The organism is Paenibacillus thiaminolyticus, from assembly GCF_003591545.1.
In the GTDB taxonomy this organism is placed as follows: domain Bacteria; phylum Bacillota; class Bacilli; order Paenibacillales; family Paenibacillaceae; genus Paenibacillus_B; species Paenibacillus_B thiaminolyticus_A.
Genome location: NZ_QYZD01000032.1, coordinates 1 through 56,362, shown reverse-complemented (window position 1 = coordinate 56,362; position 56,362 = coordinate 1). Strand labels below are relative to the sequence as shown.

Annotated in this window: 54 protein-coding genes, 16 tRNA genes, 2 pseudogenes and 1 other annotated feature; of the genes and pseudogenes, 19 read left to right on the top strand and 53 right to left on the bottom strand. The window is 54.4% G+C overall.

Features of this window, described 5'->3' with window-relative positions:
- Window positions 1-151: 151 nt before the first annotated feature.
- From DQX05_RS24400 to DQX05_RS24385, 4 genes are all read right to left on the bottom strand, one after another.
- Entirely contained in the window at window positions 152-2,251 is a 2,100-nt protein-coding gene (locus DQX05_RS24400; protein ID WP_119795958.1) for a peptidoglycan D,D-transpeptidase FtsI family protein, read from the bottom strand.
- A gap of 183 nt (window positions 2,252-2,434) precedes the next feature.
- On the bottom strand, window positions 2,435-4,531 hold the full coding sequence (locus DQX05_RS24395; protein ID WP_119795957.1) for a peptidoglycan D,D-transpeptidase FtsI family protein: 2,097 nt from the start codon (window positions 4,529-4,531) through the stop codon (window positions 2,435-2,437).
- An 88-nt stretch (window positions 4,532-4,619) separates the two neighbouring features.
- Window positions 4,620-5,786, bottom strand: a complete 1,167-nt coding sequence (locus DQX05_RS24390) for a transglutaminase domain-containing protein (protein WP_119795956.1) — start codon at window positions 5,784-5,786, stop codon at window positions 4,620-4,622.
- On the bottom strand, window positions 5,783-6,223 hold the full coding sequence (locus DQX05_RS24385) for an ATPase (RefSeq protein ID WP_119795955.1): 441 nt from the start codon (window positions 6,221-6,223) through the stop codon (window positions 5,783-5,785). The genes DQX05_RS24390 and DQX05_RS24385 overlap by 4 nt, the downstream gene beginning before the upstream one ends.
- A 150-nt stretch (window positions 6,224-6,373) precedes the next feature.
- Between DQX05_RS24385 and DQX05_RS24380 the strand changes: the two genes are divergently transcribed.
- Together DQX05_RS24380 and DQX05_RS24375 are read left to right on the top strand one after the other, a co-directional pair.
- Window positions 6,374-7,552, top strand: coding sequence for an MFS transporter (locus DQX05_RS24380; protein ID WP_119795954.1), 1,179 nt, complete (start codon window positions 6,374-6,376; stop codon window positions 7,550-7,552).
- 440 nt (window positions 7,553-7,992) lie between these two features.
- Window positions 7,993-8,343, top strand: coding sequence for a toprim domain-containing protein (locus tag DQX05_RS24375; protein ID WP_119795953.1), 351 nt, complete (start codon window positions 7,993-7,995; stop codon window positions 8,341-8,343).
- Between the two features lie 58 nt (window positions 8,344-8,401).
- Here DQX05_RS24375 and DQX05_RS24370 read toward each other — a convergent pair whose 3' ends face one another.
- From DQX05_RS24370 to DQX05_RS24360, 3 genes are all read right to left on the bottom strand, one after another.
- Complete coding sequence (locus tag DQX05_RS24370; RefSeq protein ID WP_119795952.1) at window positions 8,402-9,016, bottom strand: SCO family protein; 615 nt, start codon at window positions 9,014-9,016, stop codon at window positions 8,402-8,404.
- Window positions 9,017-9,066: 50 nt separating this feature from the next.
- Entirely contained in the window at window positions 9,067-9,999 is a 933-nt protein-coding gene (gene cyoE / locus DQX05_RS24365; protein WP_119795951.1) for a heme o synthase, read from the bottom strand.
- A gap of 139 nt (window positions 10,000-10,138) precedes the next feature.
- Window positions 10,139-10,447, bottom strand: a complete 309-nt coding sequence (locus DQX05_RS24360; RefSeq protein WP_119795950.1) for a hypothetical protein — start codon at window positions 10,445-10,447, stop codon at window positions 10,139-10,141.
- A gap of 147 nt (window positions 10,448-10,594) precedes the next feature.
- Between DQX05_RS24360 and DQX05_RS24355 the strand changes: the two genes are divergently transcribed.
- Entirely contained in the window at window positions 10,595-11,584 is a 990-nt protein-coding gene (locus DQX05_RS24355) for a metal-dependent hydrolase (protein ID WP_119795949.1), read from the top strand.
- Here DQX05_RS24355 and DQX05_RS24350 read toward each other — a convergent pair.
- Both DQX05_RS24350 and DQX05_RS24345 read right to left on the bottom strand, forming a co-directional pair.
- Window positions 11,515-12,087, bottom strand: coding sequence for a YhfM domain-containing protein (locus DQX05_RS24350; RefSeq protein WP_259392205.1), 573 nt, complete (start codon window positions 12,085-12,087; stop codon window positions 11,515-11,517). The two genes, DQX05_RS24355 and DQX05_RS24350, sit on opposite strands and share 70 nt — an antisense overlap.
- 163 nt (window positions 12,088-12,250) lie before the next feature.
- On the bottom strand, window positions 12,251-12,472 hold the full coding sequence (locus DQX05_RS24345; RefSeq protein WP_087440866.1) for an alpha/beta-type small acid-soluble spore protein: 222 nt from the start codon (window positions 12,470-12,472) through the stop codon (window positions 12,251-12,253).
- Between the two features lie 123 nt (window positions 12,473-12,595).
- Between DQX05_RS24345 and DQX05_RS31080 the strand changes: the two genes are divergently transcribed.
- On the top strand, window positions 12,596-12,769 hold the full coding sequence (locus DQX05_RS31080; RefSeq protein ID WP_164776168.1) for a DUF5325 family protein: 174 nt from the start codon (window positions 12,596-12,598) through the stop codon (window positions 12,767-12,769).
- Between the two features lie 81 nt (window positions 12,770-12,850).
- Here DQX05_RS31080 and trpS read toward each other — a convergent pair whose 3' ends face one another.
- A complete protein-coding gene (gene trpS, locus DQX05_RS24340; RefSeq protein WP_119795948.1) occupies window positions 12,851-13,831 on the bottom strand; it encodes a tryptophan--tRNA ligase in 981 nt (326 codons plus the stop codon).
- Window positions 13,832-13,912: 81 nt separating this feature from the next.
- Window positions 13,913-14,184, bottom strand: a binding site (T-box leader).
- Window positions 14,185-14,419: 235 nt separating this feature from the next.
- Here trpS and DQX05_RS24335 point away from each other — a divergent pair.
- Both DQX05_RS24335 and DQX05_RS24330 read left to right on the top strand, forming a co-directional pair.
- Entirely contained in the window at window positions 14,420-15,385 is a 966-nt protein-coding gene (locus DQX05_RS24335) for an aldose 1-epimerase (protein ID WP_119795965.1), read from the top strand.
- Between the two features lie 114 nt (window positions 15,386-15,499).
- Window positions 15,500-15,727 (top strand): alpha/beta-type small acid-soluble spore protein, encoded by a 228-nt coding sequence (locus tag DQX05_RS24330; RefSeq protein ID WP_087440869.1) that lies wholly within the window; start codon window positions 15,500-15,502, stop codon window positions 15,725-15,727.
- A gap of 135 nt (window positions 15,728-15,862) precedes the next feature.
- On the opposite strand, the gene DQX05_RS24325 is transcribed toward DQX05_RS24330, so the two are convergent.
- A complete protein-coding gene (locus tag DQX05_RS24325) occupies window positions 15,863-16,255 on the bottom strand; it encodes an O-methyltransferase (protein ID WP_119795947.1) in 393 nt (130 codons plus the stop codon).
- Between the two features lie 244 nt (window positions 16,256-16,499).
- On the opposite strand from DQX05_RS24325, the gene DQX05_RS24320 reads away from it, so the two are divergent.
- Window positions 16,500-17,756, top strand: a complete 1,257-nt coding sequence (locus tag DQX05_RS24320; RefSeq protein ID WP_119795946.1) for a methyl-accepting chemotaxis protein — start codon at window positions 16,500-16,502, stop codon at window positions 17,754-17,756.
- A gap of 329 nt (window positions 17,757-18,085) precedes the next feature.
- On the opposite strand, the gene DQX05_RS24315 is transcribed toward DQX05_RS24320, so the two are convergent.
- Both DQX05_RS24315 and DQX05_RS24310 read right to left on the bottom strand, forming a co-directional pair.
- Window positions 18,086-19,279, bottom strand: coding sequence for an MFS transporter (locus DQX05_RS24315; RefSeq protein WP_119795945.1), 1,194 nt, complete (start codon window positions 19,277-19,279; stop codon window positions 18,086-18,088).
- 28 nt (window positions 19,280-19,307) lie between these two features.
- Complete coding sequence (locus DQX05_RS24310; RefSeq protein ID WP_119795944.1) at window positions 19,308-21,098, bottom strand: M3 family oligoendopeptidase; 1,791 nt, start codon at window positions 21,096-21,098, stop codon at window positions 19,308-19,310.
- A 129-nt stretch (window positions 21,099-21,227) separates the two neighbouring features.
- Here DQX05_RS24310 and DQX05_RS24305 point away from each other — a divergent pair, with 129 nt between their 5' ends.
- Complete coding sequence (locus DQX05_RS24305; protein WP_119795943.1) at window positions 21,228-21,416, top strand: YycC family protein; 189 nt, start codon at window positions 21,228-21,230, stop codon at window positions 21,414-21,416.
- On the top strand, window positions 21,413-21,643 hold the full coding sequence (locus DQX05_RS24300; RefSeq protein ID WP_006675724.1) for a hypothetical protein: 231 nt from the start codon (window positions 21,413-21,415) through the stop codon (window positions 21,641-21,643). The genes DQX05_RS24305 and DQX05_RS24300 overlap by 4 nt, the downstream gene beginning before the upstream one ends.
- Window positions 21,644-21,664: 21 nt before the next feature.
- Here DQX05_RS24300 and DQX05_RS24295 read toward each other — a convergent pair whose 3' ends face one another.
- On the bottom strand, window positions 21,665-22,378 hold the full coding sequence (locus DQX05_RS24295) for a DUF2225 domain-containing protein (protein WP_119795942.1): 714 nt from the start codon (window positions 22,376-22,378) through the stop codon (window positions 21,665-21,667).
- Between the two features lie 69 nt (window positions 22,379-22,447).
- A complete protein-coding gene (locus tag DQX05_RS24290) occupies window positions 22,448-22,846 on the bottom strand; it encodes a globin domain-containing protein (protein ID WP_119795941.1) in 399 nt (132 codons plus the stop codon).
- A 517-nt stretch (window positions 22,847-23,363) separates the two neighbouring features.
- Between DQX05_RS24290 and ylbJ the strand changes: the two genes are divergently transcribed.
- Entirely contained in the window at window positions 23,364-24,602 is a 1,239-nt protein-coding gene (gene ylbJ / locus DQX05_RS24285) for a sporulation integral membrane protein YlbJ (protein ID WP_119795940.1), read from the top strand.
- A gap of 104 nt (window positions 24,603-24,706) precedes the next feature.
- On the top strand, window positions 24,707-25,543 hold the full coding sequence (locus DQX05_RS24280; RefSeq protein ID WP_119795939.1) for an NAD kinase: 837 nt from the start codon (window positions 24,707-24,709) through the stop codon (window positions 25,541-25,543).
- 74 nt (window positions 25,544-25,617) lie between these two features.
- Here DQX05_RS24280 and DQX05_RS24275 read toward each other — a convergent pair whose 3' ends face one another.
- Entirely contained in the window at window positions 25,618-26,184 is a 567-nt protein-coding gene (locus tag DQX05_RS24275) for a YutD family protein (protein ID WP_119795938.1), read from the bottom strand.
- 69 nt (window positions 26,185-26,253) lie between these two features.
- Window positions 26,254-27,156 (bottom strand): annotated as a pseudogene (lipA, locus tag DQX05_RS24270) (lipoyl synthase); the annotation flags it as partial.
- Window positions 27,157-27,320: 164 nt separating this feature from the next.
- Here lipA and DQX05_RS24265 point away from each other — a divergent pair.
- On the top strand, window positions 27,321-28,460 hold the full coding sequence (locus tag DQX05_RS24265) for a M23 family metallopeptidase (RefSeq protein WP_119795936.1): 1,140 nt from the start codon (window positions 27,321-27,323) through the stop codon (window positions 28,458-28,460).
- Window positions 28,461-29,123: 663 nt separating this feature from the next.
- Here DQX05_RS24265 and yunB read toward each other — a convergent pair.
- The 4 genes from yunB to DQX05_RS24240 all read right to left on the bottom strand — a co-directional run bounded on the left by yunB (window position 29,124) and on the right by DQX05_RS24240 (window position 32,940).
- Window positions 29,124-30,092, bottom strand: a complete 969-nt coding sequence (gene yunB, locus DQX05_RS24255; RefSeq protein WP_119795934.1) for a sporulation protein YunB — start codon at window positions 30,090-30,092, stop codon at window positions 29,124-29,126.
- 407 nt (window positions 30,093-30,499) lie between these two features.
- A complete protein-coding gene (locus DQX05_RS24250; protein ID WP_147385226.1) occupies window positions 30,500-30,907 on the bottom strand; it encodes a hypothetical protein in 408 nt (135 codons plus the stop codon).
- 537 nt (window positions 30,908-31,444) lie between these two features.
- Window positions 31,445-32,275, bottom strand: coding sequence for a TrmH family RNA methyltransferase (locus DQX05_RS24245; protein ID WP_119795932.1), 831 nt, complete (start codon window positions 32,273-32,275; stop codon window positions 31,445-31,447).
- Window positions 32,272-32,940: a potassium channel family protein gene (locus DQX05_RS24240; RefSeq protein ID WP_119795931.1), complete on the bottom strand. Its 669-nt coding sequence runs from the start codon at window positions 32,938-32,940 to the stop codon at window positions 32,272-32,274. Before DQX05_RS24240 ends, DQX05_RS24245 begins: the two co-directional genes overlap by 4 nt.
- Before the next feature lie 264 nt (window positions 32,941-33,204).
- Here DQX05_RS24240 and sspI point away from each other — a divergent pair, with 264 nt between their 5' ends.
- The 3 genes and pseudogenes from sspI (at window position 33,205) to DQX05_RS24230 (ending at window position 34,664) form a co-directional block, all read left to right on the top strand.
- A complete protein-coding gene (gene sspI / locus DQX05_RS24235) occupies window positions 33,205-33,435 on the top strand; it encodes a small acid-soluble spore protein SspI (protein ID WP_006675737.1) in 231 nt (76 codons plus the stop codon).
- Window positions 33,436-33,606: 171 nt separating this feature from the next.
- Window positions 33,607-33,752, top strand: a pseudogene (locus DQX05_RS32520) (MerR family transcriptional regulator); the annotation flags it as partial.
- Window positions 33,750-34,664, top strand: a complete 915-nt coding sequence (locus DQX05_RS24230) for a class I SAM-dependent methyltransferase (RefSeq protein ID WP_397335974.1) — start codon at window positions 33,750-33,752, stop codon at window positions 34,662-34,664. The pseudogene DQX05_RS32520 and the gene DQX05_RS24230, both read left to right, overlap by 3 nt.
- Before the next feature lie 89 nt (window positions 34,665-34,753).
- Here the strand turns inward: DQX05_RS24230 and DQX05_RS24225 are convergent, their stop codons facing one another.
- A complete protein-coding gene (locus DQX05_RS24225; protein ID WP_119795930.1) occupies window positions 34,754-36,340 on the bottom strand; it encodes a peptide chain release factor 3 in 1,587 nt (528 codons plus the stop codon).
- Window positions 36,341-36,554: 214 nt separating this feature from the next.
- Between DQX05_RS24225 and DQX05_RS24220 the strand changes: the two genes are divergently transcribed.
- Entirely contained in the window at window positions 36,555-37,652 is a 1,098-nt protein-coding gene (locus DQX05_RS24220; protein WP_119795929.1) for a flavin-containing monooxygenase, read from the top strand.
- Window positions 37,653-37,793: 141 nt separating this feature from the next.
- On the opposite strand, the gene DQX05_RS24215 is transcribed toward DQX05_RS24220, so the two are convergent.
- The 8 genes from DQX05_RS24215 to DQX05_RS24180 form a co-directional block, all read right to left on the bottom strand.
- A complete protein-coding gene (locus DQX05_RS24215) occupies window positions 37,794-38,252 on the bottom strand; it encodes a hypothetical protein (RefSeq protein ID WP_119795928.1) in 459 nt (152 codons plus the stop codon).
- Between the two features lie 97 nt (window positions 38,253-38,349).
- Window positions 38,350-39,336, bottom strand: coding sequence for an ABC transporter ATP-binding protein (locus DQX05_RS24210; protein WP_119795927.1), 987 nt, complete (start codon window positions 39,334-39,336; stop codon window positions 38,350-38,352).
- Window positions 39,329-40,348 carry an ABC transporter ATP-binding protein gene (locus DQX05_RS24205; protein WP_119795926.1) on the bottom strand — a complete coding sequence of 340 codons (1,020 nt, stop codon included), beginning with the start codon at window positions 40,346-40,348 and terminating at the stop codon, window positions 39,329-39,331. Before DQX05_RS24205 ends, DQX05_RS24210 begins: the two co-directional genes overlap by 8 nt.
- A 57-nt stretch (window positions 40,349-40,405) precedes the next feature.
- Complete coding sequence (locus tag DQX05_RS24200) at window positions 40,406-41,251, bottom strand: ABC transporter permease (protein WP_119795925.1); 846 nt, start codon at window positions 41,249-41,251, stop codon at window positions 40,406-40,408.
- Window positions 41,252-41,256: 5 nt separating this feature from the next.
- A complete protein-coding gene (locus DQX05_RS24195; RefSeq protein ID WP_119795924.1) occupies window positions 41,257-42,207 on the bottom strand; it encodes an ABC transporter permease in 951 nt (316 codons plus the stop codon).
- 100 nt (window positions 42,208-42,307) lie between these two features.
- Window positions 42,308-43,900 (bottom strand): ABC transporter substrate-binding protein, encoded by a 1,593-nt coding sequence (locus DQX05_RS24190; protein ID WP_119795923.1) that lies wholly within the window; start codon window positions 43,898-43,900, stop codon window positions 42,308-42,310.
- Between the two features lie 205 nt (window positions 43,901-44,105).
- Window positions 44,106-45,650: a glucose-6-phosphate dehydrogenase gene (gene zwf, locus DQX05_RS24185; protein WP_119795922.1), complete on the bottom strand. Its 1,545-nt coding sequence runs from the start codon at window positions 45,648-45,650 to the stop codon at window positions 44,106-44,108.
- Window positions 45,651-45,763: 113 nt separating this feature from the next.
- Entirely contained in the window at window positions 45,764-46,537 is a 774-nt protein-coding gene (locus DQX05_RS24180) for a YwmB family TATA-box binding protein (protein ID WP_259392203.1), read from the bottom strand.
- Window positions 46,538-46,701: 164 nt separating this feature from the next.
- On the opposite strand from DQX05_RS24180, the gene DQX05_RS24175 reads away from it, so the two are divergent.
- A complete protein-coding gene (locus DQX05_RS24175; protein WP_119795921.1) occupies window positions 46,702-47,118 on the top strand; it encodes a hypothetical protein in 417 nt (138 codons plus the stop codon).
- A gap of 221 nt (window positions 47,119-47,339) precedes the next feature.
- Here DQX05_RS24175 and DQX05_RS24170 read toward each other — a convergent pair whose 3' ends face one another.
- The 7 genes from DQX05_RS24170 to DQX05_RS24140 all read right to left on the bottom strand — a co-directional run bounded on the left by DQX05_RS24170 (window position 47,340) and on the right by DQX05_RS24140 (window position 52,112).
- Entirely contained in the window at window positions 47,340-47,984 is a 645-nt protein-coding gene (locus DQX05_RS24170) for a response regulator (RefSeq protein WP_119795963.1), read from the bottom strand.
- Window position 47,985: 1 nt separating this feature from the next.
- Entirely contained in the window at window positions 47,986-49,080 is a 1,095-nt protein-coding gene (locus tag DQX05_RS24165; RefSeq protein WP_119795920.1) for a HAMP domain-containing sensor histidine kinase, read from the bottom strand.
- 39 nt (window positions 49,081-49,119) lie between these two features.
- The gene (gene liaF, locus DQX05_RS24160; protein ID WP_119795919.1) at window positions 49,120-49,773 is read right to left on the bottom strand and encodes a cell wall-active antibiotics response protein LiaF; all 654 of its coding nucleotides are present in this window, start codon (window positions 49,771-49,773) and stop codon (window positions 49,120-49,122) included.
- A gap of 132 nt (window positions 49,774-49,905) precedes the next feature.
- Window positions 49,906-50,586, bottom strand: coding sequence for a PspA/IM30 family protein (locus tag DQX05_RS24155; RefSeq protein WP_119795918.1), 681 nt, complete (start codon window positions 50,584-50,586; stop codon window positions 49,906-49,908).
- Between the two features lies 1 nt (window position 50,587).
- Window positions 50,588-51,079, bottom strand: coding sequence for a PspC domain-containing protein (locus DQX05_RS24150; RefSeq protein WP_119795917.1), 492 nt, complete (start codon window positions 51,077-51,079; stop codon window positions 50,588-50,590).
- 8 nt (window positions 51,080-51,087) lie between these two features.
- Entirely contained in the window at window positions 51,088-51,762 is a 675-nt protein-coding gene (locus DQX05_RS24145; RefSeq protein ID WP_119795916.1) for a PspA/IM30 family protein, read from the bottom strand.
- Between the two features lie 44 nt (window positions 51,763-51,806).
- The gene (locus DQX05_RS24140) at window positions 51,807-52,112 is read right to left on the bottom strand and encodes a LiaF transmembrane domain-containing protein (RefSeq protein ID WP_119795915.1); all 306 of its coding nucleotides are present in this window, start codon (window positions 52,110-52,112) and stop codon (window positions 51,807-51,809) included.
- A gap of 252 nt (window positions 52,113-52,364) precedes the next feature.
- Here DQX05_RS24140 and DQX05_RS24135 point away from each other — a divergent pair, with 252 nt between their 5' ends.
- Both DQX05_RS24135 and DQX05_RS24130 read left to right on the top strand, forming a co-directional pair.
- Window positions 52,365-52,904 carry an NfeD family membrane protein gene (locus tag DQX05_RS24135; RefSeq protein ID WP_119795914.1) on the top strand — a complete coding sequence of 180 codons (540 nt, stop codon included), beginning with the start codon at window positions 52,365-52,367 and terminating at the stop codon, window positions 52,902-52,904.
- A 61-nt stretch (window positions 52,905-52,965) separates the two neighbouring features.
- Window positions 52,966-54,504, top strand: coding sequence for a flotillin family protein (locus tag DQX05_RS24130; protein ID WP_119795913.1), 1,539 nt, complete (start codon window positions 52,966-52,968; stop codon window positions 54,502-54,504).
- A 341-nt stretch (window positions 54,505-54,845) separates the two neighbouring features.
- Here the strand turns inward: DQX05_RS24130 and DQX05_RS24125 are convergent.
- The 16 genes from DQX05_RS24125 to DQX05_RS24050 all read right to left on the bottom strand — a co-directional run bounded on the left by DQX05_RS24125 (window position 54,846) and on the right by DQX05_RS24050 (window position 56,296).
- Window positions 54,846-54,927: transfer RNA gene (locus DQX05_RS24125), tRNA-Leu, on the bottom strand.
- Between the two features lie 14 nt (window positions 54,928-54,941).
- Window positions 54,942-55,018, bottom strand: a tRNA-Arg gene (locus tag DQX05_RS24120).
- A 23-nt stretch (window positions 55,019-55,041) separates the two neighbouring features.
- Window positions 55,042-55,116, bottom strand: a tRNA-Cys gene (locus DQX05_RS24115).
- 3 nt (window positions 55,117-55,119) lie between these two features.
- Window positions 55,120-55,194, bottom strand: a tRNA-Gly gene (locus DQX05_RS24110).
- A 5-nt stretch (window positions 55,195-55,199) separates the two neighbouring features.
- Window positions 55,200-55,274, bottom strand: a tRNA-Gln gene (locus DQX05_RS24105).
- A 6-nt stretch (window positions 55,275-55,280) separates the two neighbouring features.
- Window positions 55,281-55,356: transfer RNA gene (locus DQX05_RS24100), tRNA-His, on the bottom strand.
- A 21-nt stretch (window positions 55,357-55,377) separates the two neighbouring features.
- Window positions 55,378-55,451 (bottom strand) — tRNA-Trp (locus tag DQX05_RS24095).
- Window positions 55,452-55,456: 5 nt separating this feature from the next.
- Window positions 55,457-55,542, bottom strand: a tRNA-Tyr gene (locus DQX05_RS24090).
- Between the two features lie 4 nt (window positions 55,543-55,546).
- Window positions 55,547-55,622, bottom strand: a tRNA-Thr gene (locus DQX05_RS24085).
- Window positions 55,623-55,634: 12 nt separating this feature from the next.
- Window positions 55,635-55,710 (bottom strand) — tRNA-Phe (locus DQX05_RS24080).
- Window positions 55,711-55,727: 17 nt separating this feature from the next.
- Window positions 55,728-55,804: transfer RNA gene (locus tag DQX05_RS24075), tRNA-Asp, on the bottom strand.
- Window positions 55,805-55,808: 4 nt separating this feature from the next.
- A tRNA-Met gene (locus DQX05_RS24070) sits at window positions 55,809-55,885 on the bottom strand.
- Between the two features lie 5 nt (window positions 55,886-55,890).
- Window positions 55,891-55,966 (bottom strand) — tRNA-Val (locus tag DQX05_RS24065).
- Window positions 55,967-56,046: 80 nt separating this feature from the next.
- Window positions 56,047-56,121: transfer RNA gene (locus DQX05_RS24060), tRNA-Glu, on the bottom strand.
- Window positions 56,122-56,126: 5 nt separating this feature from the next.
- A tRNA-Ser gene (locus DQX05_RS24055) sits at window positions 56,127-56,219 on the bottom strand.
- A gap of 1 nt (window position 56,220) precedes the next feature.
- Window positions 56,221-56,296, bottom strand: a tRNA-Asn gene (locus tag DQX05_RS24050).
- Between the last annotated feature and the right edge of the window lie 66 nt (window positions 56,297-56,362).

Sequence of the window (56,362 nt, the reverse complement as noted above, 5' to 3'; positions counted from 1 at the left end):
GCCGCCAAAAAACACCTGCCGCAACACTGTCTCCCAATCCGATCAGCCGCATGCTGATCATCCTTTTCCCAGCGGAACGTTCGCTTGGGACTCGCCCGCACGGGCTGTCACCTTGAGCGAACGATCCGAATCTTCGCTTCCCGCCCTGCCCTTATTCCGCATCCCGGACGCTGGAGCTGTCCGCCGGCGCCTTCGCCTTCTTCTTCGGTTTGCCTGTCAGGCCGTATACCTCGTCATAGGCATCGAAGATAGCCCGCCCGATCGGAGCGGCTCCGTAGGCGCCGAATCCCCCCTCCGGAACGACGACCGCTACGGCGAGCTTCGGCTTATCCTGCGGCGCATAAGCGATGAACACCGCATTATCGAGCATTTCTCCGTTCACCCCTTGCTGCTGCGAGGTGCCCGTCTTCCGGTAATAAGGATACGGGAAGCCGTCAAAGCCATGCGCAGTCACTTTGGACATGCCATCCTCGACGATGCGCCAGTATTCATCCTCAATCTTCGTCCGATTCAGCACTTCACGGCCGAAGGTCCGGATCACCTGTCCGTTCCCATCGGTAATCTTGCTGACGAGCTGCGGCTTAATCCGCTCGCCGCGGTTCGCCAGCGTCGCGGCGTACTGAGCCAGCTGGAGTGTCGTATATTTGCCCATCTGTCCGAAGGACGCTCCGGCAAGCGCGGATTGCGCGCTGTTCTGTTCGGCGTCAATGAGATAATCCTTCCTCCCCGGCTGCTCAAGCGGCAGGCCGCTCCCCGTCAGCACGCCGAGACCGAACGCCTCCATGTACTCATCCCAGATCGTGAGGCCATTCCTGCCATTGACCGTCGGCAGGCTATAGAGCCGCTTGCCGATCATGTCGATCATGAATGAGTTCGACGACACTTGCAGGGCCATCGATGCCCTGATGGGACCGAAGGACGCATTGCCCGAGTTCCATATCCGCCGGACTGATCCGGCGCGCCCGATCTCGGCATACCCGTAGTCGGAATAGGCCTCGCCGGGCGAGAACAGCTTCTCCTGCAAGCCGATCAAGACGGTCAACGGCTTCATCGTCGATCCAAGATAGACGACCGAGCCGGGATGCCTCATGCGTTCGTTATTGTCCTCATAGGGAGCCGGCACGTCCCGGATAGCTCCGTTCAGCAAATAATATTGATATTTTTTATAATTCTCGGGACTGATCGAGCCGTTCTTCCATACATCCGGATTATAGTCCGGCATGCTGGCGATGGACACGACATGGCCTGTCTCGACTTCCATCGCTACCGCGAAGCCGGTGCGGGCATTCGGTGCATGTTCCGAGCGTTTGCTTGAATTGCGGATTTTCTCCAATGTCCGCATAATCGCCTCTTCGGTCGCTTTTTGAATATCCCGGTGGATTGTCAGATGAATGTCATTGCCGCGCTGCGGCTTCGTCACTTCCATCGGACCGATGACACGGTTGGCCACATTGACCGGGAACTTCTTCACTCCGTTCAGCCCCCGAAGCTCTTCCTGATACATCCGTTCGATGCCGTCGAAGCCGACATCCTCATAATCCAGATACAGCTTCTCCTGCGGCAGCTTGTTCCGGTTGTCGAACAGGTCTTGATAGAAGCCCGGCTCCGCGCGTACGCCCTTGAACTTCTTCAGATAACCTACCGTCTGCACTGCCATCGGGTTGTAATTGCGCACGCTGTCCTCCACAATATCGATGCCCGGGAACTCCGGCCTATGTTCGAGAAAATATGCCACCTCCTGCCGGGTCAAGCCAGTCTTGATAATGCGGGGCGTGTACGAATAATTGACCCGGGAGGACAAATCCATCAACGCATGGTAAATGCGGTTGGCCGTCAACGGCTTTTCCTCCGGTTGGCCGTACTGCCGGAACGTCTCGGCCAGACGCTTCGCCAATGCATAAGCCTCTGCCCGGTTCTCCTGCTGCGCCTTCGTCAGCTTCCCGCTGGACGGATCGCCATAGTTTTTCTCAATATTGAAGTACAACGACTGCGTCGATGTGGAATACGCGATCGGTTGCCCCGACGCGTCACAAATCGTTCCGCGAAGCGGTGCGATCGGAGCCGCCTTATAGCTGAGCTCGTATTCCTGCTTCTTGAGGCCCGGGCCTTCTACGAACTGCAGGATCGCCAATCGGACGATAAGCACGCTGAAAATGGCAAACGTCATAAAGAAGAAAATATTCAAGCGGAATGAAAATTTGCGGCGATTCACCAGTTCCCGCTTCTCCGGATCATCATGGGGATGAATCACTGGTCCGATCATCCTTTCTGCCCATGAATTTATTTTGATACATTATTTTACCACATACTTATCGCTTGATGCCAAAGCACTCGAACCAAAGGAACATCAAAAGACGCTGACCGTTCGCAGCGTTCCCCCATAGGGCAAACCGCTTAAGCGAACGCATCAGCGTCTCGTAACGTGACTATGCGATTATTCCGCATCCTGCCCGGCGGACGTATCCGCCTGCTCATCCGGCTTCTTCTTCGGCGTGCCGGTCAAGCCATACACCTCATCATACGCGTCGAACATCGCCCGCGCAATCGGCGCGGCACCGTACGACCCGTAGCCGCCCTCCGGCACGACGACGGCGACGGCAAGCTTCGGATTATCCGCCGGCGCATAAGCGATGAACACGGCGTTGTCCACCCGTCCTCCGGATACGTCCATCTGCGACGTACCCGTCTTGCGGTAGAACGAGTACGGGAAGCCGTCGAAGCCGTGGACGTTAACCTTCAGCATGCCGTCCTCGATGACATTCCAGTAGGCATCATCGATCTTCGTCTTGTTGAGCTCTTCGCGGCCGAAGGTCTCCACGACCTGGCCGTTGCCGTCGGTAATCTTGCTCACTAACTGCGGCTTGATGCGCGTGCCCCGGTTCGCCAGCGTGGCGGCAAACTGGGCGAGCTGCAAGGTCGTATATTTCCCCTGCTGGCCGAAAGAAGCATAGACGAGCGCGGATTGCGCATTATTCCGCTCGGCCTCGAGCAAATAATCTTTGGCTCCCGCCTGCTCGCGCGGCAAGCCGCTTCCGGTCGACACGCCAAGCCCGAAGGCTTCCATATACTCGTCCCATACACTCAGCCCGTTCCGCCCGTTGACGGTCGGCATCGAATAGAGACGCTTCCCGATCATATCAACCATAAAGGCGTTAGAGGACACTTCCAATGCGCGCGAAGCTCCGATTCGTCCGTAGCCGACATTGCCCGAATTCCACACCTTCGTCTCGTAGCCGACGCGGCCGAACTGGGCGTAACCGCCGTCGTAATAGGTCTCCCCGAGAGAGAACAGCTTCTCCTGGAGGCCGATTAGTACGGACAGTGGCTTCATCGTCGAGCCGAGATAGACAACCGAGCCCGGATGCTTCATCCGCTCTTTGTCATCTTCATAAGGGGCCGGGACGTCGCGAATCGTTCCGTTCATCAAATAATATTGGTATTGTTCATAATCCTCGGGAGTGATCGAGCCGTTCCGCCACACGTTCGGATCGTAGTCCGGCATACTTGCCATCGCAATGATATTCCCGGTGTCGACCTCCATCGCGACAGCATAGCCGGTACGTGCATACGGCGCCCGCTCCGAGCGGTTCGAAGAGTTCCTGATCCGCTCTAGCGTCTGCATGATCGCGTCCTCGGTCGCCTTTTGGACATGGCGATGAATCGTCAGATGGATATCGTTGCCGCGCTGGGGCTTCGTCAGCTCCATTGGCCCGATGATGCGGTTCGCCACATTGACAGGGAACTTCTTGACCCCGTTCAAGCCCCGCAGATCTTCTTGGTACATCAGCTCGATGCCGTCGAAGCCGACATCCTCGTAGTCGAGATATTGCTTCTCGGACGGCGTCGTAGCGCGATTATTATAAATATCGTTATAATACCCCGGATTGTCACGCACGCCCTTGAACTTCTTCAAATACCCGACCGTCTGCACTGCCATCGGATCGTAGTGGCGCACGCTGTCCTCGACGATATCAATGCCCGGGAACTCCGGCTTATGCTCCAGGAAGTAAGCCACTTCCTTCTGGGTCAGGCCGGTCTTGATAATGCGTGGCGTATACGTAAAATTGACGCGCGCCGACAGATCCATCAGATCGTTGAAGATGGCGTCGGCTGTCAGCGGCTTGTCTTCGGGATCGCCGTACTCCTCGAACACGTCGGCCAGCCGCTGGGCCAAAAGCTTCGCCTCTTCCCGATTTTTCTTCTGTACGTCGGTGAGCTCCGCCTTCTTCGGATCCCCGTAATTTTTCTCGATATTAAAATATAAGGACTGGGTCGAGGTCGAATACGCGACCTGATCTCCGGACGCATCATAGATCGAGCCCCGGAGCGGAGGGATTGGCGTCTCCTTATAACCGAGCTGCGCTTCCTTCTCCTTCAGGCTCGGGCCTTCCACGAACTGCAATATCGCTAACCGGACGATAAGTACGGAAAACACGGCAAACGTAACAAAAAAGAATAAATTCAGCCGATGCGAAAAATTACGCCGGTTGATGACTTCACGCTTTTCCGGATCATGATGAGGGTGATTCACTGCTCTAACAACCTTTCTCCCGCTGTAACTTGCTTCACAACCATTTTAGCATAGATAGGAATCCCCCTTCAAAGGCCTAAATGATGGATTAACTCCCCGCTATCTTGTCCGGCACATGCGTCTTGGCGAAATCCGACGGATTGAACCAATCACCAGAGCTAGCCCAGGTGGCATCGAGCGGAATCCAGTGCTGTTCTTCCGATAGCCAGACCTCGTTCCAGGCATGGGGGCCATACCCGCCCTGACCGTCATACCCGAGACCGGTCACGACCTTCACCTTGACATCTACTGACCGGGCCATGACCGCATAGAGACGGGCGTAATCGATGCAGACACCCTGCTTGGATACGAACGTATCCTGCGGACTCTGCTCTTTCCACACCCGCTTCGTCTCATACTGCTTCGCCTTGTCCCAGTCATATTGAACGCGGCTTCCAATCCAATCGTACAGCTTGCGTGCCTTCTCTTCATCCGAGCGTGCGCCGGCCGTAATGTCCGCGGCAGCCTGCTCGATGTCGTCCGGAATATGGGAATCGACGACTTCATATTTGCGCTGCATGAGCGATGTAAGCTCTTCAGCGACCTGGGAAGTAAATACCGGCCATTGGGACGAGATAAAGTCGCCGGCGACCGGTTCGATCAACTGCTGGGCAGCCAGCCGGTATGCTTCCGAATCGCGGATGACCGCGCTCGCCTTCGTATCCGGCTGCCACGTCACATAAACGAACAGCACAAGGATGACGAGCAGCGCCCGCACCATGCCGATGATACCGCCCAGCACCGCTCCAGCGAGCCAATTCCCCAGCGTCTTCAACGATCCGGCCGCCGCCGTTCCAGTCGGAAGATTAGCCCGTTCCCTGCCGAATGCTGGAACCAGAGCCCTCAGCGCCCAGCCGGCTATCCAGCGGATAATCATATATATCAACGCGAACAGCACGGCGAAGCGAAGCAGCGGGAAGTCGCGGATTCCGGTCAGCAGCGTATAGCCGACCTGCTCCCACCACGACAGCTCTCGCGCCGGAATCGCAATGCTCCATTCAACCATCTGGCGCTGCACAAGCGGAGACAGCGTCATCGCTATCCAATAGGAAGCTAGCACAGAGACGACGACGGCCGTGGTATCCAACACAAATGACAAAAGGTGACGAGCGGAGCCGGAAGCCCCTCTCCTCACCCCTAGCAGCACCGAGAGAAGCATGATAACGCCAAGCAATATCGTCACCACATTCCCGTCTGTCAGTATTTGCCCGTTCATTGCTTCTGCTTCGCCTTGTCAATGAATTGGCGCAGCGTGTCGTTAATATCCCATTCCCCGAGCGGCACGCCGCTGAACGACACATTCACCTTGGCGCTGTCCGACTTCCCTGTCAGCACCAGACTCGGCGACTTGATGGTGTACGTTCCGTCCTCCTCGACCGTATACGTCGCTTTTTTGGCTTCATCGAGCATCGCCTGTGTCGCCTGCTCCTTCAGCTTCTGCACCGTCTCATCCTTCACATTCGAGACCACCTGATTGACATTATCCCATGTAATCCCGCTGTACACGGCGACCGCGGCAATAATGACCAGCACAAGCGCCCATTTGACCATCGTCTTCACGAAGCTGACAATAACGAATAAGACGATGAGCGCGATGAGGAAAATAAGCCAGTTCTGCTTAATAAATTCAAACCACATCTCCATCTGATTCACCTGACAACCACCTTTCCACCACATATTATAGCATCATCCCCATTATTTGTGGCAATGACCCGCCCTGAGCGAGTATATTGCATCTTGGGGTACTAAGTTCGTCCCTTCCAACGTACAAGTATAGCATAGCGATTTGGAGGTGACTGAACTTTGCGCTCAGTGCTGTGGCTCTATTTGTTCTTGTTCGTTGCTTTCTTTGATTTGCACGCACAATACCCGATTCTAACCCCGTTTGCCATCTCAATAGGTGCGGCGCCCTCCTTCATCGGATTGATGATGGGTATGTACTCCTTTACCCATCTGCCGGGCAACCTGCTGGCCGGTTACGGAATCGACCGATTCGGTAGCCGGATTTTTATTGTGTTCAGTCTAATCGGCGCCGGGATAATCATGATTTTGCAGGCCCATGTCGTCAATCCTTGGGAGCTGCTCGTGCTGCGCTCCATTAGCGGATTCGTGCTCGCCTTCCTGTCACCGGCCTGCTTGTCCCTCCTCGCACGCATGGCCCGGGATCATGTGCATCAAGGGAAGCTGATGGCAGGCAACGGCCTCATTCATACGCTCGCCTCGGTTGTCTCTCCGGCCGCCGGCGCGTATCTTGTCGCCAAGATCGGGTTCGGCATGGCCTTCCAGGCGCTTGGCATAATGCTGATCATCGTCGGGGTGCTGGCCTGGTTCTTCATCCGGGATACCCACCAGAATGCCATTTCTATGACGCCACAGGCAGAGGGGATTCCTTCACAGCCGCTTAAGGAGCCGGAAGCCCTGCCTGTCCCATGGCGCTTTTATTTCATGCCGCTTGCCATCTCGCTGTCCCAGGGCATCCTGTTCTTCGAGCTTCCGCTGATGGCGGACGCGCTCGAATCGATTATGCGGGCCGGCATCCTGTTCTCCGCCGTCAGCCTGGGCGCATTGTTCACGTTGAGCCTGCTGTTCCTGAACCATTATCAACCGTATACGAGGACGTGGATGGGCGCATTCGCGTTGGCGCTGCTCTTTTTCGGAATGGCCATCCATTGGCCGGTGCCGCTGCTGGCGACGCTGTTTCTGATCGGAATGACCAAGGGAATCATTTTGCCCGCGATGACCTCTCATTTGATTTTATTAAGCGGAGGAACCCGTTTTGGCCGGATATTTTCGATCCTGGCGATCGCCTCTTCCATCGGCTCCTTCCTCGGCCCGATGATCGCGGGGCAGATTAGAGATACGATTTCGCCTTATTTTATCGCATTTATCGTCCTTATGATTGCGGTCACGCTGCTGCCGGCGAAGCAAGCTTTTCTGCCGCCTTCTCTTCTCCCCGTCGCGCGCACGACAACGCGGGTGTAATGCCGCCTACTCCTCCGTCAGCCCATTCGGGCGGATCTGGGTATATGCACATGCCCCAGGGCAGACGCCGACATAGTATAGCATTGTAACAAATGACCCGACGGGAAAGCGAGGTGAAACGAGATGAGCCACTGTTACCATCCTTGCGGACCTGGTCCTGCGGCTGTGGCCCCGGTTGCGAAGCCGGCTACTGTCTGTGGTCCCGGATTCTGGACATCGACCGGAACCATCCTCGTCCTTTACATCTTGCTCGTCATTATTTTGCGGGCGCCACTCTACTAACCGTCATTTCTTGTTACGCTCTCTCCTCATGCGGCTTGCCAATCCCGGCAAGCCTCTTTTGTGTTGGTCCGAGAAGTCCTTGCAGGCGGCTGTCCGGTTTGTGGTACACTATCGGTACAGAAAACTTGCGATAATGGATACCGCAGGGGGTGGCACTTTTGGATATTATTATCATCGTGGAAGGGAAGAACGACCGCAGCCGTCTGCGGCGGCTTCTCAGCGAGGAAGTGGGCATCTTGTGCACGTTCGGCACCTTGAATACGCTCCGGACCGAACAGCTGCGCAAGGAAGCGCATGACAAGGACGTCTATTTGTTCCTGGATAATGACGCATCAGGCAAGCGGATACGCGGGATATTACGGGATACGTTCCCGGAAGCCGAACATATTTACACGAGGCGCGGCTATGCGGGCGTCGAAGGAACGCCGGATGAGTACTTGATTCAGCAGCTCGAAAAGGCGGGGCTGGACGAATATATTATATATCCGGATCCGGCCCCGCCTCTGTAAATCAGGCGGTTCACAGAGCGCCTCAACAAGACAGACGGCTGTAAGCTCCCATATATAGTTACGCTTTTACGAGACGCGCTACATCTTTGGCGATATTTTCCGGGGAAGACGTCTCCAAATCATTCGCGTTATAGTACTTGCGAATATTGCCGTCCTGATCGACCAGGGTGATGACATTCAGATGCGTGAAATTCCCGTCCTCGTCCTTGAAGACGCTGGATCCGAGCTCCGGCATCATCTTCGCGACATCCTCTTCCTTGCCCCTCAAGAAGTACCAGCCGCTATAATCAGCGTTGTATTTCTCCGACCATTTCTTAATCTCCTCCAACGTATCGCGTTCCGGATCGAATGAAATCGAGACGATGCTCGCGTCGGTGCCGAACATCCCGTTGTCCTGAAGCAGCTTCTGCACTTCAGACAAACGATATGTCGTTGGCGGGCAGACATCCGGGCAATTGGTGAAATAGAAATAGAACAAGCGGACCTTGCCGTTCGTATCCGCCAGCGTCACCGTGCTGCCATCCACATTTTGCATATTGAAATCCGGCGCTTTCTTGTCGGTCATCGGAATGTCCGGTTCCCGCGGCCAATACAGAATGGCCACCACAATCGCAAAGACCGCGACAAGCGCCCCAAGGAAAATCTGAAAAGAATACTTCTTCGCCCACGACATGCTCCGTTCCTCCCCCTAGCTTCCCATGCTATAACCTGCAAAATGCGTCCTTACACTTTCCCCATCGTGTCCAAAATCATGACCAGCATATTCAGCATCAGGACGTTAATGGACCAAATGAAGTTCTTCTTCGCCCAAGCTTCTGTGTCCTTCGCGCGGAAGCCCGCAATGCAGATGAACAGCCAGATCGCATTGATGATGGTGCCGAGGATGCCGTAAATAATGCCGGTATATCCGTACGAATAGAACAACCAGGATACCGGCAGCAGGAAGACGACATAAGGAATCATCTGCCACTTCGTGCGGGTAATGCCCTTAACGACGGGCAGAAGCGGATAGCCGGCTGCGCGGTATTCTTCCACGCGCCGGATACCGAGCGCCCAGAAATGCGGCGGCTGCCACAGGAACAGCAAAGCGAACAGCAATACCGCTCCCATATCAATCTGGCCGGTGACGGCAACATAGCCGATGACCGGAGGCATCGCCCCGGAAATACCGCCGACAGATGTGCTCCAGGTGGAGGTGCGCTTGAGCCACAGCGTATATATGACAACATAGAAGAACATGCCCGCGATGCCCACGACTCCGGATAATACATTCACGAGGCCGAACAGCACAGCCAGCCCGGCTGCACCGAGGATGATAGCATAACCAAGCACGGTGTTCGGCTTCAATCGTCCTTCAGGCAGCGCACGCTTCTTCGTCCGCTCCATCTTCATATCGAAATCCCGATCAAAATAATTGTTGAATACGCATGAGGATGCGAGGACCAGCGTCGTTCCGACAAGCATCCACAGCAAGGTAAGCCAAGAAATGTCCCACTTGGCCGCTACCCAAAAGCCGGCAAACGCCGCCATCAGGTTCGAGCGGATAATGCCTGGCTTCGTTAATTGAATAAACTCTTTCCATAATCCGACCCGTATCGGCCCTGGCGTTAATGTAACGGAATCGGAAGGCCCCCGATAAGTCATTTGTTTATCCACGCGACCCGTTCCTCCTTGTTGTGTTCAGAGAAAAGCAGAATCTTTTTCTTTCTGCTGTAATTTTTATCATAGCAAATAAATCCGAACAATGACAATGTTTCGAGGAATCGTTCATCAATTTGACACCGTCTTAAGCCAGTTATTCCTTTGGCACGATCGGAGAACGCTGGAACTCCCATATATGGAATTTGTCCACGCCCCCGGCAATGCATGCGGTTACCTCATCCCAGCCGTCCATCCCCTCTCTTCGGAGCTTCTTCAGCGAGGCGTAGTCATCCGCGGTCGTTCCGAGCCATTGCTCGACAAAGACATTCGGCTGGTCGGTTCCTTCATACAGCACGACATCAGACCGATGCTTCAGTTGGCGCTTGATCACGGTCAAGTAGGTGTCTCTCGCCTCCGGCAGGATACGGTATTCTACAAATATAATTCGATCCACCTGCTTCATGCTTGTTCCCCATCCTTTCTTATTTGAAAGATACTCAATTTCGTGGATTTGCGTGGAGCTTCTCCCGAATTATTTCAAGCGGGAAGTTTTTTCCTCCCCGTCATATTTTGGTACAATCCTGCTCACAATACAAGCGAGGTGATCGTAGTGAACACAAGCACTCATGTCGTTATGGGGATAGGTCTGGCGGGATTGTCGCAATGCGACCCGGTCGTCGCTTCCGAGCCAGCTACTGCGGCAGCCGTGTTTTTGGGGGTGATGCTTGGATCGCAAGCACCGGACGCGGATACGGTGTTCAAGTGGAAAAGCAAGATTTTATATCTTCAACAACATCGGGGAATCTCCCATTCCCCGCCCATGGCGGTCGTATGGTCCGTCCTGATTGCCGCTGTGCTGGCGGGTGTCATACCGAGCGCCTCCTTCCTGCACGTGCTGGCATGGACGGCGCTGGCCGTCATCATCCACATCATCTCCGACCTGTTCAACCCTTACGGGACATTGGCGGCATGGCCATTCGTGAATCGGTGGATATGCTGGAATATTATCGCTCTGTTCGACCCGATTATCTTCTCGACCCATCTCGCCGCAATTGCATTGTGGGTCACCAGGCTCGTCTCTCCCCGCATCGTCTTTCCGATTCTGTACGGCGTGCTCGTACTGTACTACATCTGGCGGATCCGCGCCCATCACCGAGTCGTGCAAGGGTTGCCGAACCGGGACCCTGAATACGCGGAAGGGGAGTCGTATACGGTCATGCCGACCGTCGCGCTCTCCCGCTGGAATGTCGTGAAGCGGCGAAGGGACGGCACTTTCCGGCTTGGGCACTGGAAGCGGGGAACGGTAGCATGGACGGAGACCGCCCGATGCAGCGACCATCCGCTGGTGGAAGCCTCCCGAACTCACCCTGCCGTCCAAGCGCTGTTGGATACTTCCCGCTTCGTCTGCGCCACCCTGGAGCCGACTCGCTACGGCTACGCCGTACGCTGGGCAGATGTCCGTTACCGCCATCGGAAGCAATTTCCGCTCGTGGCGCTTGTCATGATGAATAAAGAGGGCGATATTCTCGACTATTTTGTCGGCTGGCTGAACAAGCCGGGCAGCGCCAAGCGGTATGGCCTGGAATGGGAGCGAAGCTGAAGGGGGCGAATCCTAGGATCCGCCCCCTGTCCCGATCCTCTGGGCTCGCGCCACAAATGCAGATCATTGAAGAGCTCCTGCAGCTGGTTGATGGATCGGTCGCTGAGACTGTATAGTGTATGGGACTGGTCCGCGTTCATAAATGCGCCATATTGTTCATCTTTCGACAACCATACATAATAGTTGGTATTATTGTAATGAATGCGGAAATGGGGCTGTGCCACCTTCGCCACTCCTTCGATCGGGCGGGCTGACGATATGGCTTCATCAATGGTCCGAAGATGAATAGGCTCCGTCAAGACCACGAGCAGGCGATCCTCCTCCCTCGAGTTCATCGACATGGAGTTGACGTTGTAGATTTCGATCTCCTCCGGCTCGGTCTTGCTCATGCTCATTAGCGTGGTCCACGATCGGCCGGACGTTTCATGTATGTACCACAATACGGAGCAGCCTATGATAAGTGCGCCCAAGACCCATATGCTCAGCCGTTTCACTGCACTCATAGTTAGTCTCAACCGCATGTACTATCCCCTTTTGAATAAATGTTCATGATTATGAATCTAATTGTTAGACGACAAAAAAGCGGAAAAGTTGTGTTTCCGCGCCATTTTGTCGATATATAAAAGGCTACTCCGCGCGCAGGAGTAGCCAAAATCAGTGCATCAATTAGCGGTTGCCGCCGGACAAGGATTCCTCGGCGATTTGAATCAGGCGCTTTGTCATGAAGCCCCCGATGGAACCGGTGTCACGGGTCGTATAGTTTCCGTAGTACCCGTCTTGAGGAATCGGAATTCCCAATTCCTGTGCAATTTCATATTTCATTTGCTGCAGGGCTGCAGTGGCTTGAGGAACGACCAAGTTATTCGTGCGAGATTGATTATTAGCCATGAGTAAAATCTCCTTTCACATCGGTGGTTCTTGTTGTCGCAAGCTTGCAACCCTATTTTGTCCGATCTACGAAATGTTATACTTCATTTTGAAGCGATTTTTCTTTGAAAAGGAGCGGTAAGTGTGAGTAAAGGTTTGGCATTATGGTTCGCGGTTTCTTCCATTGTGCTGTTGACGGGGACAGCCATCACGCTCAGCCATAACATATGGCTCAGCATCCTCTTCGCCGTCCTGGCGGTGTTCAATATCGGCTTCGGCTTCATCGTCAAGGCCCGGCAGCGCCGCAAGTCGGCCTAATGCGCAGCAGGGCAGGAGCCCGGCAGGCCCAGGGTGCTCTGCACGAGGCTCCTGCCCTGTTACGATTGCCGCGGATGCGGCTTATACAACGAAGCCCATCCGGCGCTTCACTTCGTCCAACTGCTGCTGGGCGACCTCCTTGGCTTTCTCGGCGCCGCGGCGCAGCGCCTCCAGATGCTCGCCGTTCCGCCGCACCTCTTCATACCGGTTCTGGAGCGGCTCCAGCAGCGCGACGACGTGCTCGCCCAATTCCTTCTTGAAGGCTCCGTACATCTGCCCTTCGTACTCCGCCTCGATCTCTGCGACAGACTGTCCGGATGCGTACGAATAGATGCTGAGCAGATTGCTGATCTCGGGCTTGTTCACCGGATCATACTTGACGAGCGCTTCAGAATCCGTTTTGGCCCGGCTAATTTTTTTGCGGATGACATTTGGCGGGTCCAGCAAGGAAATGTAGCTTCCCGGGTTCGGATTGCTTTTGCTCATTTTTTTGGAGGCATCGTCCAACGACATAATTCTCGCCCCGACCTCCGGAATATACGGCGCTGGCATTGTAAAAAATTCGCCGTAACGATGATTGAAGCGGTTCGCTACGTCACGCGTCAACTCCAGATGCTGCTTCTGATCATCGCCGACTGGAACAAGGTCTGCATTGTATAACAAAATGTCGGCGGCCATCAGCGCCGGATAGACGAACAAGCCGGTGCCGACCGATTCTTTGCCTGCCGATTTATCCTTGAACTGAGTCATCCGCTCCAGCTCTCCCATATAGGTGAGCGTCGTCAACAACCAGCCCAGCTCGGCATGCTGGTGCACCTGGGATTGAAGAAAGATGGCCGACTTGTCCGGATCAATGCCTGCCGCCAAATAAATCGCGGCTACCGCCTCGGTCTGCTCCCGCAGCGCTTCCGGATCTTGCGGGACCGTAATCGCGTGCAGATCGACGACCATGAAGAAGCACTCATGCTCATGCTGCAATTTTACGAAATTTTGAATTGCCCCGATATAGTTGCCCATCGTCAACTGTCCGCTGGGCTGAATGCCGGATAATACCCGTGCCATTGGAAATTCACGCTCCTTCTCATTTTCCCTCATTGTGTCGAACAAGCCTTGATTTACACGCAAAAAAGGCCTTCCATCCCGGAAAGGGACGAAAGACCGTGGTGCCACCCTTATTCGTTCGCGCTAGGCCTGCTCTGTCATGGCAGGACAGCCTGTCGCTGTCTCGCCCCTCAATGCAATCGGGCCGTGCGAACCTCTCTTCCTTTAACGCAGGACTTACGGCAAAGCCTACTCCTCGATTCGGCTCCGCACTCCAAGGTCCATTCAGTCATCGCAGGAAGCACCGGTTCGCACCAGCCACCGGTTCTCTGAAGCCCGCCGCGAAGCTTACTTGTCCTTATCATCGCTTTGTTCCAGCCGGATGAATGCCATCCAGGTTGAATTAGCCATTAGGATATCGAATATCGTCCCGATTGTCAATGGGATATCATTCATCATATGACTTTGAACGGATGATTTGTTATGATTAGAACCATATCATGCGTGTTCACGCAGGCCGCTTCCAAGTACCGGTAAGATCGCTTGAATACGAAGCGGGCTTGGGGAACAACATGAATGGGAAGCAGCATGGGAAAAGGAGCAATCAACATGGTTCAAGTGAACAAAGGGCAATGGAACGGTTATGAGACCGTCATACTAGAAAATGACACTTTGGCAGCTACGCTGCTCCCAGGGCTCGGCTGCAATGTCATCCGGCTGTGGGACAAGAAGGCACAACGGGATATTCTACGCACGCCTGCAGAGAGCGACCTGGATTATTATATGACCAAGCCTTACCACTTCGGTATTCCGATGCTGATGCCTCCGGGGCGAATCCGCCGCGGTTCATTCACATATGCCGGCGTAAGCTACCAATTCGATCAGAATACGGCGAACGACAACCATATTCACGGGCTTCACCGCCTTCAGCCGTGGACGGTTACCCGGGCCGTTGCTGCAGGCGATGCTGCCGAAGTTACCGCGCACTTCCGCACCGCCGACGATGACAACTGGATGCGGCAATATCCTACCCCGCTGGAGCTGGATGTCACCTTTCGCCTTCAGGGAGGCACGCTGACCCAGCAACTGACCGTAACCAATAAGGGGGAACAATCCGCTCCGTTCGGGTTCGGAACCCACACCTGGTTCCTGATTGACGGAGAACCGAACCGGTGGACGCTGCAAGTCCCGGTATCGGGGATATATGAGTTGGACGAGGAATTGATTACGACAGGCAATACGCTGCCTCTGGGCGAAAATAAGGCGCTGCTTGAAGGCATGAATCTCGAAGGCTCCGACTTCGATACAGTATTCAGTGCAGGCGAAGGCAAGCCGGAGGCATGGTTGACCCGGGATGACGGGTACCGCATCCGCTATGCCGGAAGCCAGCCTCACTTCAAACACTGGGTGCTGTATACCCGCGGCACCGCCGACGAGATCATTTGCGTCGAGCCTTATACTTGGCTGACCGATGCGCCGAACCTGCCGTTCGGCAGCGAGACGACGGGACTTATCGATCTGAAGCCGCTAGCCCCGGTCACCTTGACCCTGGATCTCGAGATTATCCATCCGTAACGCGATGCCAGGCCGTACCTTCGGCCTGGCATTATTTACATCCTCCCTTCCCCTCCCTGACTGCATATTTCTACTCTTGTTCTCCATACTAACAATCACAGGGAGGTGAACAGCATGCCGAATCAAGGTGGAAGCCGCTCCAATAATCTCGTAGTGCCTCAAGCGACTGCAGCTCTGCAGCAAATGAAGTACGAGATCGCTCAAGAGCTGGGTATTCCGATTCCTCAAGACGGATATTATGGCAACTATACGACTCGCGATACAGGTTCTCTCGGGGGCTTCATCACGAAGCGTCTCGTTCAAATGGCCGAGCAGCAACTGGCAGGCCGTACGACTCGATAAGCTCAGACGATCCCGAGCATCGTATACCATACTTACGTCAATTGCCTGATAACACCGCAGAAGCTCTCGCCGACAGGCCGAGAGCTTCTTTTGCTGTGTATATTCAAGGCATTCCCCCGAGGTTACAGCCGGCCATCAGGAGACTCGTCTATATGTGCGCGCTTCAGGCTTCTCTAACATATGTACCAGATTATAGTTCGATTCGAACCATGTGCTGATGAGCAAGGTGTCCTGCTTCATGGCAAAATCAAACACAATCTCTCCGTGAGTCCACTGCTTTTTGTGCTTCAGAGCCTCCATCGCCGTCTGGCGGAATTCCGCGACGTGCCGCTTCATCAATCCTTGACGCAGCGGCTTGATGACCCCGTTCTGGCTTTCGAGCGCGTCATGCTTGACGCCGAATTTGCCTATGACATCGTTACGAATGCATACAATGACCGTGCCTCCTGTCAGTCCAAGCAGCTCCGATTCCAGCTTATCAAAAACCATGCTGAATTGTCTGGCCAATGATATTTCATATGAGCCCATGACAACACCTCCTTAAGAATATAGAACCATTTCCATTGACATGAAAATAGTTCTTTATACACATTATATAGGAGATTTTACCTTTATTCAACAGATAGTAACAGTATATGACTCCCTTCGTCATCTTGTTCCTGGAAATGTAAAACTATGGCGGATTGCTAACAAATACATAGACCGCCTGTAGGGGCGATGCTATAATGTTGTTATATTATGGACGTATTGGGATGAAAGAAGGGGCGGTCATATGAATTGGTTCAATTCCTTGAGTTTTAAGCAAAAGCTACTCTTTGGCTGTTATGGCATTGTCGGCTTGTTCGCTCTTACTACGATAGTCCTATTGACGACTCATGCCACATTGATTCCAGGCCTCATCACCCTTGTCATCCTAGTGGGAATCAGCTACCCCATGATTAATATGCTGGAACGCTCGCTTAACGAGCCGATCAAGGACATGTCGAATTCAGCCTTGCAGATTGCCCGGGGCGATTTTTCTCAGACCGTGCAAGTGACGAGCGACGACGCGCTTGGTGAGTTGGGACATTCCTTCAATTCCATGCTGCTTAAGCTTCGCGAAATATTGCAGCAGACTACCGATATTACCCGTCATGTGTCCGATTCCGGACGGGATATGTACCATAAGAACCAGAATATGAAGATCGCGATGGAGCAGGTTGCCGCATCCGCCAATGAATTGGCTGTCGGCTCCGCCGAGATCTCCGAGGATATCTCCCAGATGTCCGAATCTATCAAAGAAATCGAACAGAAGGTGGAAGCCTATGCGCATTCCACCCGCGAGATGAACAACCGCTCCGCCACGACGCTGGAGCTGGTGGCCAAGGGCCGCACGGCGGTAGAGAGCCAGTCCGCTGGCATGGAACGCAATATTGAGGCGACAGAGCATGTAGCCTCGACGATCGAGCAGCTGGCCCGGCAAGCTGAGGGCATCTCCAAGATTACCCGCACCATTTCCGAGATTGCCGAACAGACGAACCTGCTCTCGCTGAACGCATCCATTGAAGCGGCGCGAGCCGGAGAGCATGGCCGCGGCTTCGCCGTCGTCGCGCAGGAAGTCCGCAATCTGGCCGAGGAAGCTTCCTCGTCCACGAAGGAAGTATTTTCGCTCGTCAAGGGAATCGAATCCGGGATTAATCAGGCGATTACGAATATCCAGACCAATGAAGCAGTCGTACAGAGCCAGACCGCAATGATCCGCGAGACGGAACGAATCTTCAACGAGATTGTTGATTCCATTCAGTTCATTACGGAAGAGATCGCCGCCTTCGCACAGGAGAGCGATCTTATGCTGGAGAGCGCGAAGACGATTACCGGTTCGATCGTGAACATCTCCGCGATTACGCAGGAGGCCGCCGCAGGCACCGAGCAGATGTCGGCGTCGATGACCGAACAGATCGCTTCCGTCCAGGCTACCGTCGAGTCAACCGAGCAATTGCAGCAGAAGGTGACCCAATTGCAACGCACGATTCAAGTATTCAAAATGTAACTCTATGCGGAACTTCTCATCTACATACAGACAGGCGGCCGAATCTTCGGCCGCCTGGTTCATTTTATAAGGATAATGCGAGTTCAAAAAGACCGGTTTTCAGCACCGAGAAGGTTGCAAGAACTCGAAGCCTATGCTTCCGAAGCTAGTTTTGCTCCGCAAAACTTGTAAGGAGCAGCGCAGTGTAGGCGAGACTACATGAGCAGCTCAAATGTTTCCGCAGGAAACATACTTCGGAAGCATACGCTTTTCGAGAGTGAATGCAAGATTCGATGCCGAGTTGCTTCCTGAATCACCTCGTGATCAAAAGCGGACTTTTTGAACGACCTCTAATAGTTCGTTGCCTTCGGTGACGCGGCTCGCAGACGCTCAGCGCGACCGCGCCGGAAGGCCCAGATGCCGAAGCCGACCGTGCTTACGGCCGCACAGACGAAGCCATACAGATACATCCCAGTTCCGCCATATGCTTCCTGAAGCGCTCCGCCGCTCATCCCGCCCGCAAGGCCGGCCAGGCCAAGGAACACCATGCCAAGCAGCGCCTGAGCGGTCGCCGCCAGCTGCCGGGGAAGGAGCGATGACACGAATTCGATGGACAACACCCACAGCGCGGCATACGTGAAGGCATGCGCTCCTTGCATGGCGATGACAATCCAAGGCTCCGTCACAAAAGCGTACAGCAGCCATCGGATCGCGTACAGCGCGCAGACGATCGCGAACAACCGCAGCATCCGCTTCCGGGACACCCATGCCGCCATCACCGCGAAGCCAATGACTTCGCTTACCCCGGCGACCGACCAGGCCCAGGACATTTGGGCGGAGGTCGCCCCCAGGTCGCTCAGGTGAAGTGTGAGCAGCGCATCGTTCATTCGATGCGGCATCGCCACGATGAAGATGAGCAGCAGGAACACCAGCAAGGCAGGCACCGAGAGTGCCTTGCGCAAGACCGCGAGATTGACCACGGTCTCGGCCTCCTTCGCTTCAGCCGGCGCTTCCCGCAGGAACCCGATGCCGATAAGCAGACATATCCATATCGGCGCATACATCCACATGAGTGAGTCGACGCCGCCCCAGGCATCGAACATTTGTCCGAGGACAAGGCCGGTCACGGTAAACCCTACCGATCCCCACAGGCGGATGCTGCTGTATGATTGCCCTGCCGCAATCGCCGTCTTGACCGTCAAAGAATCGAGCAGAGACACAGCAGGCAGGAAGAAAATATAGAGTGCCAGCAGGCTGGCCGCCGCCGCCATTCTTCCCGAAGACAGGAACAGGAAGGCGGCGGCCGTGCCTTGCGCGATCCAGCATCCGAACAGCAGCGGCCGGACCGCCTTCAGTCGATCGCTGAGCACGCCGGCCACTGGCTGCACGAACATCGCCAGAAATGGCCCGAGCATGAGAAGCGTCCCTGCTTCCCATGCATGAAATCCCCGCTCTGTCAGCAAGAGGGGCAGATAGGGAATCAGCAGCGCATTCGTCGAATAGAACACCGCATGAAATCCCTTCAAAAGGCGATTGGATGTCACAAATGTGTCGTTCCTTTCCCGGAGCCGTTTATTCCGTCATCTGCAAGAAGAGCTCCACATCCTTGAGCGTTACATTGATGGCCGATTGCCAGAAGTCCGGCTTCGTCAGATCGACGCCAAGATGCTTGCTGGCAAGCTCCTCCACCGTCATGACCGCCGTATCGCGCAGCAGCGCGTCATATTTCGAAGCGAATGATTCCCCTTCTTCCAGCGCGCGGGCATACAAGCCGGTGCTGAACAAGTAGCCGAACGTATACGGGAAGTTGTAGAACGGCACATGCGTGAAATAGAAGTGCATTTTGGAAGCCCAGAAATGCGGATGCAGCGAACCCAGTGCCCCGCAATATGCTTCTTGCTGCGCTTCCTCCATCAATGCACAGATTTGTTCGCTTGACACCAGTCCCGCCTTGCGCTTCTCATAGAAGCGAGTCTCGAACAGGAAGCGGGCATGAATATTCATATAGAAAGCAATTGAGCGCTGAATCTTGTCTTCGAGCAGCCCCAGCTTCTCCTGCTCGTCCTTCGCCCCCTTCACGGCCGAATCGGCTACGATCATTTCGGCGAAGGTGGAGGCCGTCTCCGCCACATTCATCGCATAGCGCTGCGCGAAGGCCGGCAGTCCGTCCATCACATGCTGATGGTAACCGTGCCCCAATTCATGCGCCAGCGTAGATACGTTGGATGGCGTGCCCGCATAGGTCATGAAGATGCGCGTCTGGCTGCTGACCGGCAAGGAGGTACAGAAGCCGCCCGGCCGCTTACCAGGCCGGTCCTCCGCCTCAATCCAGCGGTTCTCGAACGCGCGCACCGCGAAGTCCGCCATCCGCGGGCTGAACTTGCGGAACTGCTCGACGATAGCCTCCGCGCCATCGTCATAGCTGATGGTCGTCTGGCTTCCGCCGATCGGAGCGTCGACATCGCACCAGCTCAGCTTCTCTACGCCGAGAAGCTGAGCTTTCCGCTCCAAATATTGAACGAACTTCGGCTTATTGCGGACGATCGTACCCCACATCGCATCCAAGGTCTCTTGCGACATCCGGTTTCTGGCAAGCGGCTCCTTCAGGACATTGTCCCAACCGCGGCGTTCGTACAGCTTCAAGCGGAAGCCGGCAATATGATTCAGGGCGTCAGCGCAGAAGTCGGCCTTGTCGCTCCATTCCTGCTCCCACAGCTTGAACATCTCTTCGCGAACACGGCGATCCGGATGGGACAACTTGTTATGAGCCTGTCCTGCCGATAATTGCTGGCTCACACCGTTCTCCTCGTAATTGATGCGCACATGGGAGACGATGGTATTGTACATTTCCGCCCAGCCATGATACCCGTCCACCGCGAGATCTCCGACGAGAGCTTCCAGCTCCGGGCCCATCTTCTCCTTGGCCGTCTCGCGGCGTTCGTTCACATTGAAAGCCACCCCTTCGATCTCCGGCAGTGCCAGGAACCGGGACCATAGCTCATCCGCCATTCCACGGAGCAGCTCATCATACAATGCGTCGATGGCGACCAGCTTCGCCGTCAGCGCCGACTTCCGTCCCGTTAATTGCACCGCCTTCTTATCCTGAAGGTTCTGAGCGGTCAGACAGCTGATAAAGGCGCCCGCCTCCTGCATCCGGCGATTCAGATCCTGCAACCGGGTGGTTATCTTCGCCAGCGCCGGGATGCTGTCCTGGCTGATCGGAGATGACATCTCTTTCAGTTCCCCGTTCAACAGAGCCAGATCCTGTTCGATCGCGGCAAATGAGTGTTGAAGCGCTTCCGAATCTGACCCTCCCGGGAAGATCGATTCCAGATCCCATGTCGGATTTAACGGATGTTGCATAATTGCGGACACACCTTTCTTTTTTTGAAATAAAAAAATACCTGAAGCGATTTGAGTTTTGCATGTTAAGCGTGTATAACTAAACTATATCAAAAATTGAGTAACCCGCATAGAAAGGATGGCGACTCAATGAGACCTTTGCAAATTTCTGCTGATACCGCCGTCAAGCTGTCCCAGGCGCTGGGTGTTCCGATTGAACAGCTCATGCATATGCCGCAGCATATTCTGATGAAGAAGCTGGCCGAACTGCCCGCCGCCGAAGCAAAGAAGGAACCGGCCGAAGCGGCGGCCGATTCCGATAGGGAGCGTTCGCAATGATTCCGTTCGAGAATACGGTTCCTTATGACATCATTATGGGGGATATGTATATTCCGCAGTGCCCTTTTTGCCATGAGGATAATGTGCTAGTATCGCTCAAGCCGAAGGAACTGCCCGACATTCGTGACGGGAAAAAGCGGCTGCTCATCATGCCCTGCTGCCATAACCGGATCGTCGTCCTCGATGCCGATCGCGACTATTTGCTGGCGGATCGGAAGATTCGCTAGCTCCCTGTTCTTCGTCCTCTGTCAGATTGGTGTGTTCTCTAGATGTTCCTTCTCATCCGCCGCTTCCTGCATCTCCTCGCGCATCTGCTGCCACTGCTGGCGCGCGGCCCGAATCATCGCCGCATCCATAATCCGCTTGTCCTGGATGATGCGAGTGAAGTATTTCCCCGCTTCATTATACTCGCCAAGCCGGCGGTGCAGCTCGCCTATCATATACATGAGCCGCGCATCGTTCTGATCCTGCCATTCATACTCATACACTGATATGTAGGCCTCCAGCGCGAAGCGCAAATAGCGCTGCTCCTCCGCCTCCATCCCGCGGTAACGGAACAGCCAGGCGATATGATGCAGCAGGCCGGCCACGACACGCTTGTGCTCGCCGATTGTCTGCGCCGTCAGCAAGGCCAATTGATACGTCTCCATTGCCTGATCCCATGTCCGTTCACCTCCGTACTCCTTCTGTGTCCATTGGGAAGCGACACGCTCCCGGAACGCCTGGCGCTGGGCATGACTCCAGTTCTTGATCGAGTTCTCGGTCGATGCGCAGCCGCAGTTCGGGCATACCCGCACCACATAGTAATCCGGATTCAGCCGATCCTCCGCATAATGGGGACAAAAATCACTGTCGGTCTGGGAAGTCTTTTTGAAGCGTGAACGTACACGCGAGATCTCGTAAGATTCCGAGCAATACGGACATTCAATTCTACTTGTAAACAGCGGTTCTATTTCTACCAAACTTCTCCTCTCCTTATGCGTTCTCTGTCTGGGATGCCGGCGCCTGGCCGGCAGGGTAACACGCTACGCTTATCCCTCTTCATCCGGCGTATTCACGAAGTGATGCGCCGGACCGGACAGGCGGGTAATCACCATGTCCCGCAGCTCCGGCTCCAAGCCGATCTCCGTTAGCGCTTCGCGCATGCAGCCCAGCCAAGCCTCGGCCCGGGCAGGCGTCACCGGGAACGGCAAATGCCGTGCCCGCATCATCGGATGGCCGTAAGCATCGGAATATAGCGAAGGCCCGCCGAAAAACTGCGACAAAAACATGAATTGCTTTTCCATAACCGGAAAAATATCTTCGGGAAACAAAGGGCCCAGCAGCGGGTGAGCCTGGACTTTGGGATAAAAGGACTCTACGATGCGGCGAATCGTATCCGCTCCGCCAATCGCATCATAAATCGTATTGTAGCGCTGCATGCGTTCCATAGCACAGCTCCTGTCTTACGGGGCCAGGCGCAGCATCCTTACCATTGCGGGCTGCATTTCCGGCCTCCGGTTAATTTGAGCGGTTGCTTGCTCCCCCTCACTTTAGTACAAAAAGAAGGTCTTTTCAATGTGGTCCTTCATGTTCCCGGTAAAAAACAAAAAAACGCTGAATCCTTCAGCGCTTGCGTAAAATGATTAACTTTCCCAATCTTCTTCCGGTGGTCCCATTAACGACTCTCGAATGACATAGACGAAAGCGCAAACCAGGATGCCAGCAATAATGCTCATCCGTATCACCCCTAACGAACGCGTTCCATCTCTCTATACTTGTATTTTATCATAATTATTTTCAAAATAATACGAAAACATGCAAGCGTTTTCTTTACATTTTGATTACAGGAATATTGCGGAATGAAGGCACGGCGCGGCTTGACGCCTGTCATGATTGTCCCTTTCCTCTCATAAACTTGAAAGTATGGAGTGCTCATCGGCGTGACAGGAAAGGAGAGTGCTTTGTATGAACCGCAGGACAAGCCGCATCCTTCTCATGCTCCTTATCGCGGGGGTGTTGAGCGCTTTTGCGGCCCTGATGGCCATTTACCCGTCTGCCGCCCTCAGCTCGGCGGTTCGCGGCCTATCGATATGGTGGGACGTCCTGTTCCCTTCCCTGCTCCCTTTTTTCATCATATCCGAAGCGCTGCTCGGCTTCGGCATCGTGCATTTTATCGGTGCGCTGCTCGATCCTGTCATGCGCCCGCTGTTCCGCGTCCCGGGCATCGGCGGCTTCGTCGTCGCCATGGGCTATGCGTCCGGCTACCCAGTAGGGGCCAAGCTGACGACGAGGCTGCGGGCCGATCGGCTCGTCACCCGCGAGGAAGGGGAACGGCTCATCGCCTTCACCTCCACCTCCGACCCGATATTCCTGATCGGCGCCGTAGCCGTCGGCTTCTTCGGCAATGCCGGCCTCGCCCTCATTCTGGCGGTCGCCCATTATGGCGCCGGGCTCACCATCGGCATCCTAATGCGCTGCCATGCGCCCGCGTCGCCGATGACCCCTTCGCAAGGTGACATGCGCCAGTTCGATACCCCGTTGTTCCGGCGTGCGTTCCGGGCGATGCATCGGGCGAGGCAGCAGGACGGACGCCCGCTCGGCACACTGCTGCGGGAGGCGATCGGCTCCTCGCTCCGGCTGATGACCGTAGTCGGCGGGCTCGTCGTCTTTTTCTCCGTATTGATGGAATTGCTCGCCTGCATCGGCGTCATGAATATGATCGACCGCCTGCTGCAGTCGGTCTTGGCGTTGTTCCATTTGTCGCCTGCGCTTGCACCGGCCTTTTCTGGCGGCTTGTTCGAGGTTACCCTTGGCGCCAAGGGAGCAGGGGCAGCCAACGTGGCCGGGCTTCGATCGCAGGTGGTGGCGGCAGCCTGGATCCTGTCCTGGGCGGGACTGTCGGTTCACGCTCAGATCGCGAGCATTATGAACGAATGCGATATGCGGTACCTCCCTTTCCTTGCAGCTCGGGTGCTCCATAGCCTGTTGGCGGCGGCGGCGGCCTATTTCCTTTTCCCGCTGCTGGCGCCGTACGCCGAGGAAGCGGCGGTCTGGATCCCTTCACAGGTATGGGCCCAAGCCTACAGCCCCTGGGAGACCGCTTGGCATTCCCTGCGCGGCGGAATATGGACGCTGCTGACAGTATGCTGCCTGCTGTTAGCCGCTTCCCTCCTGATCGTTGCCTGGCGGCGGCTGCGGACATAGCAGAAGGAGAGATTCTTGTCGAAACACGATTGTAATCCGTCCGCGGAACGTATAAGATGGAGTTGATATGTTCCACAATACCGTTCGACAAAGGAGTCAACGCCTTGAAATATGCAGTATTGAACCGGGGAGACGAATTGTCCGTCTCTTTGACGGAGACGTTTCATCGTTTGGCTGAGGCGCGTGGACTGGTGCGAGTAGACGAAGAACCGGAGATCGTTCTGTCCATCGGCGGGGACGGCACGATGCTGCAAGCCTTTCACCGTTACATCAACCGGATTGACCATACCGCCTTCGTCGGGATTCATACGGGGCATCTTGGCTTTTATGCCGACTGGAAGCCGGATGAGATCGAACTGCTCGTCCATATGATGGCGGAGAACCGTTCCAAGGATCAGATCAACCCCCGGATCGTGAGATATCCACTCATCGAGCTAGAGCTTGACAGGGAGGATACGGGGAAAAAGACCTATATCGCCTTGAATGAATTTACGCTGAAATGCACTGATAATACATTGGTCGCCCAGATCGACATCAATGATGAATTATTTGAAATGTTCCGCGGAGACGGAATCTGCGTATCGACGCCATCAGGAAGCACTGCCTACAATAAGAGCTTGGGCGGTGCCATGGTTCACCCTTCCATTCCGGCCATCCAATTGGCTGAGATTGCATCGATTAACAATCGGGTATACCGGACACTCGGATCATCCTTGATCCTGCCGAAGCATCATCATTTCGACATTCGGCCGCGACCAGGACAGAATCTGCTGCTCTCTATCGATCATATTAATATCCGGCTGTCTCATCTGCGCTCGATTCGCTGCCGGGTGGCGGATCAGCGGGTCACCTTCGTCCGCTATCGGCCGTTCCCCTTCTGGAAGCGCGTCCGTGAAGCCTTCCTCGGATACGATGAGAACGGCTGCTACCCAACGAATTAGATTATCGGTACACACAACAACACCTCCCGCTTCGCATGATGCGATAAGGGAGGTGTTCGTGTGTGTAGCCGCGATCAGGAGCGGTTGTCCTTCGGGGGACGCGGCTCCTTCGCGGATACCTTCGCAGTATCCGATCGCTTGGCTTCATTGGAATGATGGCCCCGGTTCTTGTGGCGATGGCGCGGACGCGGCTTGCGCTCCTGCATGGCCGGCTTCGCCGGAGGCTCGGCATCGGATTCCGGGGTCGGGACTTTCGGCTGGAGCGAGATGCCTTGCTTCGTCGCGGCATCCTCCCTATTGTCCGGTGCGGCCCCGTGCGTTTCCTCTTCATCCCCGTTATCCTGGGATTGGCGATAACGCGGATCTTTGCTGTTCAATTTCTCCACGATGAAATAAGCACATCCGAAATTGCAATATTCGTTAATATAATCAAGAATACCGGAAGATGTCGTGTCCTTCGTTGACTTCGGATGATTATCCCGGAAAAAGCCTTTCAGCCGCAGCTGATTGTATCCCCAGTCGCCTACGATATAATCATACCGTTCCAGCACTTCGCTGTACCGGTCGCGGAATGCCTCCGGATTCCATGCGTTCTTGTGCTCCTGAATCACTTCATATGTCTGGCCGCTAATGTGGAACATGCCCGTTATTCCTCCTTCCCGTAACCCCGGATTGCGTCAGAGCCATAGCCCGCTCCGGCAGCGATCCCGTTAGCTGCCGGTCGCTTGCGATGTGGACATGGCCTGATGGGCCGACTTCACTTGTTCATGCGCATGATACGAGCTCCGGACGAGCGGCCCCGATTCGACGTGGCTGAAGCCCCGCTTCATTCCTTCCTGCTTCAGCTCGGCGAACTGATCCGGATGATAATATTTGGCTACATCCAAATGCTTCGGCGAAGGCTGCAAGTATTGTCCCAGCGTCAAAATATCGCAATCAACCGCCCGCAAGTCATCCATGGCTTGCAAAATTTCATCCCATTCCTCGCCAACACCGAGCATAATGCTCGACTTGGTCGGGATCCCCGGCTGCATCTCCTTCGCCTGACGCAGCAGCTCCAGGGAACGGGAATATTTCGCCTTCGCCCGTACCCGGTCGGACATCCGCTCAACCGTCTCGATATTATGATTCAATATATCCGGCTTCGCGTCCATCACGACACGCAACGCGTCCCAATTCCCCATAAAATCGGGAATAAGCACTTCTACACTGCATAATGGCATACGGCGGCGAATCGCTCGAATCGTCTCCGCGAAGATGGAGGCGCCTCCGTCCTTCAGATCATCCCTTGCCACGGAAGTGACGACGCAATGGCGCAGGCCCATGCGCTCGGCTGCTTCCGCTACGCGTTCCGGCTCCTGCAGATCCAATTCGGTTGGCATGCCAGTGTTGACCGCACAGAAGCGGCAAGCACGTGTGCAGATATCACCCAAAATCATAAATGTTGCGGTGCGGTTGGCCCAACACTCGTAAATGTTCGGACACCGCGCCTCCTCGCATACGGTATGAAGCGTTTTTGAGCGCATCATGTCTTTGATTTCGGAATAATTTTCTCCTGTGGTCAGTTTGATGCGTATCCAGTCTGGTTTCTGCTCTTTCGTTTTCATTGAGTCATTACCTTCTTTCCGTTCGCTTTACCTTGACCTCAATTCAGTATTATACCATGAACCCTCCAAATTCCATACCTGTATGTCCCAGGTTCGGATAAAAAGCCCGTTCGTGCACATTCTAACATTAGGATCTGCATTTGGGACAGGCATAAGGAGGGAAATCACGCATGAAACAAGCTGCCATATTATGGGCTGGCTTTGCGCTGTGGGTCGTCATCTGCTCGCCGATGGACGCCTGGTCGACAGGAAAAAAAGATGAACTCCATCCGATCGCATCTTCAGTGCCCGGCTCAGCCTCGACGACGCCTAAGCCCGACACGGTGAATATATGGCGGGAACGGCGGGATTTATACGAAAAAATGGGAACTTTAACGGGCATTCCGTGGTACCGGCTTGCGGCTATCGATCAATACGAACGGACTTTGACGAAAGCCAAGCCGAAGCAGCGCCGGCATCCGGAACGGTTAACCGGTGTATTTATCGAACCGCCGAAGTGGGTCGGCATGCTCAATCCGGATTGGGAAGATCAGAACCCGGTCTCCATCTCGATGTTCAAGGGGATGGGCCGCGACGGATCTGGAGACGGACGGGCCGATATGAACAATGACACCGACTTGTTGTACAGCGTAGCCGACCTTGTCGGCTCCTACGGCTTGAGCGAGGACGACTTCGGCGCCGGACTGTGGAATTATTACGCCAATCCGCGTGCTGTGCAGCGCGTGAAGCAGTTCGCCCGTCTCTATGAACATTTCGATCAGCTTCAATTGTTCGATACGGCCTTCCCGCTTCCCGTGACCGCCGATTATTCATACCGCAGCACCTGGGGGATGGGGCGGCATTACGGAGGATTCCGCATTCACGAAGGAACCGATATTTTCGCCGGTTACGGCGTTCCTGTCCGCAGCACGTGCTACGGCATCATCGAGGTCAAGGGTTGGAACCGCTACGGCGGCTGGCGGATCGGCATCCGCGACATCAACAATAATTACCATTACTACGCCCACTTGTCCGGATACCAGAAAAACATAAAAATGGGCGACATCGTCACCCCCGGACAGACGATCGGATGGGTAGGCAGCTCCGGTTACGGCCCCCCTGGCACCGCCGGCAAATTCCCGCCGCATCTCCACTTCGGCATTTACCGGGATCGCGGACTGGTGGAATATGCCTATGACCCATACCCGTTGCTGCGGCAATGGGAGCTGTCCGATCTGCGCAAACTGAAGGAGCGGCGTAAATCCTCATCGCTCCCCCCGACAACTCCGTCCGCAGTCCCGGCGAACAACGGGAAAGAGCAGCGGCGCTAAATTGACCTGTACGCTTGCCGCAAGCCGGTCATCTATACCACAGCGGAACGCGATGCCTCATACCTGGTCGGCTTGCCGACAATACCGAAGTGTCAGCCGTTACGCTCCACTCTAAAAAGCGATCCCGCTTCCGGATCGCTTTTTTCCGCGCTTATGCCCAAGAGGCCGGGAACCGCATTCCTTTTGTGAAGCTCTTCCGACCATATCCCGCCAATGCCTTAACCACTTATTTCCGATGACGCCCCTTTCCCTATTTCTCAGTCCTTATAGCTACTCTCCCATTCGTTCAGAAGTATATGCAAACCCGGCAATGTTCTAGCACTGTTTCCTGTACAACCGCTTTTTCAACTGTTATATTAGCTCGGTTAATTCGTTCTACCCCATTCCCTGAACGACGGGGAGAGTAACAATAACGCACTCTACATCTGCCCCCTCCTGACCAATGGGGAGAATGAACATAACGCACTCTATACCTCCACCCTCCTGGTCGATGGGGCGACCGACCATAACACCTCCCCCTTGCCCCTTCCTGACCAACGGGGATATTGGCCATAAGCGACTCTCCCCACATGCTTGCTCAAGGTAAGCCAACTCAAGCAACTGCTTCCTCTCCCCCTTGCATAGCAAGAACCGGGGCTGACCCGCCCCGGTTCTCCATTCTTTTTATGGGTCTGCTGCTGACGGCGGCAGCTCGATTCCGTCGGATGGCTCGCCTGACGGCGGGACCATCTCGGTATGCGCGGGCACGCTAAGGTTGTCGTTGTCCGAGGAATTGACTGCCCCGGATGGCGGCAGGACCGGCAAGGACAGGGCGGGTGCTTTCTCACGGTTGCTTCCGACGGGCTGCCCCTTGCCATCGTAGTAGTACATGGGCACATCGCCGACGACGAGCAGATAAGAGACTGGGATTTCCGTTTCCACCACTTCAGGCTCCAGATCGAAAGGGATCACAATCGCTACTTCCTCAATGACTCTGATATATACCTCCACCAGCACCATATTGATGCCGACATCCATCGGCCGGGTGCTCAATTCGACCTTCGCTGCGCCCTGCGGCTCCATCCGGAAAGGGACCCTTGGACCGAAGGAGGCGATGAGTGGACTGCCCAACGCTTGCCCGAGCGGAATATGCTCCTTCAGTTCTTGGGTCTGCTGCAGCGTCCTCTGCACGATCTCGACCGTCTCGGACGTTATCCGCATATGTTCGTTATAATTCAAGACGAAGCTCGTCACTTTGCCGCGTGAATCCGTCTTCCATTCAATCAGCTTATCCAGCTCCCGGCCCCGCATTACCTGATCGGTAATGGCTTTGTTAATCGCTTGCGTCGCTATTTGCTTGACCCGGATTTTGGCAAGATGCATAAGCGGCCCTCGTACATGCTTATCTACATACACGAACAGCTGTACCGTCAGCAGCGTCATAATAACGAGCGCAATAAACAAATATTTGCGCTTGCGGCGCGGCTTGGACGGCCTCCCCCCTTGCCAAGCGGCGCCTTGAGGGGCCTTGCCGCGCAGGCTTCCGCCCCAGACTCTGCGGGGACGCCATCCCGAGGGCTTGCGCGGTTGAATCGAGATGCGCGGCAGACGCCACCGTGTCGATCGGAAGCCGCGGGAACGCCATCTGGCCATACCTCTCCGCTCCCCCTTTCCGGCCTCGGATATCATGGTTGGCCTGTACGATTCCAGTGTATGCGGCCATCCTCCAAAAAAGAAGGACACCCTCATGCGACTTCGTACTCCGGAGCACGCTGATGCCTATAAAAGAAATTGGCTAGCCATGTGTCGCTTATGGAGCGAGAGAAGGATGAACTGCTGGAGTCGGCTCGAAACCTGCCAGCTGCTGCTGCTCCAGGTGCACAGCGCAAAAGCCGGTGCGCCATGCACTCGGCCTTTTATGTTGAAGCTGCCTGGAACTTAAAGTGGCATCTCTTGCATCCCCTTTTTTAACGGTATTTAAGACGAGCTCTAAGTCGTTTCGTTCAAGCCACGGCCATATACACATCCTGTTGTTCTGAGCAGTCCTATGGGAGATATTTTCACTTACAAAACTCTATAGGATCACAGTAATAAATACTCCTATCTTTGCTAAGGACTACCGTAACATGCTCTTGTTGATTTTTATCGTAAAAAGTCAATCTAAGTTTAGCACTCGGGCTGTTTTTAAGAACTAAATCAACCTCCTTTTGTTCAATTTTATCGCCAGTTTTTTTTCTTAAAAGAATTAACAGTCCTGGTATACTCATTTTTGTTTGGTTTTCACTTTCTTTCGAATCTAATATATATGGCAAAGCATTTTCTTGTATAATTTTTTGAATTTCTTTTTGTAGAGACATCTGTGTTTTTTGAGAGGGTGGGGTTCTAAAAAAACGACTAATGTCTGCTGAGTAAACAATAATTACTGGAGTTACAATAATAGAAATAATAAAAGTAAAAAGAGCAGTCATAGCTAGCTCTGTGTTCTTCTTGTTCCGGTATAAAAGAAACAACAAAATACTATATCCAATGATAATCATCGATAGTAAAAAAATTTGTATCCCTCTGGGGCCTGGATTATAATATTTGGGTTCCCCGAAATTATCAAAATATTTAAGCCTAGAGCACAGCTAATCAACCCTAGACCAATACTAACTAGCACCAACAATATCTTTAGAGCATTCTCATTTTTTATCACCTCCATAACATAATATTAAATCGGAGGAAATAATTGAAAAATGAATAGATACTCTATCGTTTTAAAGAGCATTTAACAGGTTGCCGGTCGTTATAGATTTCCTTTTACATTTACTGAGGAATCCAGCTTTTAAAAAATCACTTTTTTATTTTCACCTTCACAATTTGTAAGTCAAACATAAACCAAATGGCAGCAAACCCTTGAATATCAAGGAGTTTGCTGCCATTTGGTGTCTAATCGAGATATATAGTCTCAAACTTATTTAAAAATCAGTTTCATTTACGTTACAACTCACATCACAGCCGCCAGTTTATATTGTATAATGCCGCTGCCGCATCGCCTCGTAGAGCAGCACAGTCGTCGCCATCGCGACATTCAGCGATTCGGCCTGGCCGCGCATCGGGATAATCAAGGTGTCGTCGACGAGAGCTTGTACGGCCGGGGATACGCCTTGGCCCTCATTGCCGACGATGAGCCATAGCGGCTGCCGGTAATCGTAACCGTAGCAGGAATGCGAAGCCTGCAGACTCGTGCTGGCCAGCCGCATCCCGTTCGCCTTCGCTTCGGGAAGCAGGGACAGCAGATCGGCTTCGACGACCGGGAGATGGAAGAGTGATCCCATCGTCGAGCGCACCGTCTTGGGGTTGTACACGTCCACCGTGCCTCGGCCCAGGACGACCCCCGTCGCCCCGACAGCGTCGGCCGAGCGGATGATCGTGCCCAGATTACCGGGATCCTGCACCCCGTCTACCGCCACCACGAGCGGCATGTCCGCGCCGAAAAGCGCTCCCGGATCGAGTGCCGGCTTGCGCACGACCGCGATGACCGGCTGTGGGGTCTCCGTCTCGCTCAGCTTCCGAATAATGGCATCCGTGACGCCGATCCAATCCGGCTGCTCGCCGTCTGCTGTCGCGGTTCGCGACGCATCTGCATACGGCAGCAGCTCGGCTGGGACATCGCGCGCTTCATCGCACAGGACGGCCTCTACCGGGGCACCGGAGGCTAGCGCTTCCTGCACGAGATGGATGCCTTCCACGAGGAAGCATCCTTCCTGCTTGCGGCCTCTGCGTTCCCGCAGCGACGCCCATCGTTTGACGCGGGGATTATGAACGGAAGTAATCGTCTCAGTTCGATTCATCATGATTCGGCATACGCCAGTTCCAGGTTTTTCAGATGATTATTCTGCCCCACGATAACCAAAATATCCCCATCCTTAATCCGGTCTTCCGCATACGGCGATATATTCGTCGTGCCGTTGTTCTTAATGGCCATGACGTTACATCCGAAGCGGGCACGGATATCCAATTCCTTCAAGTTCTTGCCTATCATAAGCGAGGAAGCCCGCATCTCTACAATCGAATGGTCCTCCGACAGCTCGATATAGTCCAAAATATTCGGTGAAATCAAATGATGCGCCACCCTTGCTCCCATATCCCGCTCCGGGAACACCACTTTATCGGCGCCGATTTTGCTCAAAACTTTGCCGTGCAATTCGTTCTGCGCCTTGACGACAATCATCGGTACGCCCAGATCCTTCAAAATCAGCGTCGTCAGAATGCTGGACTGAATATCTTGTCCGATCGCGACGACTACGACATCGAAGTTGCGGATACCGAGGGCGCGGAGCGCATCTTCATCCGTCGAGTCCGCCGATACGGCATGCGTTACGATGTTCACGACTTCCTGTATCTTCTGCTCACTGGAGTCGATAGCCAGCACCTCGAAATTCATGTTGCTCAAATTTTGCGCGACGCTGGAGCCGAATCGTCCCATGCCGATAATCGCAAATTGCTTTTTAGCCGTCATACCATCACCTTCCCTATTCGTCCGACACTGCTTATTCTTTCTCAATTATACCACGCACATCCAGCGAGATGAAGGGATGCCCCGTCCCCGTCCGTATGAGGGTCACCCAATTGGGGAACGTTATACGCTAAGTGCCGGTTCGCCGTCTGTCAGTCGATAGTGTATCCCGCTGGATGTCTGGCTTATATGCCAATCATCCCTCTGGGTGGCGCTGCGATGGGGATAGATACGTAACCGGCACTGTAAGGAAGGAGGGAGCAGCCGATGGCCGTCACACTTAACTTACGCCAGGCGATTGTGCAGAAAGTGTCCAATAAGCCGGATAAGGATGTCATTGACATGATCGAAGGCTCTATCGATTATGATGAGCGGGCGCTTCCCGGTCTTGGCGTTCTATTCGAATTAATCTGGAAGGAAAGCGACAGTGAGCTGCGTCAGCAGATGGTGGATACGCTGCAGCATAAGCTGCATCAAGACGATCAGCCGCGCGCCTGATGGAATGCAAAAATGCGAATCTGCCGGATTCCCCGAGACGGATTCGTGTTTTTGCGCTGCTTTCTGAGCATGTCAGAACATGCTTCCAACTTTTTAAGAGAGGAAATAAAAATAGAGTCTTTACTTTAACGCGGCGTCAAGCGTTACAATACATCTGAAAGGAGCTGGCCTATGAAAATTCAGGAAGCGGCCGATCGGCTCGGCTTGACGACGCGGGCGATCCGTTTTTATGAGCAAAAGGGCTTGCTGTCCCCAGCAAGCAGGAGGACAACGGGTACCGCGTCTTCCGGGAGGAGGATATCGAGCGGCTGCGCATGATCGCCGCGCTGCGCGAGCTGAATCTGCCGCTCGATCAGATTCGAGAATGTCTTGACGAGGCGCTGGAAGGGCGTCTGGCGGCGCTACGCCCTTATCTCAATCAGCAAATGCAGCAGTTAGCGCTGCAGTATACGGAGCTGCAGCGTCTGCTGGGCATGCTGCGCCGTCTATTGGACAGAGAGGATACCGAACAGGAGGGGGAAAAGATTGTGAGTCAATTACATCATATCGGGGAACAGTCGCAGCGCTATGAGAAGCTGCGCGCGGATTGGCGCGATCGGTGGAATTTCGATGCGCAGGCAAGCCGCTACGATGAAGCCGTAGCGAACAATACGGATTCCTTGCGGGTTCATGCCGATTACGACAGCATATTGGACAGGGTGACGTGGGAGGCTGCACCCCAGCAGGGAGAGAGCGGGCTGGAGCTAGGCGTCGGTACGGGCAATCTGGCCGGACGCTTCCTTCGCGAAGGGGCGGCCATGACAGGCATCGATCAATCCGATGCGATGCTGGAGCAATGCCGCGGGAAATATCCGGCCATTCGTCTGCTGAAGGGCAATCTGATGGCCATTCCGCTGGCGGACGTCTCCTTTGATTTCATCGTATCGACCTATGCGCTGCATCATCTCACCGATGATCAGAAGGAGATTGCATTCGAGGAGATGGGCCGGCTGCTCCGCCCTGGCGGACGGATCGTCATCGCCGATCTGATGTTCACGGATGACGAGCATCGTGCCACGTTCCTTGACGAGCTGAACGAACGCGGTGACAAGGTCTCCGTCGCGGCCATACTCGATGAGTACTTCGCCGACCGTTCCCGGCTCATTCGCTGGCTGGAGCAGCACCGCTATGAGGTGAGAGCCGAGCAGTTGAACCATCTCATGCACCTGCTCGTCATCCGCAAGCCGTGACACGGGAATTCAGCAATCATCCGCTTATCGACAGAACCCCCTCATCATTTTGAATGAGGGGGTTCGCTAATTTTTGGAATGCCAATCTGTTACGGCGCCGTTTCCAGGAAACTCAATTCCGGCATTTTGTCCATCGCAGTGCGCATCGCATATTCATTTTCGAACAAGGCGACGAAGTTGCCGGACTTGTCTTTGACGAGCTGCGAATTGATGCGGAATTTGGACGGATCGATATTCGGTCCCGTCACCCATCTCGCGAATTGGTACGGCAGCTTCATCAACTGCACGTCGACCCCGTACTCCCCCTTCATCCGATACTCGAACACCTCGAACTGAAGCTGGCCTACGACGCCCAATATCGTCTCCTCGAAGACGCTCGCGGAATGGAACACCTGAATCGTTCCTTCCTCGGTGAGCTGGTCAACGCCCTTCTGGTACTGCTTATGCTTGAGTGCGTTTTTGACCGTGACGCGAGCAAAAATTTCCGGGGAGAAAATCGGAAGCTCGTCGAATGTGACGACCCCTCCCTGGCTCAAGCTGTCCCCGATGCGGAAGATACCCGGATCGAACAGCCCGATAATATCGCCAGGATAGGCTTCCGTTACGATATCCCGGTCCTGGGCGAGGAATTGCTGCGGCTGCGACAGCTTGATGTCTTTGCCGACGCGCACATGCTTGACGCTCATCCCCCGCTCGAACTTTCCTGAGCAGATGCGCAGGAACGCAATCCGGTCGCGGTGGGCCGGATTCATGTTCGCCTGAATTTTGAACACGTAACCTGTGAACTTCTCATTCGTCGGCTCGATCGGGCCTTCCGTCGATTGACGCGAAGCCGGCTTCGGCGCCAACTGGAGGAAGTTCTCCAGGAAGGTCTGGACACCGAAGTTATTGATCGCGCTGCCGAAAAAGACCGGCGTCAGCTCGCCCCGCTTCACTTTCTCATAATCGAATTCGTCTCCGGCTACGTCCAGCAGCTCCAGTTCCTCGCACAGTTGGTCATGCAGATGCTCTCCCGCAATATCCCGGATGACCGGATCGCGGTAATCATCCACCTTCTGCACCTTAATGACGGAATGGTCGTCGCCCTGGAACAGCTCCACTTGCTTCCTCATGCGGTCGTACACGCCGCACAGCTGGCGTCCCATGCCGATCGGCCAGTTCATCGGCACCGAGCGGATGCCCAGCACTTGCTCAATCTCTTCCATCAGCTCGAACGGATTCCGTCCTTCGCGGTCCAGCTTGTTGATGAACGTGAAGATCGGGATGCCCCGCTTCGCGCAGACCTGGAACAGCTTTATCGTCTGATTCTCGACGCCTTTCGCCACGTCGATCAGCATGACCGCGCTGTCGGCGGCCGTCAACGTCCGGTACGTATCCTCACTGAAATCTTGGTGGCCCGGGGTATCAAGAATATTGACCCGATGGCCGCTATAGTCGAACTGCATGACGGACGACGTAACCGAGATGCCGCGCTGCTTCTCGATTTCCATCCAGTCGCTCGTCGCATGCTTGCTCGCTTTGCGGGCTTTGACGGTTCCCGCGAGGCGGATCGCTCCCCCGAACAGGAGCAGCTTCTCCGTCAAGGTCGTCTTCCCGGCGTCCGGGTGGGAGATGATCGCGAAGGTGCGCCGCTTCTCCACTTCTTGCTTCAATTCTTCGGATAATGATTTGCTCATTTGACATAGCCCTCTCATCTAAAATCACGTATTCGTTATTGTATCACAAAACAGGGATGCCCATAAATGGACAATGCACACATCTTTTGCGATCCCGGCAAAAATATTTTCATGGGAGCGCCAAATATAACATTTTTCTGCTTTCAACATTAAAATATTAATTTGAATGTTATAATAATGGCATCCTACCACTTATAACCGAAAGGGGATTGCCATGGAAGCAACGCAGACACAGGAACATGTAGACGTGCTCATCATCGGGGCAGGACAAGCCGGACTGGCGCTCGGGGCCGAATTGATCCGGCGCCAGCCCCGCCTCTCACTGCTGCTGCTCGAGCGGCATTCCCGAGTTGGCGACAATTGGCGCGAACGCTATGATTCTCTCGTCCTGTTCACGCCGCGGAAATATAGCGAATTGCCGGAACTTCCGCTGCCAGGCGATCCGGAAGGCTTCCCCGGACGGGACGAGATTGCCGACTATTTGGAGCGCTATGCGCAGTATTGGAAGCTGCCCGTGCGGTTGGAAAGCACCGTCGAACAGGTCACGGCGGCTGCAGACGGCGGCTCTGGATCGCCCTCCTTCCTCGTCACGCTCCGGGGACAGGAGGAGCCGCTGCGCTGCCGGAAGCTGGTTCTGGCCTACGGTCCCTTCTGCAATCCATATATACCGGATTGGGCGTCATCGCTCGGCAGCGGCATTGCCCAGCTCCATTCCAGCCAATATCAGCGGCCAGCGCAATTACCTGACGGGCCGGCTCTCGTCGTCGGCGGAGGCAATTCCGGAGCCCAAATTGCGGTTGAATTGGCGCAGAGCCGCCCGACGGTACTGTCCGCTCGCGGTCCGGCCCGGCACTTGCCGCTGCGGCTGCTGAACCAGAGCACCTTCGAATGGATGGACCGGCTCACACTGCTGCATGCGCCGGCGGGCGGCAAGCGGGCAGGATGGCTGCGGAGGAAGGGAGATCCGATCTTCGGCTACGAGCTGCGGGATGCGGTCCGTTCCGGACGGATTCGACTGTTCCCGGAAGCGGTCGGCAGCGGGCAAGACGGCGCCGCCGTGCTGTTCAAGGATCACGCCTCCTTCCGGCCAGCGGCCATCGTCTGGGCGACCGGCTTCCGGCCGGATTATCGCTGGCTCCATGTTCCTGGAGCGCTGGACGCTCGTGGCGGCCTCATCTATCATGGACATCGCACGACGGCCGCCGGACTGCACGTCATCGGGATGCCGTGGCAGCAGGCGCGCAGCTCGGCCCTCCTCTGCGGAGCCGGACGGGATGCACGGCGTCTCGCGGACGAGCTTTTCCGGAACTGACCCTCCCGCATCTCTCACCCGGTCTGCCTAACGCCACACAAGCCGCCTGCATCTCCCTCTGCGGAGACACGGGCGGCTTGTTCGCTTTTCTCTTCCTTATCTTCTCTATCAATGACTAGAGCTATAGCTTGCTCCTATTCCTTAGTGCTGCCCGATCAAGGCCCGCACGGACAGCGTAACCGTCCGCTTCGGCCCGGATGCCCCTTCCTCTTCAAGGATGAGCCAATTCGCAGCCAGCGCGGAGCGAAGCGCCTCCAGGTCCGCTTCAGACAGCGTCAGCCCGGTATATTTCCCTTCTCCCCGGGTGAAATCGACACCTTCCTCGATTCCGAAGCGCGTTTCCAGCCATATTTTCAATCCGTTCATCGTATTGAACGTAATGCGGTAGCCTTCCGCGACCGCCTGTTCCAACGACTCGCCATGCTCAGCGGCATACGTCAGAAAATCATCATACGTATACCACTCCTCATTCACCTTCGTCAGTTGGCTAACGTCGCCGGAGCGAATGATTCCCAGCAACTGCTCGTCCGTAAATCCTTTGCGCCGGGCGCGTTCCAGCAGAATTGCCGTATTTTGCGACAACCGTGCCTCATTCCCCATTGTCCCTGCCTCCTTTTGATGCGGCCGCATGAACCGCCCTTTCCCATACCTACTTCCTTTATATCACATTGCTCCGCTCTCTGCAGAGGGGAATCGGTTATTCCTCTTCATATAAATGACATGCCGCAAAATGTCCCGGCGAGATTTCCTTCCAGTCCGGCTCCTGCTGACGGCACCGATCCGTGGCGAACGGACAGCGTGAGGCGAAGCGGCAGCCGGCCGCTCCCGCTAACGGGCTCGGCAGATCGCCTTCCAGCATCGCTGCGGCGCCGCTGGCCGCATTCGGATCCGGCACCGGGATAGCCGCCAGCAATGCTTGCGTATACGGATGAGCCGGATGATTGTACAATTCATCGCTCGGCGCCAGCTCGACCAGCTTACCCAGGTACATGACGCCGATGCGGTCGGAAATATGGCGCACCATGGACAGATCATGGGCGATGAACAGATAGGTTAATCCGAACTCCGCCTGCAAATCCTCCAGCATATTGACCACCTGCGCCTGCACGGATACGTCCAGTGCCGAGATCGGCTCGTCGCACAGGATGAACTCCGGCTTGACAGACAAGGCGCGCGCGATACTGATCCGCTGCCGCTGGCCGCCGCTGAATTCATGCGGATACCGTTCCGCATGCTCGGGCTTCAGCCCGACCTTGTTCAGCAGCTCCAACACCGTCTCCCACCGCTCCGCCTTCGTGCCGAAGCCGTGAATCTCCATCGGCTCGCTAATGAGCTGCGTCACGTTCATGCCCGGATTCAACGATGAATACGGATCCTGGAAAATCGTCTGCATCCGCTTGCGGAACGGCTTCAGCTCCCGCTCGCTCAGATGCGCCAGATCGGTGCCGTCGAACCGAATCTCGCCCGCGGTCACATCGTACAGGCGGACGATGGAGCGGCCGGTCGTCGACTTGCCGCAGCCGGATTCGCCCACGAGCCCGAACGTCTCTCCGCGCCGAATCTGGAAGCTGACGTCATCGACCGCCTTCAGCGTCTGCTTGTTTTTACCGAGCAGCCCTTTCGAGGTATAAAAATACTTTTTCAAGCCCCGCACATCCAGCAGCGCCTGGTCCGGCTTACTCATGCTGCTCCACCTCCTCCGGATTGAGCGCCTCCAGCGTAACGCCCGGCGCATCCTGCTGCAGCCAGCAGAGCGAGCGATGGCCCGTCTCCGTCACCGCATAAGGCGGCAGCTGCCGGCATTGCTCCATCGCATGCGGGCACCGGTCCTGGAACGGACAGCCCGCGGGCGGATGCAGCAGATTCGGGGTCGTGCCTTCAATGCTGAAGAGTCGTTCCCGCTCGCCATCCGTCACCTTCGGAATCGAGCGCAGCAGCCCTTGCGTATACGGATGCATCGGCCGCTCGAAAATATCATGGACCGTGCCCTCTTCCATAATCAGGCCGCCATACATGACGACGACACGAGTGCATACTTGGGCCACGACGCCCAGGTCATGGGTGATCAGCAGGATCGCCGTGTTGGTCGTATCCCGCAGCTGCTTCATCAGGCCGAGAATCTGAGCCTGGATGGTCACGTCCAACGCCGTCGTCGGCTCGTCGGCGATGAGCAGCTCAGGCTGGCAGGAGAGCGCCATCGCGATCATCGCCCGCTGGCGCATCCCGCCGCTGAATTCATGCGGATACTGATCGATCCGCTCCTCCGGCGAAGGGATGCCGACTTTGCGGAGCAGTTCAATCGCCTCGGCGCGGGCCGCCTGCTTGCTCAGCTTCTTATGCCGCTGCAGCACCTCGATGATCTGGGTCCCGACCTTAACGACCGGGTTCAAGGATGTCATCGGGTCCTGGAAAATCATCGCAATGCGGTTGCCCCGAATCTGCCGCAGCCGCTTCTCCGGCAGGGCGAGCAGATTCTCGCCCCGGTACAGGACTTCCCCCTCACGGATGACGCCCGGAGGCGGAATCAGGCTGATAAGCGACTTGGCCGTCACGCTTTTGCCGCTTCCTGATTCGCCGACGATGCCGATGACCTCGCCCTCGCGCACATCGAAGCTGACGCCGCGGACGGACTGCACTTCGCCGTCACGGGTCATGAACGATGTTCTCAATTGTCGGACGGACAGCAATTCAGTCATTGGTCCCACTCCCGTTCTCTGTGAATTCCATAGCCCTTCCCCATCTGTCTACCATCATTACCTCTTGTTCGCCTTCGGCTCGAATGCGACGCGGAACACGTCGCCCAGCACGTTGAAGGACAGGACCGTCAGCAAGATGAACAAGCCCGGGAACAAGGCCAGATAAGGCGCTTCTCCGATAAATCCTTGCGCATTGTTCAGCATGCTGCCCCAGGACGAATTCGGCTGCTGGATGCCCAGGCCGAGGAAGCTGAGCGAAGATTCCATCAAGATCGCCGAGGCGATGTTAATCGTCGCGGCTACGATAATCGTAGACATAATATTGGGCACAATATGCTTCAAAATAATAGCGAGCGTATTCTGTCCCGATACCCGAGCATAGAGCACATATTCCCGCTCCTTGACCGACAGCGTCTCCGCCCGCACGATCCGGGCGATATTCATCCAGCTGAGCATGCCGATAATGAGAATAATCGTCGTAATGCCCGGCTTCAAATACGCATTTAGAATCAGCATTAAGAAAAAAGACGGGATCGACATCAAAATGTCGACGAACCGCATCAGCATATTATCGATCCAGCCGCCAAAATAGCCGCTCACCGTACCGACGGCGGTGCCGACGATAACGGCGATCGCCATCGCCAGGAAGCCGACGCTGAGCGAGACGCGTCCGCCGTAGAGCGCCCGCGCCAAGTAATCGCGGCCGTAATCATCCGTTCCGAACCAGTGCGCGGCGCTGGGCGGCAGCATCCGCTCCGTCACGACGATCTTGTTCGGATCGTAAGGCACGAGGAAGGCGAAGATCGCGGCCAGCGCAAAGACGGCAAGGAGAATGATCGCGGCAATGGCGGCCTTTTGCTCTTTCACTTGGGTAAGTACGTTACGCCATTTCATTCGGTTCATCACAATCACCTCATCGTCTTAATGCGCGGATCGACTACGCCATACAGAACGTCCGCGGCCAGATTCCCGATCACGAGCATGACCGACGAGAACATCGTTATCCCCATAATGACGGGATAATCCAAGGCGAACACGGCGGTAATTCCGAGCGATCCCATGCCAGGCCAGGAAAATACCGACTCGGTGATGAACGCCCCGGCGATCAATTCCGGGAAGGACATCCCGAGAATCGTAATAATCGGGAGCAGCACGTTTTTGAGCACATGGCGCCGCAGGACCGTGCCTTGCGTCGAGCCGTAGGCATATTGAATCTGCACATAATCCTCTTCCAGCTGCGAGATCGTATTCGATCGGATATAGCGCATATAGACGGAGACGTTCATGAAGCACAGCACGGTGCACGGCAGGATGCCATGCTTCAGCACATCCCACACCGAGTCGACGCCGATCGTTCGCATTCCCATGCTCGGCAGCCAATTGAGCTTGACGGCGAACAGATAGATCAGCATGATCCCGAACCAGAAGCTCGGGATCGAGATTCCGATATACGATATAAGCCCGAGCGCGCGATCGACCGGGCGGTTTTTCCGGGAAGCCGCGTACATGCTAAGCGGCACGGAGATAAGCAAAGACAACAAGAGAGCCGCCCCCATTAAGCCAATCGTGGCCGGAAGACGCTCCACAATAAGCGTCAGCACAGGCCGGTGACTGGTCAGGGAGTAGCCCAGATTGCCCATGAACACATTTTTCAGCCAAATCCAATATTGCATATAGACCGGAAGGTTCAAGCCGAGACTTTCCCTTATCCGTTCCACATCTTCCTTGTTCATATCGGGCGTCACGAACGAATTGACCGGATCTCCCGGGGCCAGCTTAATCAGCGCGAACGACACGATAGAAATGAAGAATAATAGCGGTATGGCTTGAAGAACGCGTCGCACGATATATTTCTGCACACAGGTTCCCTCCGAAAGAGCGCTTGAAACGATAACGTTTCAAGCGCCCGCGAATTCTCGATTCAATTCCCTCTACCTCATGATGATGGGTTCCGAGAGGTTACTTCACATAAATTTTGGACAAATCCTCGAACATAACAACCGGCTTCGGAACGGCTTCTTCCAATCCTCCGTAGCGTTTGTCTACCGCCACGATTGCTTTGCCGTACGCGATTGGGTACACGGTCATCTCGTCTGCGACAGTCTGCTGGATCTGCTTGTACAGCTCGCCGCGCTCCGTTTTGTCCATTTCGACGGCCGCTTGGTTCCACAGCGCATCGAAGTCCGAATTTTTATAATGAGCATAGTTGTAAGCCGCATCGCTCATATAGAGCGACTTGTATGCATCCGGCTCGTAGCCCATAATATAGCCGCCGAACGAAATATCATAGCTCGTGTTGTTCATGTCGAGCGACATATTGCCGAAGGCCGCGATATCGAGCGCCATCAGTTCCACGTCGATGCCGACTTCCTTCAACTGCTGCTGAATATACAGCGCTTTGCTGGTCTGCGGCTTGTTCGAGTTCACATACGCGAGACGCAGCTTCAGGTTGCTGACGCCAGCTTGCTGGAGCAGCTCCTTCGCTTTCTCCACATTGTAATCGTAGGTGGCGACATCCGTCGTCTGATACAGCGTGTCCGGCGTGAAGATCGAAGCGGCCGGTTCCGCGAATTCCGTCGATCCGAAGGCTGCCGTAATCATTTCTTCCTTATTCAAGGCGTACGCGATAGCTTGGCGCACTTCCTTCTTCTTCATCACATCGACGTTCTGGTTGAACACCATATAGATAAGGCGTCCTTCCGGATACGTCACCAGATTGAATTTGCCGGTATTGTCGAGCTTGGCATAATCAACGGAGTCAATCATGCGCATTTGCAGCTCGCCGTTCTGAAGGGCCAGGTTGGCGGAGTTCGAATCCTTCGCCACGCGGTAGGTTACCGAATCCAGATACGCCTTGCCGGCAAAATAATCGTCGAACCGCTCCAGCGTCACATATTCACCTGCGCGGTATTCCTTGAACTTGAACGGACCCGATCCGATAGGATGGTCGTTCTTGCCGCTCTTCTCCAGATCCGCTTCACCCTCGAACACATGCTTCGGAATTGGCTTGAAATTGGCCAGTACGCCTTCGAACGAAGCCGATTGCTGCGGAAGCACGAACTCCACCGTTAGATCATCCACTTTTTTTGCCGTCAGCGGCTTGCCATTGAATACATAGGTAGCCCGATCCGAGCTGTGCTGCTTCTCATCCAAAATGCTGTTCATCGTAAAGACGACATCGTCCGCCGTCAGTGGCTGCCCGTCATGCCATTTCAAGCCTTCACGCAGCTTCAGCGTATACGTCAGCGAGTCCTCCGAAGGAGTCAAACTTTCCGCCAGGACGAATTTCTTCTCGCCGTTATCGATATGATATAAAGGAGCGAACAACGATTGGTTAATGGTCAATGTTACCCGGTCCCCGGCATAGACAGGATTCATCACCCGCGGATCATCCTGAACCGCGATAATGATGCTGCCGCCGCTCTTCGGCTCTCCTCCCGAATCGGTGCCGGAAGCCGTATCTGGAGCCGGCGTCTGGCTGCCACCGCAGGCGCTGACCACCGCAACGACTACAGATAATAAGAGTGCGAGCCATAACTTGTTGCGTTTCATGTCGATTCCCCCCGAAAATTGTAACACACTTTATATTTTATAGTATAACTATCTTTTGAGAGAACACAATCTTTTTTTCCGAGTGAATTTATAGGAATATTATATTTTAATCTAGTAATCGGGAAAAGCGACAGGCGGCAGCAACCTATCTTTGCCTAAAAAAACTGTGCTCCCGCCGGGAGCACAGCCTTCACCTATTGTTGAATTACTTATTCCATATGACCTGGCTTTCCTCTTGTCCGTTCACCGGCCACCACTGGAAGCCGTCTTCCGCCAACAGCTTGTCCGCTTGCTCCGGTCCCCAAGACCCTGCCGGATATAGATGCAGGTCTTCGCTGGATGCCTTCCAGGCTCCGGCGATTTTGTCGACGAACGACCAAGCCGATGCCACTTCATCCCACCGGGTGAAATAAGTAGAGTCGCCGCGCGCCGCGTCGAAGATAAGCCGCTCATAGGCTTCCGGCGTATTGATGCCGACCATGCAGCTCTGGCAGAAATCCATCGCGAGCGGCTGCACGCTGGCGTCGGCTCCCGGCTTCTTGCCATTGATCTTGACATAGATGCCTTCCATCGGGTTCACCCGAATGACGAGCAGATTCGGTTCCAGCTTATGCTTTTGCGACAGATAGACATTCGTCGGCATATTTTTGAATTCCACGACGACCTCGGTTGTTTTGACCGGAAGCCGCTTGCCGGTGCGAATATAGAAGGGAACGCCTGCCCAGCGGAAGTTGTCCACATAGAGACGGGCCGCGAAGTACGTTTCCGTGACGGAAGCCGGGTTCACTTTCTCTTCTTCCCGGTACGCCGGCAGCGGCTTGCCGTTCATCGAGCCAGCCGCATATTGGCCGCGCACGACATTGCGCATCACGTCGTCGGCATTCTCGAATTGGCGCAGAGAGCGAAGCACTTTCACCTTCTCGTCGCGGATATCTTCCGGATGGAGCCGGCTAGGCGCTTCCATCGCGATCATCGTCAGCATCTGCAGCATATGGTTCTGGGCCATATCACGCAACGCTCCGGCATGATCGTAATAGCCGCCGCGCTCTTCAACGCCGACCGTCTCGGCCAGCGAAATCTGAATATTGGCGATGTGCTTATTGTTCCACAATGGCTCAAAGAAGGCATTCGCGAATCGAATCACCTCAATGTTCTGGACCATCTCTTTGCCCAAATAGTGATCGATGCGGTAGATCTCTTCTTCCTTGAACACATGGCTCAATTCTTCGTTCAATTTCTGAGCCGACGGCAAATCATAGCCGAACGGCTTCTCGATGACCAGTCGATGCCAGCCTTCGCTGTCGAGCATTCCGCCGTCGCGCAGGTTCATCGAGACGCTGCCGAACAGTTCAGGCGCCAGCGCCAAGTAGAACAGGCGGTTGCCCGGGATATTGAATTCCCGTTCAATATGCTCGGTCTGTACCCGTAATTCCTTGAAGCCCTCCACATTGTTGATGTCAAGCGGTTTGTATTCGAAATGCTGCGCAAAGCGGCTCCAAACTTCATCATTTGGAATCGGATAACGACAAAATTCTTCAATGGACGCGCGCACATCATTGCGAAACTCTTCATTCGTACGTCCACGTCGGGCCAAGCCGATGACAGCAAACCGCTCACCTAATTTGCCTTCGTGATATAAGCTGTAAATGGCAGGAAACAATTTGCGGCGTGCCAAATCACCGGTCGCGCCGAATATAAAAAAGACGGCGCCTTCAGCCAGTTGGGATTCTTGGTTATGCATCACAGTCATCTCTCTCCATCATCCTTACACTCTGTTATAGACTTGACATCACACATTTCGAATGTGATGACATTTTAGCATACTTGTCAGATTGACGCCACGGGTTAGCGAAAAAGGTCGAATCAATATTCCCCCGCGATAAGCGGCGTGCCAAAAGACAACCGCGTCTCTCCGCGTTCCCGATCCTCATGGGCCGCAACCTGCAGATTGGCCTGCCGCCCCTTCATGGCGACGCCGGCCCCCATATAGTCCGTCTCATACGTTACGCTGATCGTGCGGTCATCTTCATACCGGTCGAGCGGTACGGCTGTTCCCCATTCCGCCAATGCCTTCTCCGCTGCGGCGAAGCCGTCGGTCAAGGAAGCCCCTGTTGCCGTACGGACGGTCGCGTTCCAATCGGACCCCATCTTCGCCTCTCCAAGCTGGCGCAGCAGCCGCTCCGCTTCTTCCGCCGTACGGGCCATGCCTCCTTTCGCTTCCGCAGACAATGTGACCGTATAATAAATCCGCCCGTCGTTCTCCTGGAACAACAGCACATCCCCTTGATAGGGTGCCGTATTATACGTCCCGCGATACACTTCCCTTCCCCGTTCCTGCCTAAGCTCGAGAGCGCTCAGTATGCCTGCTTCCCGCCGCCAGCGGTCTACTTCGGCCGCAAGTCCTTCTTCAGCGAGAAAGCTGCCCTGAACCGTTATCGTGGAGCTGAACTTCCGCTCTCCGCTCAATTCTGCCAGCACCCACAGCATTTGCATCCGCTTCGCCACCTCTGACGAATCCGGCGCAGCGGATGGGGCCGGCTTCCAGGCATCGCTGCTCCAGGCGACTGCGACAGCGCCGCACAACGCCAACAGAAGCAATCCAATGACCGGAGTCTTCGTTCTGCGAACCAGTCTCAACGTAACCGCCTCCATATTCGTATGGATAATTGATTCACCGATAGGGAGCACACTCCATGCTGCAAAATTAGGCGCTTCTCTCCTAGGTCAATGTCCATGCGCCAATATCCTCCAATGAATAGACTAATGACAGAACATTCCCGCTATAGAAGGAGGTATGTAACGTGATTCCTATTCCATTGGATGAAGAAGTCATCCGATCGCATTGCGGGCGGATCGTGTGTGCCGTTACCCATGATGGCCGCCAGTTCATTGGCCGTCTCAGCTTATGCCGGGACGGAAAAATCATTCTGAACGAAGAAGAAGTTCCCGAAGAGGTCGTTCCGATTTTTGAGGAAGAATGCGAACCCAAGAAAAAGCCGCACAAGCGGCAGGTCAAACGGGTCAAGCGGCCTTGCAAGCCCGTCAAGCCCGTCAAGCGCCCTTGCAAGCCATGCAGCGGGAAGAAGAGCAAGGTAACCTCGCTTCAACCCTACGGAGCTCCAGCTTCATATCCTGGCCCGCACCAGGGACTGTATAGCCGCGGACGGATAGAACTCGACCTGACGCTTATCGCGCTCTTGTTTCTTCTGCTTGTGTAACACTCATTCTGCTTATACTCCCCGAATTCCTGCCGATCCCCATCGAGTTGTTGCCAGAAGCAGTATAACCTCTGCTTTCCTTGCCCCTCATACAGACAGAACCGGGTATCGTCACCCGGTTCTGTCACTTATTACGCTCCATTAGCGTTTCCTTATTGTCCCCCTCCTGGGCCCCTTGCACCGCGCACAAAAAAACCCGGCCTGTAAGGTCGGGTCAACCATTATTCAGCAAGGCCGTTCTTGTAAGCGTAAATGGCGGCTTGCGTGCGATCCTCCACGCTCAGCTTGGCAAGGATATTCGTGACGTGGAACTTCACGGTCTTGATTCCAATGAACAGGTCATCGGCGATATCTTGGTTGGACTTGCCTTGGGCAAGCAATCGCAGCACATCCATTTCCCGGTCCGTAAGTTGTTCATGGGCGGCTTGCGTCGGCTTCGGCTGGCGGAAGCGGTTCATCATTTTCGAGGCGACCTGCGATTCGAGAACGGATTGTCCCCGAGCGGCGGCACGGATAGCTTCGGCAATTTCCGTTGCGCGTGACGTCTTGAGCAGGTAGCTGAACGCCCCCGCTTCAATGACAGGGTACATTTTCTCGTCATCCAAGTAACTGGTCAGCACAATGACCTTGCAGTCGGGATACAGGCTCAGCAGCTTGCGCGTCGTCTCAATGCCGTCCATCCCCTCCATAACCAGATCCATTAACACGACATCCGGCTTATACTCTTGCGCCAAGCGGATTCCTTCCTCGCCGTTACTTGCCTCGCCAACGACTTCGATGCCATCCTCGGTGCTCAATACGGCTGCCAATCCGATGCGCACCATCTCATGGTCATCTACGAGCAATACTTTGATATCTGTGTCCATATCAGGCATCTTCACCTCCTGGGCCATCGCTGCCCTCTTCGTTCTTCAGCCCGCTCTCTTCATTGACAACGGGGACGCGTATTTCAATGCGGGTGCCTTTGTTCGGCGCCGTAATGAATTGCACCGAGCCCCCGATCTCATTGATTCGCTCCTGCATCGTACGCAAGCCGTAGCTCGCTTGCTTTTTGTCATCCCATTCGAAGCCGACGCCATTATCGCGAATGAATAATCGCACATAATCGCCTCGGTCCTGGAGCTTGATCTCCATGCGGGTCGCCTTGGAATGGCGGAGGGTATTCGATAATGCTTCCTGCACGATGCGGAACAAATGATTCTCGACGCCCTTCAACAGCGTAATATGCTCGTCCATCTCATATTGAATCTGAATGGGCACCTTCGCTTCAAGCTCTCGAATCAGTTCAGCGACACCTTGCGTAAGACCCTTGCCTTCCAGATGAACCGGCCGGAGATGGAGCAGTAGCGCTCTCATTTCCGATTGGGCTACCGAGGCCATTTCCTCAATGAGCTCCACCTGGCTCTCCGCTCGCTCAAAATCTTTGTCCAGCGTCCTTCGCACCGCCGTCGCCGTCATCGATATCGCGAATAATTGTTGGCTCACGGCGTCATGCAGCTCCCGCGCCAAGCGTTGACGCTCTTCCATAATGGCCGATATCCTGGCCTGTTCGGCTAATTGGGCGTTATTCGTAGACAACCGCTGCAAGGAGGTCACCTGTTCCTCCCAGCGCTTGCTGACCCTGCCCAATTGATCGGCCAGTTGGCCGATCTCGTCGTCTCCCAGGTCCGGTATCGGCCGGGACAGATTGCCCTTCTCCAAGAGCAGCATCGATTCGCGCAGCAGTTCAATCCGCCGTTTCATGCGAAAGCCTTGGAAAAAACCGAAAATCGCCGCAATAATGGCTACGACGATTAAGACAGACAGCGTCGATTTCACGCCGTCCAGCCAGGTTTCGAACGGTTTGACATATCCATATGATTGCATTAAATAAACAATGACGAAAAACAGGACAAAGGAAAGGAGAAGCGTCTCGCCCATCAAGCGCACAACCATATTTTTCGTCTGTTTTTTCGGTTCCATTGCCGGCTTGCATCTCCTTTCTGCAGCATCTTCTCCATATTACGCGTGCAATCGGATATCAATATCTCCTACGATGTAAGAGATGTGGAGTTTCACCCGCTGCTCCGATCGTTCATAATTCGGCGAAGTATAGAGCCATTTGTTGAGCAAGCCGGTCTCCCGGTGCTGACCCGCATTGATCTGTCCGAACAAGACAGTCGCTTCCACTTTGACTCCGATATCGTCAGGAATCGAAATGTCCATATCTCCGAGCACGCCTTGGAACAAGAGCATCGTCTCCGGCTCCTCCATCATCGCGAGCGACAAGTCGATGTCGCTCTCTCCGATCACATGCCACAAGCTCTGGCTGTGCAAATGGAACGGCTCCCGATCCCATTTCAGATTCGCTGTCAGATCGGGACGCTTCTGCATCCACTCGTGCTTTTGTTCATAGCGGGTCCGAGAATAAAAAATACCGAGCGATATGAGAATGATTCCAAAAAACAGCATCAGATGCTCCAACAACAGGATAGCTCCCCCGATACCAAGCAAAGTATAGCCGAGACGAAGCTCCTCGGATTTTACTTTGCTAATGCCGAGGTACAGCATGAACAGGGCGACAAAGGTTCCGAAGCTAATCCATTTGCCAATCAGAATGAACAGTCCCGCGATAATGAGCAAATATGCAAGTAAACGATTGTTCCCCTTTATCATGACGCACCTCCTGTCGCTCAGAATCAATAGAGTTGTGCCGAATAACCTTACAACGAAACGTAACGGCGATGCGGGGGCATCGCCGTAAGCTCCTTAGTTAGCATATCATAACCGCATCCAAGTCCCAAGGGATTATTCGCTGCGGTTCAATTTTTGTTTCAATGCTTCCAATTGCTCATCGACTTTCATTTGCTTCTCTACATCAACCGGAGGTTGATAGGTCGTGGCTGCATATCCGCCATATGGTACACGGATGACCTCCGCTTCCGCTTCAAGCTGCATAATCTTCTCTTCCATGCGTTGGAATCCGCGGGAAGCATCGCCCGATTCGATGCTGTGGACGCTTGTAATGGAAGCCATTTGCTTACGGGCTTTAGCCATTTGAGCACGGGCAGACAGTTCGTTGCGCTTGTTGCGCAGCTTGTAGAACTCATCTTTCATCGAATGCAGCTGCTGCATAAGCTCATCGGCTTGCGCTTTCGCTTGGGCATGCAATTCTACATATTCCGTAACTTTTTGATCGAAGTACAATTTTTCTTCCAAGTATTTGCGGGCTGCTTCTTCATGACCGGATACGAGAGCTCGCTCAGCCTGGACTTCGCGGTCAGCCACCATCCGAATCGCTTCGTCGTAGCGATGCTTGATGCGGCGCTCGCTTGCCATTTGCTTCGCTACCGTTACTTCAGCTTCCCGAATCTCCTGCTCCATGTCGCGGAGGTATTGGTTAAGCATAACTACCGGATCTTCCACCTTGTCCAACATTTCATGAATCGACGCTTTCGTCATATCTTTAAGTCGTTTGAATACTCCCATTTTACTTATCCCCTTTCTCGTATTTCGCGATTTTCTCGCGAAGTTCTTGAAGTTCTTTGCGCATTGCTTTTCTTTCAATATCATCCATCATCGAATCGATGGAGGAATCATATTGAGTCTTGCTTCCGTTCGGCTTCGTTCCGTAGGATCCATAGCTGCTGTAATCGTTCCGGCCGCTATTGTAGCCGCTGTTGCCGCTGTTATTGCCGTTGTAGCCACCGCCAGGATAGCCGCCGTCATTTCCGTAATATCCGTTCGAATTCTGATACGGTCCTCCACCGTAATTATATGGTCCGTATGTCGTGAATGGCTCTTTCGGAACCACAAGCGCTACGATGAAATAGACGGGTATCAGGGAGAATGCTGTGAAGAACACGCCCAGGACGAACAGTACGCGCAGCAGCGTCGCATCCATATTCAACCATTCAGCGATTCCGCCGAGTACACCGCAGAACTTCCGGTCACGAACCGAACGGTACAATTTTTTGTTCATGGTTCATGTCACTCCTTCGCAGTGTCCAATTTCTTGCGCAGACGTTCCATCTCACGCTGCAGTGCTATGTCTCTTTCGGTATTGCCGCCGTAAGGTGATGTTCCGTTGGAGCGGCGCACCTCTTGAAGGCTTGTATTTTCCCACTCCATGTCGGATACGCGATCCTCCAGCCGGCGGAACATGCCGTCCACCTGCCCGTAGCCATATTGGCCGAAGCGTTGGTTCATTTGCTGCTGAAGCCGTATGTTCTGCATGCGGGCGAAGTAATACTGCCGCTTGTCGTAGACAGTCTGATATTCGCTCTTCAGTATGTTCAGCTGTTCTTCCAGCTCCAGGATGGCTTCCTTGCTTTTATTGTAGAGATCCTCGTACTGCCGCGCTTTCTCGTCATGCATCATTTTTTCTTGGAGTGCAATCCTAGCGGCGAATTCCTCTCCCGCCTTCAAGGCCAGCATCGCTTGCTGCTCGCGGCGCTCTCTCATTTCATTGGCCTGATTCATCTGATGTCTCATCTGATTCGCGTGCATGACATACTGTTGATATAAGCGGTCCGCTTCCGCGATGTCCTGTCGAGTGCGCATAAGGAATTGGTCGATTAACCGGACAGGGTCTTCCGCTTTGTCGAGCCGCTCATTGAGCGTTGCCAGTGTAATGTCGCGAACCCTTTTCAAAATATTGCTCATGCCTCTCTGTCCCTCCTTCATCCAAATACGTTGCTGTCTCCTGTTCAATAATGATGGCCACTTCGTTTGTTATTCAGCATTGAAATACCGAACACAATCATTCCGATGGCGATGAAAATGCCGATGAGCCAGGATAGCTTGCCGATTAATGTGATGGAGCCCAATATGATGAAGATCCATCCGAAGAACGAATTCCCTGCCTTGACTCCATAATAACCGAGTACAATCAACAGAATCGGGAACAAGTAGCTAAACCAGCTTCCCAAGTGAACTCCAAACTTGCTGAGCAGGATGAACGCTCCCAGTGCTATCAAGATAATAGCGAACGAGTTGCCTTTTTTCATTTGCATTCGGTTTGTCACCACCTTTCATTGTGCCTTGCTTATGTCTTTATTTTAGGGGATTCCCCTTCTGTTCAAAACAGGCTGGGGGCGGTTTTTCGTACTGGACTCAGGTCGGGGGGACAGACCGTCCCAAGGTCAACCTGGACTGGACTGTAGGGAAGGTAATTTGAAACTCCGTGCGCAATTCGGCGTATATATTATCATAAGAAGCTTTCCGAACTATCGGGCCTGACTCCGGCAGGCGAAAGGAGCAATGCCATGGACACGTTATTTTGGGGTCTGTTCATCTTCGGTATTTTATATTCCGTTGTTACCTTGATATTCGGGGAAATATTGAGCCATGCGTTCGATTCCATTTTTGGAGAGGGGCTTCCTTTTCTGCAGCCGACGGTGCTCGTGAGCGGGCTAACGGCTTTTGGCGCCATTGGCATTCTCCTGAACCGTTATACAGCTTGGCAGTCCACGCTCATTCTTGTGGTCGCTATTGCCGGCGCGCTCGTTGTCTGCCTTCTTATGTATTTCCTCTATATTCGCCCGATGCACAATACAGAGAGCTCTATCGGCTTCTCCATTCAGGACCTGGTTGGCAAAGTCGGAGAAGTCAGCATTTCGATTCCTTCCGTCGGATACGGGGAAGTGACATTGCGAATCGGAGCCGGCTTGACGAATCAAATTGCCGCTTCTTTCGATAAGGACAACATTCCTTCCGGAACGACGGTTGTCGTCATCAACGTCGCCGAAGACACGCTGTATGTATCCCCTCTTACCAAAGAAATGCTCAGCCTTCAAGAAAATTGATTCAGGAATACGCTAATCACGGTTTACCTACAAATTTACATAGAAAAGGGAGCTGTATGCCATGGAATTCAATGAAGCGATCATGGTGCCGGCAATTGTAATCGGCGTCATCCTCGTGCTGGGCCTCGCATTCTGGGCCCGCTACAAGACGGTCAGCCCGGATGAGGCGATGATCGTGACCGGGACGTATCTCGGTTCCAAAAATGTCAGCGCCGATGAAACGGGGCGCAAGATGAAAATTGTCCGCGGTGGCGGCGCATTTATTTTGCCGGTGTTTCAACAGTCGCAATTCTTGTCCTTATTATCTCATAAGCTCGATGTCATGACACCGGAAGTATATACCGAGCAAGGCGTTCCGGTGATGACCGACGCGGTCGCCATCATTAAGATCGGCGGTTCGGTAGAAGATATTGCCACGGCAGCCGAGCAATTCCTCGGCAAGCCGACGGAAGCGCTCAAGAGCGAAGCGCAGGAAGTATTGGAAGGACATCTTCGTGCGATCCTTGGATCAATGACGGTAGAGGAAGTTTATCGTAACCGCGATCGTTTCGCACAGGAAGTGCAGTCTGTGGCCGCCAAAGATTTGAAGAAGATGGGGCTTCAAATCGTTTCCTTCACCATCAAAGACGTGCGCGACAAGCACGGATACCTGGACGCGCTCGGGAAGCCGCGGATTGCGGCCGTTAAGCGAGACGCTGAAATCGCGGAAGCCGAAGCGGTGAGAGACTCGCGGATTCAGAAGGCCAATGCCGAGGAGCAAGGAATGAAGGCCGAGCTGCTGCGCGATACCAACATCGCCGAAGCAGCGAAGGAGAAGGAATTGAAGGTAGCTTCCTTTAAGAAGGATCAGGATATGGCCCGTGCGGAAGCCGACCAGGCTTATTACGTGCAGGAAGCCCGTTCCAAGCAAAGCGTCGTCGAGGAGCAAATGCGGGTTGAACTCGTTCGGAAAGAGCGGGAAATCGACCTTGAAGCCAAAGAAATTTTGCGACGTGAGAAGCAGTATGATGCCGAAGTGAAGAAGAAAGCAGACGCGGAGCGTTACGCTGTCGTTCAGTCCGCGGAAGCCGATAAATCCAAGAAAGTGCTCGAAGCCGATGCGATGCAGTATCGGATCGAGGCGGAAGCGAAGGCAATGGCGGAGCAGAAGCGCCTTGCCGGTATGGCGGAAGCGGACGCCGAACGGGCACGAGGAACCGCGGAAGCCGAAGTCATCCGGCTGCGCGGTCTGGCGGAAGCCGAAGCGAAGCAGAAGCTCGCCGAAGCGTTCGAGAAATTCGGTGAAGCAGCGGTGCTCGATATCGTCATGAAGATGCTGCCTGAGCTGGCCGGCAAGATTGCCGAGCCGCTGCAGCAGATCGACAAGCTAACTGTCGTGGATACCGGCAACGGTGAAGGGGCGGCCCGCGTCAGCAACTATGTAACCCAACTGATGGCGACGGCCCCGCAAATGCTGAAGGATGTATCCGGACTTGATGTCGAAAAAATGATTCAACGTTTGACGAATGGACCAGGCTCTGCACAACCGAAACGTTCTCCTGTCCCGGTGGAAGCTCCATCCGCAACATCTGGCGGCACCGAGAGTCCCAAGGCAGAATAAGGCGTTTTAGACGTATAGAGCGTGCACCATATACATCATAATAAAGAAGCCTTGCCTGAATTGTTATGGCAAGGCTTCTTCTTGTATAGGTTGTATTGTCGGGTTGCTCCACGCACTTGCCCACATAGGGGTTCTATGCCCTCCGCGTCCTCAGCGCCGCAAACATTCCCTCATATTTCTCCAGTAGTGAGACTGCTATTCACCGAAGCCTGCTTCTCAGCCTGTTTGAACGGGAGGAAGCGTTTGGCTATGCGTTGCATTATATCGTCTGCCGTACATTGTATAGCTAGGCTTTCACGATAAACAAAAAAAACACCCTTCAGGTGTCTTGGTGTTATAACTGGTGCCGGTGAGAGGACTCGAACCTCCACGGTTTCCCTCACGATTTTGAGTCGCGCGCGTCTGCCATTCCGCCACACCGGCATATGAAGTTAATCTGGCGTGCCCTAAGAGATTCGAACTCCTGACCTTTTGATTCGTAGTCAAACGCTCTATCCGGCTGAGCTAAGGGCACATATCATTCAGAAAGAAATGAGTTGGAGGCGCCACCCAGATTCGAACTGGGGAATAAAGCTTTTGCAGAGCTTTGCCTTACCACTTGGCTATGGCGCCATCTGGAGCGGACAACGGGATTCGAACCCGCGACCCTCGCCTTGGCAAGGCGATACTCTACCACTGAGCTATGTCCGCGTAAATGGCTGGGGATATAGGATTCGAACCTATGCATGACGGAGTCAAAGTCCGTTGCCTTACCGCTTGGCTAATCCCCAAAGGTATGGGGCGATCGAGGGGAATCGAACCCCCGAGTGTCGGAGCCACAATCCGATGCGTTAACCACTTCGCCACGACCGCCACATTATGAAATTATTGGATTGGCAGGGGCAGCAGGAATTGAACCCACACTAACGGTTTTGGAGACCGCTGTTCTACCTTTAAACTATGCCCCTATGTATGGTGGAGGATGATGGATTCGAACCACCGAACCCGTACGGGAACAGATTTACAGTCTGCTGCGTTTGGCCACTTCGCTAATCCTCCACGATGGTGCCGGCGATAGGAGTCGAACCCACGACCTACTGATTACAAGTCAGCCGCTCTACCAACTGAGCTACACCGGCATAAGCCTATTATGGTGGCTCGGGACGGAATCGAACCGCCGACACGAGGATTTTCAGTCCTCTGCTCTACCGACTGAGCTACCGAGCCTAATAATATAAATATAATGGCGGAGCTGACGGGATTCGAACCCGCGTTCTCCTGCGTGACAGGCAGGCATGTTAGGCCTCTACACCACAGCTCCAGATTGGTTGCGGGGACAGGATTTGAACCTGCGACCTTCGGGTTATGAGCCCGACGAGCTACCGAACTGCTCCACCCCGCGATATATGGTGGACGCTGACGGGATCGAACCGCCGACCCTCTGCTTGTAAGGCAGATGCTCTCCCAGCTGAGCTAAGCGTCCATATTGTAGCGACTAATATATCTTAACAGATTGTTGGGGTTGATTTCAACCCTCAATTTTTACCAGTCGCAAGGCATAATTGGTGACCCGTACGGGATTCGAACCCGTGTTACCGCCGTGAAAGGGCGGTGTCTTAACCGCTTGACCAACGGGCCACAACTGGCGGAGAGAGAGGGATTCGAACCCTCGAGACGCTTGTGACGCCTACACGATTTCCAATCGTGCTCCTTCGACCAAACTCGGACATCTCTCCATGGCTCCCCGAACAGGACTCGAACCTGTGACAACTCGGTTAACAGCCGAGTGCTCTACCGACTGAGCTATCAGGGAATATATATTTTGATAAGGTATTGTACCTTAAAAACTGAATGCGAAAGTTCGTCTTGCGAATCATCT

Excerpts from the sequence above, each read along its gene's own strand:
- DQX05_RS24310 (WP_119795944.1), bottom strand. The coding sequence starts at position 21,098 with ATGCAACATCCGTTAAATCCGACATGGGATCTGGAATCGATCTTCCCG.
- liaF (WP_119795919.1), bottom strand. The coding sequence starts at position 49,773 with ATGATAAAGGGGAACAATCGTTTACTTGCATATTTGCTCATTATCGCG.
- yunB (WP_119795934.1), bottom strand. The coding sequence starts at position 30,092 with ATGGCCAGATGGCGTTCCCGCGGCTTCCGATCGACACGGTGGCGTCTG.
- DQX05_RS24305 (WP_119795943.1), top strand. The coding sequence starts at position 21,228 with ATGAGACCTTTGCAAATTTCTGCTGATACCGCCGTCAAGCTGTCCCAG.
- DQX05_RS24300 (WP_006675724.1), top strand. The coding sequence starts at position 21,413 with ATGATTCCGTTCGAGAATACGGTTCCTTATGACATCATTATGGGGGAT.
- DQX05_RS24265 (WP_119795936.1), top strand. The coding sequence starts at position 27,321 with ATGAAACAAGCTGCCATATTATGGGCTGGCTTTGCGCTGTGGGTCGTC.
- DQX05_RS24350 (WP_259392205.1), bottom strand. The coding sequence starts at position 12,087 with ATGAGTGCAGTGAAACGGCTGAGCATATGGGTCTTGGGCGCACTTATC.
- DQX05_RS24130 (WP_119795913.1), top strand. The coding sequence starts at position 52,966 with ATGGAATTCAATGAAGCGATCATGGTGCCGGCAATTGTAATCGGCGTC.
- trpS (WP_119795948.1), bottom strand. The coding sequence starts at position 13,831 with ATGGCACGGGTATTATCCGGCATTCAGCCCAGCGGACAGTTGACGATG.
- DQX05_RS24275 (WP_119795938.1), bottom strand. The coding sequence starts at position 26,184 with ATGTTCCACATTAGCGGCCAGACATATGAAGTGATTCAGGAGCACAAG.
- zwf (WP_119795922.1), bottom strand. The coding sequence starts at position 45,650 with ATGACTGTGATGCATAACCAAGAATCCCAACTGGCTGAAGGCGCCGTC.
- DQX05_RS24320 (WP_119795946.1), top strand. The coding sequence starts at position 16,500 with ATGAATTGGTTCAATTCCTTGAGTTTTAAGCAAAAGCTACTCTTTGGC.
- DQX05_RS24220 (WP_119795929.1), top strand. The coding sequence starts at position 36,555 with ATGGAAGCAACGCAGACACAGGAACATGTAGACGTGCTCATCATCGGG.
- DQX05_RS24170 (WP_119795963.1), bottom strand. The coding sequence starts at position 47,984 with ATGGACACAGATATCAAAGTATTGCTCGTAGATGACCATGAGATGGTG.
- DQX05_RS24155 (WP_119795918.1), bottom strand. The coding sequence starts at position 50,586 with ATGGGAGTATTCAAACGACTTAAAGATATGACGAAAGCGTCGATTCAT.
- DQX05_RS24250 (WP_147385226.1), bottom strand. The coding sequence starts at position 30,907 with ATGACTGCTCTTTTTACTTTTATTATTTCTATTATTGTAACTCCAGTA.
- DQX05_RS24140 (WP_119795915.1), bottom strand. The coding sequence starts at position 52,112 with ATGCAAATGAAAAAAGGCAACTCGTTCGCTATTATCTTGATAGCACTG.
- DQX05_RS24200 (WP_119795925.1), bottom strand. The coding sequence starts at position 41,251 with ATGAACCGAATGAAATGGCGTAACGTACTTACCCAAGTGAAAGAGCAA.
- DQX05_RS24360 (WP_119795950.1), bottom strand. The coding sequence starts at position 10,447 with ATGAAGCAGGTGGATCGAATTATATTTGTAGAATACCGTATCCTGCCG.
- DQX05_RS24145 (WP_119795916.1), bottom strand. The coding sequence starts at position 51,762 with ATGAGCAATATTTTGAAAAGGGTTCGCGACATTACACTGGCAACGCTC.
- DQX05_RS24240 (WP_119795931.1), bottom strand. The coding sequence starts at position 32,940 with ATGACGGCTAAAAAGCAATTTGCGATTATCGGCATGGGACGATTCGGC.
- DQX05_RS24210 (WP_119795927.1), bottom strand. The coding sequence starts at position 39,336 with ATGAGTAAGCCGGACCAGGCGCTGCTGGATGTGCGGGGCTTGAAAAAG.
- DQX05_RS24325 (WP_119795947.1), bottom strand. The coding sequence starts at position 16,255 with ATGGGCTCATATGAAATATCATTGGCCAGACAATTCAGCATGGTTTTT.
- DQX05_RS24330 (WP_087440869.1), top strand. The coding sequence starts at position 15,500 with ATGCCGAATCAAGGTGGAAGCCGCTCCAATAATCTCGTAGTGCCTCAA.
- DQX05_RS24245 (WP_119795932.1), bottom strand. The coding sequence starts at position 32,275 with ATGATGAATCGAACTGAGACGATTACTTCCGTTCATAATCCCCGCGTC.
- DQX05_RS24225 (WP_119795930.1), bottom strand. The coding sequence starts at position 36,340 with ATGAGCAAATCATTATCCGAAGAATTGAAGCAAGAAGTGGAGAAGCGG.
- DQX05_RS24335 (WP_119795965.1), top strand. The coding sequence starts at position 14,420 with ATGGTTCAAGTGAACAAAGGGCAATGGAACGGTTATGAGACCGTCATA.
- DQX05_RS24190 (WP_119795923.1), bottom strand. The coding sequence starts at position 43,900 with ATGAAACGCAACAAGTTATGGCTCGCACTCTTATTATCTGTAGTCGTT.
- DQX05_RS24290 (WP_119795941.1), bottom strand. The coding sequence starts at position 22,846 with ATGGAACGCATGCAGCGCTACAATACGATTTATGATGCGATTGGCGGA.
- DQX05_RS24345 (WP_087440866.1), bottom strand. The coding sequence starts at position 12,472 with ATGGCTAATAATCAATCTCGCACGAATAACTTGGTCGTTCCTCAAGCC.
- DQX05_RS24390 (WP_119795956.1), bottom strand. The coding sequence starts at position 5,786 with ATGAACGGGCAAATACTGACAGACGGGAATGTGGTGACGATATTGCTT.
- DQX05_RS24230 (WP_397335974.1), top strand. The coding sequence starts at position 33,750 with ATGATCGCCGCGCTGCGCGAGCTGAATCTGCCGCTCGATCAGATTCGA.
- DQX05_RS24165 (WP_119795920.1), bottom strand. The coding sequence starts at position 49,080 with ATGGAACCGAAAAAACAGACGAAAAATATGGTTGTGCGCTTGATGGGC.
- DQX05_RS24135 (WP_119795914.1), top strand. The coding sequence starts at position 52,365 with ATGGACACGTTATTTTGGGGTCTGTTCATCTTCGGTATTTTATATTCC.
- sspI (WP_006675737.1), top strand. The coding sequence starts at position 33,205 with ATGGCCGTCACACTTAACTTACGCCAGGCGATTGTGCAGAAAGTGTCC.
- ylbJ (WP_119795940.1), top strand. The coding sequence starts at position 23,364 with ATGAACCGCAGGACAAGCCGCATCCTTCTCATGCTCCTTATCGCGGGG.
- DQX05_RS24215 (WP_119795928.1), bottom strand. The coding sequence starts at position 38,252 with ATGGGGAATGAGGCACGGTTGTCGCAAAATACGGCAATTCTGCTGGAA.
- DQX05_RS24370 (WP_119795952.1), bottom strand. The coding sequence starts at position 9,016 with ATGTCGTGGGCGAAGAAGTATTCTTTTCAGATTTTCCTTGGGGCGCTT.
- DQX05_RS24205 (WP_119795926.1), bottom strand. The coding sequence starts at position 40,348 with ATGACTGAATTGCTGTCCGTCCGACAATTGAGAACATCGTTCATGACC.
- DQX05_RS24150 (WP_119795917.1), bottom strand. The coding sequence starts at position 51,079 with ATGAACAAAAAATTGTACCGTTCGGTTCGTGACCGGAAGTTCTGCGGT.